The organism is Halalkalicoccus subterraneus, assembly GCF_003697815.1.
GTDB classification, from domain to species: domain Archaea; phylum Halobacteriota; class Halobacteria; order Halobacteriales; family Halalkalicoccaceae; genus Halalkalicoccus; species Halalkalicoccus subterraneus.
Map to the genome: position 1 here is coordinate 50480 of NZ_RDQG01000037.1, position 57671 is coordinate 108150.

A 57671-nucleotide genomic window follows, 5' to 3' on the forward strand; every position below is an offset into this window, starting at 1 on the left:
AGCAGAGCAAAACGGGACAACCGTTGAGTCATTGTTCGAGAATCGGCTTGCCGTATGTTTCCGGATTCTTGGCTACAATGTCGAGGATCTAGGGCAAGGAAGTGGACGTAATCCGGATAGGATCTTCACCTATCGGGGGAACGACAGCAGTTACGCGGTTATCTACGATGCCAAATCGAGTGCTGAGCCCTATCGATTACGGACGGACGCTGAGCGACAATTTGAAGACTACATCAATCAGCCTATTAGCGAGCTTCAACGGCGAGGCTTTGACAATATCTATTTCGCCGTTATCTCGGGGTCGTTCGTTGATGAGGCTCGTGAAGAAATTCGTGCGCTGAAGATCCGGACGCCGATTCGGGAAGTCCGGTTGCTTGAGGCTAACGCCGTTATTGAACTGCTTGAGAATTCGCTTCGAGATCCGGAGTTTCGGCTTGGTCCTGGTGGATATCAGGGTGTTGGGTTGCAGGACTTCTTTGTTGAGAGTGGGGTTCTTACTGAGGCCGACGTTCGGGAAGAACTTGGGTTGTAGAGAGCAGGTTTTTGTGGGTTGTGGCGACTGTCAGCTCTCCATCAATGACAGTGACACCGAATCGTTAATCACTCATGGATGAGACAAACGGTGCATACGCTCATTCGGATCTCATGTCCCGATCTGCTACCCCAACATAACGTGAGTTTGTTGCTGAGGAGTTCGAAACCCCTCCCGGCCCTGTGGGAATTGCTAGCCGATTATACCCATACTAAACTCGATCACAGTGATCGCACTGGCGGTGATCGAAAGTGGCCGTTCTGTTGCGATAAATCGCTTTTTCATTTTTTCGGCGAAATCGAATTCCCCGTTATCCGCATTCATACTTTCTCGTAATACTTCAATAGCTGTTTGAAGTATCCACCACGCTTCTTCCTCAGATTTGACTTCATTGAGATGGATTGCAACCCCCTCTGTTGCCTGGCTTGGATTAGATGTCAAAACAACGTATGCCGGTAGACGAGCGTGGTCTATATTATCAATATCGAAAATCAACTGTTTTTCTTCACGCTTGTCGCCCGTTCGGACGTACCATTCACCTACCCCTAGCTCATTACGAATTTGATCTCTGTCGATTTTATTTGCAGGATGTTCCGTATTCCTTTCCAGGCCCACTTCAACAATGTAACCCTTTCCTTTCGGTACTTCGGCAAGGGTGTTTACTGTAAGTGCCACTCTTCATTATTGGAGTACGACTAAATATAGGTTATTTCGTGCACCTCTAGAAATTCTCCTTGCATTCAATGGAACAATTTCTGTCTTAATGTGAACAAGAGCAGGCCGACTATGCGGATCTCTAAGCAGCTATTCGACGATTGACTTGAACCGGCTGCTGATCGAAGCCGAACCGATCAACAGATGCCTTGATCAATCGAAACACGGACTCGGACAGGTCAAAGACTGGCTTTAGAAGGACAACTTCGAAGCTAATCTCGGGATGGTGACCGACAGCCTGCCATGGATCTTCATCAAATATGGTCAGGACACATGACGACAGTGCTCATTACGGTGGAACACTTCATACATCGGTAAATGAACAACACAGATCGTTCTGACGATAACGAATCAGATGAGTCCCAAGAACCATCCGCTCCTGACGGAGACGGGGCAATTGACGCTGACGAGCTTCTCAATGAGATACAAGCCCGACGTGACGAACAGCGACAACAAGTATCCTACGAGTGGTGCGAAACCATTCGAGACGCGGGTGAACGTTATCGTGAACTCAACGACATTGATAGCGTTGTTGAGACTCTGTCACAACCCGAAGACGATATTCGGGAGGCACTTACAGTTTACCGATTAATTTTCGAAGAACCTCCGGGTATGGCAGCTTCGATCGCCACACGGACTAGTCGTGCTTTTTTCGCTATGGACGCAAATCCTGATGAGACAATCGGCCTAGGGGATCGAGATGATTCAATTGAGGATCTAGTTTGTGAGCATGTTGGCTCTATCTATCTTGAGTATGATCTTGACGAGAAACCAGTTGGTGATCCAGTGGATCAGACGGTACCGGAGCATCCGACCAATCTGGAAGCGTTTCGGGAGATGATAACGGAGACAAGGTCGATATCAACGGCTGCATCGGCAGTAGCTAGCATGGATGACTGGAATAAGAAGATCGTAGAGCAGATGCGGCCTTCGATTCAGACAATTGCAATGACTACAGCGACAGATAGTCTAAATAAAGTGCTTGCCCAGCAGCGCTCTCTATCGGACAAGACAATGGCGGCTGCATTTCGTCCATCGTTGATGTCTGAGCCGCTGCTTCGTTCTCAGACAAACTTGATTGATACAGCAATGGTATCGATGTTAGACCGGCGGCATGAGTTACTGCAGGCTGTGATGTCTCCTGTCTTCGAGCAACTCGCACAGCACCATAGAATGTTCACGAACACTGCTATACAGTCTATAGTCGACTCATTCGACGATATCGTGTTCCCGTCATCAGTGCTCGCCGATCTAGTCTCGATCCAGCCAGCGATTGATACCTCTACTCTATTCACAACGTCACCAATTGTTTCAGCAGCGGCAGCTTCTCAAGTAGAGTATTCAAGGGTGTCGTACCCATTTGCTTCAACGCCCGAATCTGACTTCACCGATTCCGATTCTGTGGACTCACCGGTTTCTTCTGATATATCGTCGATAGACGCGCCTGTGGAGCCGTCTACGGATGTAGAACTAGATTCTATGCCGGTAGAGGCCACGATTGATGCGACTCTTCCCAGCACTGGCATGGTCTCGTCGGAACTGATGTTCGAAATCCCTGTACTGCTGGTCGAATCAATACTGAGTGCAGGCGAGGCTAGAACTTGGTTCACTCAGTTGCCATACGACCATCAGATCACAGTGGTTAATTTTCTTTTAGTCTCAACTACGTTCTATGTGACCCAGAATGCATTGTTGACCACTCTTTCAGCGACTCTCTCACCAGCTGTTCGGCAAATGATATCTAAAGAAAATCATAGTAGGCGCTAAAGAACCCAATAGAACAATTGGAAGGGCCGACATCTGGAATCTTAAGATTACGAATGAGAAAGAGAATCATTATCTCGCCGCCTTTTGGTACAATTATGACATTCAAGACGGTTTGAAATCGTTTGAAGCGGGTTGCGTTTGGTGAGCTCTTGGTCACACGATGAACACCGTATAGGATCAGTCACACCGACTCCATTCCCGTATCCAATAGTAATGGTTCGGCTTATGCTACCGTCAGTTATGTTGAAATCAACTTCACCTCGCTCGTACTCGATTTCGGTCAGAGTGAGAGGTGTGACATTCACGTCAAGTGAGTGTCTTTCTCGGATTTCGCGTTGCCGCTCGGGAAATCCTCTGTCGCGACGTTCCCGTAGCTCGTTGAGCGTCTCGTCGAGTTCCTCATACTCCGATTTGAGTCCCTTCCGTTCCCGCAGCGCTTGGACGCGTGACTCCTCGTCTTCGGTGTTGATTTGCCCACTCAAATCGCTGATCTTCGACAACAAATTCGAGTGTTCTTTCTGTAGTTCCTGGATACGATGTTCTTGCAGCTGGCGGTAGTCTTCTACCTCTGAATCTGCAGCACGAGAGGCTTCTCGATGGATCTCATCGAGTCGGTCTTGTATACCGTCGAGGACCAGCTCACGAGCCAAATCAAGAAGTGGTTGCGCTTCTGCCTTCGTCAATTGTGCGTCGCCACCGGAGACTGCGTCGGACCCTATTGATGTCAGTTCGAGGAAAGAACCCTCCAATCTCGGCAGGTGTTCCTCTGACCGTGTATCCACAGCGACGGCGCGGAGGAACTCTTGTTGGTATTCACTGACGGTCTCGATGCCGAGACGAAAGAGAACCACAACGGCTGTGCGGTCGTAATACGGGGTGAACTGCGCGTTCTGTACTTCGACAGCACCGTTCTGGATCCACTCCGGAATCTTGACATCTGAGTCATCCTCTATCGATAGCTTGCCAGTAGGCGACCGTTCACCCGCCTCACGGAGTAGCCGCTGAAAGAACGCACTCTCCGGATGGATCCGTTTTGTACTATCATCTTCTTGGGTATTCCCCCCACGGATAAGTGTGTGTCTCCCGTGAGAGATCTCGGTGTCCGTTTCATCAGGAACCGAAACTACCCAGCAATCTTCGTTTCGCTCGATTGAACATCCAATTGAACGGAGATATCGTTCGGTAAACTGCTCTACCGCTGATTGCGTGACAGGAACTGCAGCGTCAATCATCGCTCGCCCCTAGATCGAAGCCTTCGAATACGCCGCTATTGAACTCCTCCAGTTTATCAGCGAGTTCACGTTGTTCCTGCAGGTCAACGGCCATCGCATCGAAGTCGTTCTCAAGATCGACTTCGGAATTAGCGTTCACCAGCCGTTCGAAGATCTCGTCTTCAAAGCTCGTCCCGGACTCCTCTAACCGGCTTAGAATTGAGCTTAGCTCCCCAACACTCTGCTGGAACAGGTCGATCTTGTGGTACAGTCGTTCCAGTACATACTCCTCGACTGTATTTTTCAGTGCCATATTGAAGACGAACACGTCTCGCTTCTGCCCGATTCGGTGTATACGCCCGATACGCTGTTCCACACGCATTGGATTCCATGGAAGGTCTAAATTAACCAATATATTACAAAATTGTAAGTTCCTGCCTTCGCTCATCGCGTCGGTTGAAACGAGGATTCCTCCTTCTTCCTCGAAGTCTCTCACTATCTGTTCCTTCTCGCTGCTGGAGTGGCCACCGTGAAACGCATGTACTGTGTACCCCTCAGAGGCGAGTCGGTGGAGAATCTGTCGCTGGGTTGCCCGGAACTGGGTAAAGACAATGACTCTTCCCATCTCGACATTGTCGCGGGCCTCTTCGACGATGTCCAGCAGTCGCTCCTGTTTGGTTACTATATCGATTTTGTCGATCAGATTTAGAATGGACTCCAGTTCGTCCGCGTGCGTAAGCTCGGACTGTTCATAGAGTCGCTTTTCGATGGTTTGCTTGAGTGCGACCGGGCTGCTGACAACTTCTTTTTGGAGGAGCATCAATACGAGCTTCTGGCCCTGGTCTTGGCTGTAGGCACCTTTGACGTAGTTAGAGACCGCCTGATAGAGTTCGCGTTCCTTTGAGGTGGGTTCGAACGTCCGTGTGTCGATGGTTCGATCCGTGAAATCGATGTTCGTGTCCTCTCGCCGATTTCGGATCATCACCTTATTCAACCGATCTTGTAGCTCGTTTCTGTTCACCAGCGTTTCCTGATTGCTGTTCACGAAGTAATGGTGGAAGACATCGCGTGTGCCAAACAGTCCAGGGCGGAGTAGCGAGACAACGTTGTACAGGTCCGTCAGTTCGTTCTGGATCGGTGTCGCCGTCAAGAAGAACGCGTAGTTGTAGGAGAGCCGGTCGACCAGGTCGTAGCGGTCCGTCTCTTCATTCTTCACGTAATGGGCCTCATCGAGGACCAGAACGTCCCAGTCGCGGTCGAGGACCATCTGACGGTGTCTTTCGTTTTTCGCAGTGTCAATGCTCGCAATGATGTAGTCGTGGGTGTCGAAGTCCTCAAATTCGTCGTCGTAGTTGCAGATGAAGTCGAGTCCGAATTTTTCACGGAGCTCTGCCTGCCACTGTTTGGCCAGCTGTGCAGGAGTGAGGATGAGGACGGATTCGTCCGTTTCACGGAAGTGCATCTCTTTGAGAATCATCCCGACCTCTATGGTCTTCCCGAGCCCGACCTCGTCTGCGAGGAGGGCCTTCCCGTCCATCTCGAAGAGGGCACGGTAGGCCGCATCCACCTGGTGTTCGAGTAGCTTGACGGAGTTTTCGTCCAGCTCTTTCAACGACCGGAGTTCGGAATCCGGTTGGCCGGCTTGGAGACGGACAGCCTGGATACTCTGTAGATGGTCTCCTTCGGTACCGTCCTCGGACAACGAATCGAGAAGATCGTCAGCAGATTCGTGTGTGACCTCAACATCCACGAGGTCGTACCCGCTCATACGTTCGTAGAAACAGGTGTGCGTGAAATACGTTTTGTGACCGACAACCGTCGATCAGCACGCAGTACTGTTGTTGCGCCTCGGGCTGTGTTCACGGAACCATAGTGTTTATTGGGTGCCACTGAGGTGTGTTTAAGTATCAAAATGGCACAGATGGGATCCTTATCGAACACTCTCGAAGACACGGTGACCCTCAGCCGCGAGCTTCGGGAAGAAGGGCAGATCGACGGGCAGGTAAAACTCTACAACGTTGACGACGACGGCGAATTCGAGTCTGACGCAGAACTCTTCTTCGAGCGGACACTGATGACGCAGGGTCTTCAAGAGGCACTCTCAATCCTCCGTGATTCGTTAACTGGCGATGACCCACGCGGGACGCACATTCTCTATGGTCCGTACGGCAGTGGGAAGTCCCACCAGATGGTTGCGCTGTACCACTGTTTCGATGATCCTGCAGCAGCAGGCGCGTGGGCGAGTGATTCGGTCGAAGGATTCGATGCTGCGCTTCCGGAGTCCGCGATGCCGATTACGGTGGCGATGCAGAACGAACAGTACGAATATCTCTGGGAGCCGTTCTTCGAGGCGCTCGATTACGACCCTGGGACGTTCGAGTCGGGAGGGTATCCCGACATGCAGACAATTCAGGAGGCTGTTAGCGACGACACAGTCGCATTTTTCGTGGACGAGCTGGAGGACTGGTTCGACACGCTTCAGGGTGACCGCAAGAGCGCGAACAAGGCGTTCCTCCAGTCGCTGCTCGAATCGACCGCGCTCTCGGACCTCGAACTGTACACTATCGTCTCTGTGCTCCGTGAAGGGTCTGAGGTTCACGACATTCTGAACCGCGAACAGGCGGTTGAGGTTAATATGAATAATCAGGTTGACAAGCGAGAGGTCCTGCGCCACCGCCTGATCGACTCCGTCGACGAGAGTGCGGCCCGCGAAATCGTCAACGGGTATTTCGACGCGTACGACCAAGCCGATGGGCACGTCGATCTCCCAGACGACTTGCTGTCGGAGATGCACGACCTCTATCCGTTCCATCCTGTGCTTCTGGACGCGCTTGAGACACGCTACTACGCCGATGAGGGCAACCAGAACACGCGCGGGATGATCTACCTCTTCTCGAAGGTCCTCCTGCAGATGCAGGATCAGACAGACCTGATCACGCACGGCGACATCGACGCCATCGAGTTCGAAGACGAACTGGCGAAGATCAACTACGAACGGCTGAACGCCGCCACCGGAGACATCAAAAGCCGTATCGACACCGATGAAGTGCCTCACGGTCGCCGCATCCTGAACACGATTCTCCTGTACTCGCTGAAGCCCAGCGAAGGCGAGGGCGCGGAGGTCTCGGAGATTGTGATGGGTGCTTACCAGACAGCTGACCTCGTCTCCGACGTCGTCCTCAACCTTGAACGCCTTCACGGAGTCGCGTGGCATCTCCACAAGCTGAACGGAAAGTACGCAATCCGGGACCGACAGAACCCGAACGCGCTCATTCGGAACGCAGCTGTTGACGTGTCGGAGACGTCGGCAAAGGCCGAGATCGCGGACTTCATCACGGACATCTTCGGCTCGAATGCGTACCCGGTCGGGTTCCGGACGAACGATATGCGAGACATCTCGGACAACCGTGAAGTAAAGGTCGTCGTGAAGGACGGCCAGTGGACCCAAACGGAGGTCAAGAAGGTCATCACGAACGACGGTCGCGGACGCGAGTGGCGCAACACGCTCGTGTTCGTCCAGCCCTCGGGGGACAAGGCCATCGAGTCGGGAACGCGGTACATCGACAAGGCACGGTACATCGAGGGTGCACGGCAGGTACTCGCCGACGAGTCGCTTGATGACGAAATCCGCACGTCGATTCGGAGCATGAAGAAGCAAGAGGAGAACGAACTCCGCGAGGAACTCCAACTCCTGTACGGCGATGTGATCGACGGGGATAATTTGATGGACGACGACGAGTGGGCGAAAGTGGAGCCGATGGACCTCGATGTCTTCGTCCTTGACGAGGCGAAACTGGACGCCTCGAACATTGCGAATTCTGCGGCAGCTGACCCGTTCGACCTCCAGTCACACGTCTGGGACATCGCCGAGGACCTGCTGGAACGGCGTGGAGAGATCTCGATCAAGGACATCTACGAGCAGTTCCTCCGTGACCCGGAGCTCCCGATTCCCGGCAGCGCGAACGACGTGTTGAACGCGACCGTCGAAGCGCTCGACGGCAAGCCGGTGCTCGCTCGTGACACCGGCGGGTTCCGCGACGACCTTTCGGGAAGCTCGCTGGACACTGTGCTCGTTCAGCAGGACGACGTGAATGTGTGGGGTGTCGATGACGCCGAGCAGGAACTCCGCCAGCGCTTCGGAAGCGGCACGACTGCGCTTGACATCGGCGACTTCGAGCTGGAGCTCGTTGAGGACAGCGAGATCTGGATCGACGGCGACAGCCACGACGTCGTGATGCGGGCTATTGGTCGGCTCGCCCGTGAGGACCAGTACGTCATCGTGAAGGGGAACGAGATTCTCGATAAGCCACAGTCCGACGCGACCCTCCGCGACGTCGGCGGCGCGGAGGTCGTCGGTGCATCGTCCCTCGTGGACCGCATCGAGACGCACATCGACGACGACGGCTACGCGAACCTCGACACGATCATTGGGGAGGTTCGGTCGGATGAAGCAGTGTTCCTGCCGCCGGACGAGACTGAATCGGTCGCTCGTGAGGCGGTCAACGAATTCCTCGTGGACGACTACGTGCTGGAAGCCGGCGGTCGGTACCTCGGATCGCTCGGTGACCGCGAGCCGACGACAGTCAAGATCGTCCCGACGGTGTCCGATCGAATCGGTGACCAGATTTTGGCGTACATCGAGGACTTGGAACCGAGTGACCAGTTCACCGTGAACAAGGTTACCGACCGGTTCGACGACAGCGTCACCGAGTACATGGTGCGGACGTTCTTGCTGGAGAACATTGGAAAGGACGAGAAGCCGGAGTACGTCGTCAACACGACTGGGTCGGACAAAGCCACCGACTGGGTACCCGGCTACCCGTTCCGAAAGGCCGACACGGAGGCTGATACGTGGCGCTTTGAGTACAACGGCGACGACGTCGCTGCGATGCGGAGCAAGTGGCGGAACAACCACCAGACGGGAAGCGTCGAGTACGGCGACGTCACGTTCATGCTGCCTGAGTGGGAGGGAGTTCCCGGTGCTCTTCAGGGGACCGCCGACGTCGAGCGGACGCAGGTTAGCTTGACATTACGGTCAGAGCAGGACTACACAAAGGTGCAGGATCTGTTCGAGCGGATGCCCGACGAGTCGTCGAGCCTGAAAATCGAGATCAGCTTCCAGAAGTAGATGTCGCTCAGCTGTATTGTCCCCTCATTAACCACTAGTTCCTATTTTTTGTATTCAATCGATTAATACAGGTATCGAAGTAGAATAATTATGACCGAATGAGTGATTATAGCCCTCAAATTACAAAGGAAAAGGTCATCAGTCGTCATCTATCGGCCTGTCGTGTCAGCGGTACTTGTGTCTCTGTGGTTGAGTTTCTTCTCCTTTGAGGTAGTGGATGTTAATCAGGATGTTTATTTCACTCTATACTCAGTTCCCCGCTAAGAGACCTATGTCAACTGATACTCTGCCAAAGGAACAATTACATCAGAAACTCCTTTCAGCCCTTGATGATGCTGTGGTAGACTATTCTGATACTTCACAGAAGCCATTAGAGATAACGCTGGATCACCCGCTCCCTCCGAAAGTTAGAGTATATATGTATAATGTCACAAGTCCCGAAGGAGATCGGCCAGATGACGAATACAAAGCACAACTAATAGCACCGGGTCAAGATAGCGACGAACGAGGTTCTTTCGATTTCTCTGATGATTGGCTTGTTCTCCTAATAGGTTACGAACAGTATGATGAGGTTTTTGTATTATGGGATGGATATTTACATCCGAACTTTTCGTTCTCAAAAACAGTCTATGTGAAGCAATGGGCTATCAGGAAGGCAGTCCGCGGTGAGTTGGGAGAACAGACTAGAAATTTACAAACTGGCGAAGAAGTGGTTATCACGGCCAATAGTGAGAATCTAAATGAGGCAATCCGTTTGCGAACCTCGCTCTCGAGTTCATCTCTCCCAGAGGGAACAGAAGCAGCTGGCGTATCCAATCCAGATCCGGAAAAGAAGGCTACTGACTATAATATACCGGATAAAAGGACATCAGAGATCACCAGAAAAATCCGGAATACAATTATCGTAAATAATCTAAAGCAGAGATACAACTACCGTTGTCAGGTTTGCGGGGATCGTCGAAAACAATCTAGGGAGAATTACTATGCTGAAGGACATCATTTGAAACCTCTGAGTGAGGGGGGGCCTGATGATATCAGGAACATAATCATACTCTGTCCAAATCACCACGCTGACTTCGATTTTGGGATGGTCAAAGTTGACCCTAATTCATTAGAAATCGATCACTATTACGAGGATAAAAAAAGAGAAATCGAACTCCGACCAGGTCATGAGATTAATCCCGGATTTCTAGAGTACAATAACGCTCATATCGCCGAATTCTGAGACTAATAATCAACTGATAACAGTGCTTAGTAGTCCGAGAGGCGGCACTCTAGAATATTTCGGTATACCAGTACCCCACAATGCGTCGCCAGCTAATTCGGCCTAAGTTCATCTGCCCGTCCTGACGACCCGCCATTAGCCAGTTCCTTGTCTTCTAGAGCGTCTGAGATAGCGGCATTAATTAATCGAGCGTCAGCGCTAACGGCTGGATCTGCCAACTTTGCTGCTTGTACGAACGGCTTTGTGTTCGGACCCTTGACTTACGTTTTGATAGAATATCACTTTGAACTGGGTAGTTCTTGGTCCTAAGCTTCCAGAAATCTGTACAGAAACGCGGTTTCTGACTTGGGGTCACCGATGTCGTGGCGGACAGTGTATGTCTTGTCGTCCACACACTGTTCTTGAAAACGATCTAGAAGAGCAGATTTACCCGATTCACTCGGACCAACTACTGCGTAGAGCTCTCCCTCACCCAATTCTAACCTGTCTTGCAGCTTCACAAGTTCCGATTTACGATTGACGAACGGAACAGCAGTTGACACAGTTACAACAGGCTACTGACCGTTGTAGTATCACTGTTGTCGAGACACCCGAATCCTTATGCGGTCAGATTGTGCTTCATCCTCATATGACAGATAGCTCCAGAGGGAAGCAGATTTCTGAACGTCAATCCCTCCCGATTGAAAAGGGATTCCCTATTGAGCGGGTGAACGAGATCGCCGAGAAGGAAGGCCGTGCGAAGATGTACTACCGGCCGATTTACACTATGCACAAGTGGTGGGCACGTCGTCTCGGCTGCGTCTTCCGTGCTATCTCTCTGTATACGCTTCTGGATGATCCAGAAAAGGTGGAAGTGTTTGAACCAGGGAACGAGGACCAGACACTCGCCGGCTGGGGTGACGACGACGCCGAAGAATTCGATGTTGCGTCCCTGCTTGAGCAGGTAGATATGACGGATCCGGAGAGCCTTTGGAAACTCTACCCCAAAGACGTACGCGTTGAAGACAAGAAGATCCTCGATCCGTTTATGGGGGGTGGAACCTCGCTAGTTGAGGCATCGCGTTTCGGTGCCGAGGTCATTGGCAACGACCTGAATCCGGTCGCCTGGTTCGTCACCAAAAAAGAACTTGAAGCTGGCCAGACCGACGTCGAAGACCTCAAAGCCGCCTTCAAGGAGGTTAAGGAGGACGTCGCCGACGAGATTACGCAGTATTACCGGACACCCTGCCCGAACGGCGACCACGAGGCTAACGTGATGTACAACTTCTGGGTCAAGGAGTTGGACTGCGTCTCCTGTGGGCACACTGTTCCGCTCTTCAAAGACTACCGTGTCGCGAAAGGCCGGTACGAGAACGACGACCAGTATAATGTGCTTTGCCCGGACTGTGGGGCAGTCACACTTGTAGATGACTGGCAGTCAGAGAGCGTCTGCGACGACTGTGGGCATGGGTTCGTCCCCAAGGAAGGAAACGTCTCCCGTGGCGGGAAGTACAACTGTCCCGACTGCGGACAGAAGTATGCGATTACGGACGCAATTCAGGAGCAGGGAGGCTACGACACGCGACTGTACGCTCTAGAGTATTATTGTGAACACTGTGAGGATATAGGTAAAGAGCGGAGCTTGTACAAAGGGTACAAAAGGGCTGAAGATACGGATGTTCAGCTCTTTAACGAAGCAAAAGAAAGATGGGAAGGAAATGAAGAACTCCGTTCTTATTCACCTTCTGAACAGGTCCCCGAGGGACACATTCCTTCAGAAAGAAATCCTATCTTTGACCATGGGTATGAAGAGTGGCAGGATATGTTCACTGAAAGACAGATGTTTGGCCTGAGTACGCTTCTACGTTCAATTGACCAGAACGTGTCGGACGATAATCTTAGAGAATTATTGCTTCTGGGCTTCTCTGACTGTCTGATGTTCAATAGTACTTTTTCTATCTACAATCTAAACGCTAACAAGATCGAGGGAACGTTTAGGATGAACTCATTCGTTCCCCAGACAGACTTCGTTGAGAACAATCTCTGGGGTACTAAATTCGGACGGGGGACTTTCTCCAATACTATGGACAAAGTCTTCAATGCTGTAGAATACGCCTCAAACCCCACAGAACGCTATATCGAAGATGGTGAGACAAAAGAGTCAGAGCCATTCTCGAAGGAAATTGGTGGAACACATACTCTAAATCTGGGTGACGCTAGGACGATTGATTTCGGGGAAAACGAATTTGACGCAGTAATCACAGATCCACCGTACTATGATAATGTCATGTACTCAGAAGTTGCTGATTATTTTTATGTTTGGCAAAAGCTTCTACTCGAGGATGAATATCCGGGGTTCGATAACGAAAAAACACCCCGAGCAGATAGTATTGTTACCAATCCGTTCCACGATAAAACGGCAGAAGATTTTGAGTCTGAGCTGGGGCAAGCGTTCGAAAATATCCACCGCCATCTCAAGTCGGATGGACTGTTAGCATTTACTTATCACCACTCTGATTCGGAATCTTGGGGAGAATTACTGGAGTCCCTCTGCGAGACTGGATTCGAGGTAACGGCCACGTATCCCATCTCATCAGACCTGAACAAGTTCATCAGCGGAGAAGCCGTCTCCTTCGATATCGTCGTCGTCGCCCGCCCCATCGACGACACCGAGCCAGCCTCGTGGAAATCCCTCCGCCGCGACATTTATCGAACGGCCCGCCGTACCCGCACGCAACTCGACGAGAACCGCGACCTCTCCCGCGGCGACATCGGCGTGATGGAGATGGGCGCGTGTTTCCGCGAGTACTCCAAGCACCACGGGAAGGTGCAGCGCGACGGCGAGATCATGTCCGCCAAGGAAGTCGTCCAGGAGATATACGGCATCATCCAGGACGCCAGCGACATCGGCGTCGAAGACGTGTTCATCGACTTGCTCGACACGCCGGACGTCTCCTACGACGACGTCAACAAGCTCTGCCGCGGGACGAACGCTACCCCGGAGGACCTCAAGGAGACGCGCCTGTACAACCAGGACGACGGCTTCGAACTCGGCACGTGGGACAACGAGAAACGGCAGGCGTACATCCAGGAGCGCGTCAACGGCGACGGTGGCGAACACCTCTCGAACCTCGACAAGCTCCAGTTCCTCCGGTACCGCTACGAGAAGGGACAGGCGGTCCAGAACTACGTCGAGAAGTGGGACGTCGATGACGACCTACGTGAACTCGCTGGTCGGCTCGCCGACGTGACCGGCGACGACACGTACACGCGGGTTCTCGGCGACCGGGATATCACGAGCTACTAACCATGGCAGGACCAGGCCAAATCCCCGGACGATACAATATCATCCTCGAAGGGGAGTACGACGTGTTCGACCACCAGATACCGGTCGAGGAGTTCGTCAAGCGTCTCAAAAATGACGACGTGCCAGACAAAGTCAGCGTCGTTGGACTGGGTGACGCGTTCACGGACGGTGACCTGGTAGACGAACTTGCTCGTGAAATGGATCGACGAGCGAACGACTTGGAGTATCAGATCCCGACCGTCCAGTTCGTCGTCAAAGGGTCGTTCCACCGAAGCGGGAAGACCTATGACCTCCGTTACAACGACGCACTGCACTCCCTGCAACAGGTCTTCGGCCCGCAGCTCGAACGGAAAGAGGAGGGTGATTGGCTCGTTGCACCGTTTTAGTCGGTAACCCGGTTCGGAACACAAACGTTCTTTACCGGTATTGATTAGACGCTTCAGATAGGAGATGAAACAAATGGGTGTCTTCGAAGTCGAACCGCAGGAGTTCCCCGACCGGGTGAGCTTCAATCACTACCTGGCGGAACATTACGACACCCTCATCGAGAACGATCTCTACGTTATCGCCGGTCTGACTGAATACTCCCGAGAAGATTTCCTCGACCTGCTCAGGGACAGCGGCTACGAGATCGTTGAGGACTACGGGGGAATCCAAAAGATTCGCTGTGACTACGGCGGTGACCAGCCAGCCGAATTCTACCTCTCCTATGACGTGGAGGATAACGTCATTTTGTTCTATACGGATATGCGGAAGACCGAGGAGGTAGAGAATACCATCGAGCCCTTCCTAGAGAATAAGCCCGGTGTTCACTACCTGTACATCAGTCCGAGCCTCCTCCAAGACATCCGGGAGAAGATCGTTTCCGAGGACCCCGCTACTGAGATCACCGAGTTCGTAGCCAAGCGGACAGAGCGCACTGATACAAGTGCTCGATTCCGGCCAGAAGAATGGCGCACGATCAATTACTACGGCAGAGATGGGCTTGAGAGTCTTCGTGAGATGGAAGAACACTACGGGGTACTTCCACGGATCATGGCATTCAACGTCCCCGGTGATCTTTGCTTCCGGATCAATCACAAAGGAGTGTTCAAACTCAAGAACGGTAGCCTGAAACGCCTCTTCAAGCACATCGAAACCTGTATCGAAGAAGCGCTCAAGGTAAAGCAGGCGTACGAGCGCACCGACTTCGAGATGATTACAGCCTCTGCCCAGCTCGAAGTCCCTACCTCCGAACCAGCGGCAATCACACTGAACAATCGGATCCGATACCACGAACTTGACGGATTGAAGGACAGCATGCAGGACCGAGACTACGTGCTTGTTGGGTCGTACTCCGAGGAGGGTTCGCTGTATTTCACCACTGAGGTCATCGACCAAGTCAAAAACAGCACGTTCCGGATCAAAGCAAACGAAGACCAAATCAGAGTCTTCCCACAGGATGAAAGCAATCTCGGCACCTTCTACCGGTTTTATGAGTTCATCCAAGACAGCGTCGATGAGAGCGCCGAACTAGCACCAGCATAGCGCATGACGGTCGATGAGTTGGACGATGAAGAGGTCCGCAAGCAGTACGCGATTATCACCGATCGCGTTCCCTCCTACAAGGAACGGAAGGCAGAATGCGAAGATGAGCTCCAGAGTGATGACGAGGTAGTTGAGAACGCGAGAAAGGAGGTTGAAGCAGGGATTCGAAACGGGCGAAAGCACGATAATCTCCTTACGTCTACAATCTCGGCATTCCTCCCGAACGGTTCGGTTCAACAACAGACGGGCTGGACGTTCCGCGGTGCAGAACCACTGTCGGAGTATAATGAGCCGAATGCTGATGCCATCTTCTGTAATCCTGATCGGAACCTCGCGCTCATTGTCGAATGTAAGACCAGCCTCTCTTCACCGGGGAACGCTCTAACCCAAATCTATGACGCAGCTGACGCAGTCCGGGAATACCGTGATGAACTCTCGGAGAACATCGGGATGGAGATCAAGCGGCTCGAAACAGCAATTTGTGTTCCAAGTTACCTTGACGAACAATTAGCGCAACGAATTGAGTATGAGGAGCAGAACGGCGACGCTCGGGAACAGGTCTACGTCTGGAGATGGCACTACCTGCAGGAGGGTGAACGAATCGATCTCTTCACTAGTTTTGACAACCGAACTCGTTCCGAGGCTACGCACGACAGTAAACTCACTCAGGTTCTGAACTCGAGTGTCGAAATCACAAAGGAGAGGCAGGCGACACCATCGTTCTTCCCGTCTTCGCACACCTTCCACATCATGGAAGCGGCGCTCTCGCAGCTTCTAAAGAAGCGAATCAGGAACGAAGGTCCGCTGAGAGAATTCACTGATACGGAGTTACACAATATCCTGATATCTCAGCGCCACCTCCCTCACTATAACGCAAACAAGATTGGTACACGGATTTACGATGGCCTGATGGACCGACTAGAGTCGGATAACCTGGTCACGACCATCGATCAAGAAGAAACCGAACTCACGGCAGGTGAGAAGTTCTATCGCTACCGGGTACGGGGCCGTTCCGTCGAAACGGTACTGAAGAATCTGCAGGAGAAATACCGAACAAAAGCAATTGACCGAAAGATCGAGATCAAGGCCATGAGGAAGGTCATCGAAGAGTTTGACGAAGACCAGAGTTCATTGGGCGACTTCGGATGAACCCCTTTGAGCCACTACAGTAGCTTTAGCGGCCCTTCTTTCTCCACCTTACCGGAACTATTTTCGAGGAAGTATAGGTCGATCCACTCCTGACCTTGATCCCGACAGAACACAGGGACACAAGTTGTTGTGTGTTCGTACCGACGATCACAACGGGTTTCGATCTGCTCGCGGGTCCAATCACCGTCCTGTTCCAAATCGTATCGATTACGCACCTCCCAGGAGTGTTCGTCAGCTGCCGCTTTGACGACACGCAGAGAGAAGTCTCGTAGGTCTTTGAACGTGAACCGTCCGCTCATCTGCTTCGCCTGACTCAGGTCGGTTTCCTCGGTGCCGTCGAGACACAATCGGTTCTCCGCGACGGCGCGGAAGGCTTCGAGTTCTGCGGATCTTTCAACGAGCACGTCGTACAGATAGTCGTGGACGACGTCGCCGTATCCGTCCAAAGTGAACTCTTGCTCGGGCGAGACGATCTGCAGTTCGGCTCCAGTTTGGGCGACCCTTCGACGCTTCGGTTCGAGAAGCGGACACAGGAACGCGAGCCGATCAGAGTGAAGGAGATAGGCGTAGCTGAACAGTCGTGATCTGGACGCCGATTTCTTCACTGGATCGTGACCTTCTGCGTAGTACTTCGAATCCAGCACGGCGAGCGTCTCGTTGCCCTCCTGCAGTGTATGGTCCGGTTCGTGGTAGATCTGTCCCTCACCCTCGAACGGATTCACGGATGGTGACCGAACGGGTGTCACGTCGTCGAGATCGTCGAGATGGTCGTAGGACTTGATGTACGTGAGCTCGCGCTCGATAACGACCTGGGAGTACTGCTCGAACAGCGACTCCATATTCAGGACGTAGTCCACGACCAGTTCTCGTGGCCCGTCGCGGAGCTGCTGGCCGAGCGACGACGACATAATCGCTTTGGCGACGTCGAACGCCTTCTGGTAGTACCGACGCTGCTTGGGCAGATCGCTGAGAGAGATGCGTTGGTACTCGTCTATCCGATCCAATCCGCTCCCGACACCCATACTCTCCAGGCGTTCTACTTCCCGGTGAACCTCTGAGAAAATTCGGTCGTACGCTGGATGGTCGTTCTCTTGGGAGTTCTGTCGAAAAAGTCGAAGGAGCGTCTTCCCGGCGTGGTGGAGCAGTGAGTTCGCAGTGTTGTTGTACTCTGTCTCGTTGCGGATCCAGTGTGGTTCCAGCGTTCCGCGTGCGTGGTTCAACAGCGTCTGTTCAACATCGATCTCGCCCCGACCGTCGAGGCTGTCGAGCCGTCGAATGACCAGATCGCGGATGTGCCCCTGCCGGTGGATTGTTTCCAATCCATCGAGATAGTTGATCGCCAAGACCACGAATACGTCGTCGAGGTGGATGTCGTCGGAGAGGAAGTCCTGAAGCGGGATCCCGTGGTACTCGATAGACCGGTTCTGGTCGTAGACGGCCAGCAGCATGTCGAAGATGTGCTCCCAGTCGATCTTCGGATCGACCTGTACCTTCGACGACGGCGTGAGGCTCACGACACCAATGATGTCCGTCGCTTCGATATGGAGAATCTCATTCTCGTCGCCGTCTACAGTGACCGTCACGACCTCGTACTCTTGGTCGGAATCGAGTGCCGCTTGGCTCTTCGTGAACACCCCGGGACTCTGCTGCGTGAACGAAGCGCGACGAAGTTGGTCCCCAATAGACGACGGACAGCCCTCTATCCGGATTTCCCCGCGCTCGGGGACGTTGAAGGTGCTCTGCCCGTACTCGTAGACTTCGTCAACGGCGCTCATTACTCGTAGGAACCCATCCGGCGGCGTTCTTGTTCGAGTTCTCGTTCGGCGAGTTCAGCCGCCGGTGCGAGATCGAACTCTTCGAACTCGCCGTTCAGCGCACGGTAGTGCTCTGCGATTCGTTCGACTTGCGGGAATGCGGCGGAGTTCAGAAGCCGCGGAATGATATACGTCCGGAACGCTTGTCCGACCGCGTCAGTCTGGTCGTACTCGTATTCGCCGCCTTCCCGACAGCCGACACCCAAGAAGACAGCCACGTCGCGGTAGTGCATTGGGCCGAAGCGCATAATTGACCCTTGCGACGTTGATTCGTGGCCGTGGTTGATCCCCTGGTAGTCCCGCTCGAACAGGCGGAGAATCTCGCTTTCTCCGAGCTCCGTGTGTCCGGTGACGTGCGTGGTGATCCAGTCCCTGAACAGCTGGCGGCGCTTGTCCTCTTCGTACTCATCCAGCTCGATCATGGCGAACCGGCGAGTGATCGCGTTGTCGAGTTCGTTCACTGTCCGATCAGACATATTCATTGTGCAGATGATGTTCACCCTCTCATCCAGTTCAATGGTCTCGCCCTCGTCGGTCTCGAAAATGGTTTGATGAGGGTTCTCGATGGCAGTGTATAGTGGGCCGAAAATCTTCGAGATGTCCGCCCGGGTGATCTCATCGAGAATGACGCCGTACTTGACGTCGAAGTGTCGCGCACGCTGGACTGCTTCCGAAACGCAGCCGGGCTTCGTTCGATAGCTCAGTGAATCGCCCGTGTAGTCCGGGCTGATGCCACCGATAATGTCTGACGGCGTCCAAGAAGGGGTCGCGGTGTTGAGGGTGTAACCGATGCCGGTCTCGCGGGCGAGCTGCTTGGCGAAAGTCGTCTTCCCTGTTCCGGTCGGCCCGTACAGAACGACCGGTTTACCGGCTTCAAGCGCGACCTTCGCGTTTCGTTCGACATCGTTCGGGACAAGTATCTTCTCAGGAGTTTCGTCACCACGGAGACTCACAACTCGCTTGAGACGGTCTGACGTCAGCGGAGACTCAAGCACGGCACGCCGAACCTGTCCCAGACCACGCTTGCCGTCGTGGATTACGTCGAGTTTCTCGTCCTCGATCAAGAACTCAAGTACTTCCTCGTTCTCAGCACTTTGAATTGCCTCGACGACGTCGTCAGTTACCCGGTGAAGAATTCCGATTTCGTCTTTTGCATCCTCAAGTGTATAGTTGTCCGACGAGTCACTCATTATTGGATACAGGTAGTGCGGAGTATATAAAATCCCGTTCAAAAAGCCGCATCTGAAGTGTTAGTCGGAATGATTCTACAAACCAGATATAGGATAAATAACTATAATCTCTGTTCTTTTGGATTAATCACATTCGACATCGATTAAGGATCGATATCTAGCCGGTCTTCGACTATACTGATAGGGATCAGCAGATGCGTCCATGTCTTTCTTACTCCGTATTGTATGATCTGCCCTATTTAAACGAACTCGACGATATGTATTCTAATGTTATTCATCACAGACTATTTCTTGAAGCTCCTCAAGCAAATCAGGACGATGATTACGAAGAACAGCGATATCTTTTGGTAGTTCTTCTGTAATTCGCTGGCGAACTCGATAAGCAGATTGATCAACTTGTGTTTGTGTTGGTTCGTCTTCACCAGTGAGATGTCTTCGATCTGTATCTGTCATAACAGCCCTATATCGTCCCATGGTGGTTGTTGCTAATGCGTGCATAACAGTTCAATGCATGCACTATCTACATATTCAACCATCATTCTATCTATGCACTAATGCAAAGTATTAACAGGCACTACTGCATAGAATCTGTTAGAGGAGCGCGGAATTGCCAATGTGGAAATTGGCCCGGTGTTAGTGCACCGGACCGTGCTTCTCAAACCCGTGAGAAGCAATGAGCACTAGCAACTCACCCCCAGAAAACAGTATCGCCTCCGAACAGACAGACGACTGGATCACCGGTCCTCACCGCGAACCCTCAACGGTCGCCAACGCCACCACCTACTGGCGCTGCGAAGCCTGCGAACGCGAATCCATCCGCGAGCAAGACCTCTACCGCGAGACCTTCCACGCCGAGGACTGTGTGGTGGGCGAGCGATGCTAACCGAAATCCCCATCGACAGTACCCAACTGTTCGCCGGCGCGCGACTCTCCGAGACCAACCCCGACTGTACGGCCTGCAACCGACTCCTTAGAGAAGGCGAACAGGTCACGATCTACGCCGCCCGCCAAGAGGACGCCCCCACGTTCGCGATCGAACGCATCTACTGTCGCAACTGCACGCCCGAGGAACTCACCAGTCCAACGCTGGGCCTGAGCGAACACCTCCTCCAAACACAGCTCACCCGAACGCTCGACGTTCGTACCCAGAGTGAGTTCCAAACACTCGACGAAATCACGACGCTCGATGCAAGCGCCCCGAGCCAAGGCAGTGCTGAAGCCCACAACGAAGACCCTCCAACAGCGCTCCTGCGGGACACCCACATCCAGAACCCCGCCAGTGCCGTCTATCACATCGACGACAGGGAGGGCCAGCCACTGTGCAACTGCAACAGTGACGCCCAGTACACGCCCGTGCCACTCGCGGAAGCCGAGGCGAGTACGGCCCGCAAGTGCGAGAACTGCCAGATTGTCCGCCAGGGCGAACAGGCAACCCAGCCCTGTCCCCACTGCAGTGCCCAGATCGGGATGAGCGCGTGGCCCCAACACGTCCGGGCATGTACGGGTGATCCGACCGACGCCGCCAAGGAGACCGATCCAGACGGCGACCCGGCGATCACCCAGACCCAGCGCACCACGAGCCCGGCCACACGCACGGACGCTCGTACACCGCTCCACCAGCGCCAGGAGTAACCCGCGCCACAATGGGCGGGCTCTCGCACAGCGCCAGCGACACACGCCTACCGAGAGCCTCGCCTATAGCACCCCGAGTCCTGCGTGGAGTCACCCCGCTGAGCCACGCCGTCGAATCGCTTGCCAGCCATGAGACGGGCTCGATTGTCTCATTTGTAACACACCACATTTCCGATGAATGAAACCACCACACCTACCGAGAGTACCGCTACTGACCAGTCGACGACTGAGGAACTAACCCTCGAGGCCGTCTACGAGCAGCTCGAAACGCTCACCGGCCGCGTCGAGGAACTTGAGGCCGAAGTCGAACGCAAGGACGAGCGCATCGAGGAACTCGAAGCAGAGCTCACCGAGTACAAGCGCTTTGCCGGCTCGGAGTTCGCGGACGTTCGCGGACGGATCACCGACGTCGAAGAACAGGCCGAAGAGCTCGAAACGACACTCCAGGAGACGCCCACAGCGACCACCACCGTTGACGCCGAGGAGAACGGCTCCCAGACCACGACCACGGAGACGCCGTTAGAGCGGATCTGTACGCTCCCCGAGCACGTCGCTGATCGCGAGCTGACGACCAACCAGGAACGTGCTCGGTTCATTGCTCGCGACGTGCGTGACTACGCCGAGAAAGCGCCTGCTGGACTCGTGCTTGATAGCCAGACAATCAAGAAGGTTCTTACCGCGTCTGAAGGCTCGAACCCACACACCCAGACTGTGGCCCGCGTTATGGACTTCCTCGCAAAGCTCGGCAAAGACGAGGTCGAACAGACGAAACGGCGTGGCAAGAAGCTCGTTGTCGTCGACGAGGAGGCAGCCGACCGCTATCACGATCGTTGTGATCGGGATATTGAGCAAGCCCCCGTAGGAGGCGTGATGTCCTAACAACGGGACAATACGAAGGAGCATAGCTGCCGACAACTACCCCGGGCACGCCCTCCGTTCCTAGTTACAACTCCGAACAGCCCTACCTTGGTGTAGTAGTAGTGGAGGGAGTAGAAACGATTTTGCTAGTTCTACCTTCGGAACCATATCACACCACGGTGTGATTAGTCAGACAACGCCTTGTGCAACACAACCTCTTCTCAACAAGATGTGTTGCACAAGTCTCAGCGTCTGAAGCACTTTCGGCATACGATATACCCGCCTGATCATCGGTTCCACAATTACGAATCGGGCTCAAAGCGATTCGCGGCTCTGTTGAGACCCTCTACAGATGAACTGAGAACAACCCAGCGCTCCATACAGAGGATTCAGGTATCATTTGTAAAACAAATACTATATTTAGAGAGATGATTCGCCTATCATAATCGTGTTCATATTAGTTCTGGAGTATTCAGTCATCATCTGCACTTGCCGATTCTGATCCACAAGCATCGGGTTCTGGTGGAACGTGGATCGATGGATTCTCATCAAAGAATCCTTCGGGAGCGATCTCGAAGCTGGCGATCTCTACCGGTAGGACAGGCCAATCTTCGGGCCGTGTGCGGTGATTGACCCCTAGTGTGTACCAGGCGACGAGATCCTCTTGTTCGATATTGCGATCCGCCTTCGTCCATTCTCGCAGACCGTGAGGATTATCGTTTTGATTCGGGTAGTCCCCATCCGCGAACATCTCATCTTCATTGTAGGGAGTCACCCAGAAATTGTTCTCGAGAAAGCCAGCGCGTCTTTGGGCGGGTGATCCTGACTGCATCGGTGAGGCGACGTTGGTGGCCGGATGGAGTGTGTATCCGGTATTATAGCCATACGAGTTCGTCTCATTTGGATTGACGATCTTCCAATATCGATCCCGCAATGGATCGATATCCATCCGTGCTTCCTGCTCGGTTTCCAGCAATGTTTCGTCAGCATACCAGCCTTGGCCTCCCGTATTGTCCGATTCTTCGTGGGTCCAAGCAATGTCGTCGACGGGCTCATTATGGATTTCGAATGCTGAATTCGTTTCACCGTCGACGTCGAAATCAAGCCGGAAATTGAAGTGATGTTGGTGGATCGAAGTCTTGACCTGCGGGGCAACCACCTCATAGAATCCATCTGTGTCATCCGCCGTCGTTCCTTGGGGCACGACTCCATTCGAGTCGATCCCAGTGAGGCGCATTTCGGCTTCTATACGCCCATCTTGATAGAAGTACCAGTAGAACGCGTAGTCGTAGTTATAGACAGTAGCGATTTGTGAGACAACAAGTCGCCGCCGCCGGCGCACTTCTGTCTGGTCTTCTTGACGCCACTCCGTATGCTTCCACAGCAACCCATCATCTTCTTCGTGCATGCAGATCGCGTTGGGAATCTCTAAGACATTCCCGTCCCGATCGTTCGTAACTGCATCGAAGTAATACATCTCACCTAGACAATCACAACCCTCGGTGAGCGAGTTCACCATTCGGCCGACATTGAACTCACTGATGTCAAAGGCGTTTTTCCAGTTGTGGTTGGGATCAACATCGCCATACGGAACCGCCATGGCCGATGTAGACGCACGATGGAGGATTTTTCGAGTATCCCCGTTGTCATCGAACCTGATGTTGTGCAGGACAAGCCCTTCACGATCAGTCCAGCCGACACGGAATTTCCATCCTTGCCACTCGACTTCTCGGCCGTCAACTTCCCAGCTTGTTCCCTCCGGTTGAATCACATCGAGGTGCTCCCGATCGTCTCGTGTGTCGATTAAGTCTGGTTTGTAGTTTGCGTCCTCGGGCGGCAGCGGGCTGTCCTCGTCGACCACACCATTGTCGACGACTTCTACGACTTCCATTTCATCAAGGTCAACGAAGGCGTGGACTCCTTCAATAGGTCGTGCGTACGCGTTATCCTCTTTACTTTCAGCGATCCAAGAGAGGCCACGTGCAAGGCGTCGGCCTTCAAGCCCGTCAGGAACGAATTCACTGCTGTTGATCGGCCACGGATCAACGATTGCAAGATCGAAGTTTTCAACGCCACGTTTTTTCGCCGCTTCTTGCCACTCTTCGCTTTGTCTAACCGCCTCTTCAGCTTCGAAGATGTCTTCACCAGGAATATGCGGCTGAGCATCTGGGAGACGTTCCCAAGACGTTACTTCACCGTCAGGGAGTGAAACGGTTGCTTCATACGTTGTCTTTTCCTGAAAATCCCGAAGTACGACTAAAACGTCCCTATCGACTGAACCACCATCCCAGGTTTCAACTTCTTCTTTCGAAGGCTCGACCGGTTGGTAGCTATAGAATCCGAAGGTACTACCGATCTTTTGGCTTTCTTGGAGAATTTCGGTCGTGGAGTTGATCTCTGCTTCGGTCAGTGGGTCCAGTGGATGCTCGACCGTGGGAGTTTCTACTTGTGCCATAAGCCATCGTGTAACACAATGTCATAGAGGATTGTTAAATTTTTGCCGTGATAGGAGCGCAGAATGAACGAGATCAGTATCTCCAGATATAAAAATTATTTTATATATACAAGACAATGAGTGGAGATGCAAGCGAATCTTGGGCACATCGGTTGCTTTTCTTCGCCATGGTCGTGTTCGAGTGTTCAGTGCTTGGGGGTTCAGCTTTGGAATATCACTGTTCGTGATTTTCGATATGATTCCTATTAAAGAGTTCAAGAGTCACCCAAACAGTTATCGATGTGGGCATTCTCATGGGTGAGAGTATCAAGCAATGTCAGAGTTTGAAGGAGTATTAGACAGAGCCGAGTCTCATGAGATCGAGGGGATATTAGCGGATCGAGCTGGGATCAAGAATATCGATTGATCGGCATAATTATGATATAGAGCGAGTTCACGGAGAGAACGGGGCGCTCCCATAGCTTATAACCGGCATTGTCGCTCGAAATCATCGTACTAATCTCATGCTTGCTATTGTCTGGATGAGCAATATTGGACTTCTGGGTGAGTGGCTACGATGGCTATGGATAGTGGTGTACGCAGTCGTTACGGTCGTTCACCTATCGCACGCGATTGATACTGATTGCCGGCAGGTGTGGCATTCCAATCACGTTGTAATGGCTGTCGGGATGGGATACATGTTTCTCCCTACACGCCTGAAGGCGGTGTCTGATGAGATGTGGCAGATAGCATTCATTATGATCGCAGCAACCATCGTTGTGTGGGTACTGCATTTGTGGGCCACTCACCGGATGATTGACTTCCTCTGGATGGTCTCACTATTCGATGTATTGGCAATGATCTATATGTTCGCGTTTCCAGAGGCAGCGATTGCGCCGCTCACTTACCTCCTCGTTGTTTATTTCATCTTAGAAACAATAGTATGGATGGGCGGAGTGTTTGAGTACACTGGACAATGGGGTAGATTGCTACCGGTAGTAATCCGTTCTCGCTTGTACTCCCGACTTATTTTCCACGAACCGCTGGTTGGTGGTAGCTCAGGCAGAGAGCGTATGACACTCAGTGCGATGGCAGCCGGGATGGCATATATGTTCATTATCATGCAGAGTGGCATGTAATAGGGCTCAGATACTTAGCTAGGAATCTGTCCATCACGGCCTCTGCGGTAGTGTCGTCGGTACGGATGTCGCTAGAGAGGATCCCAATCTGCCGTTTATTATCATCGCTATCCTCATGGAACTACTATCCGTTTCGGAGTAGTAATGAGAAACGAGTACTTATGCGGCGCTAAACTCCTTGTATTCGTTCTCGCATGGTGGCCCGGCAGTACCGAGCAGACGGCGCTCGGTTAGATCCATCACGTAGCTACCATTCGTCTGGAGCTGATCCAGTTCTGGGTCAGCTTCGTTTGGATGACGGCAGATACTATTCGGCCGTCCGAAGTGATCTTGGAGACTCTCAGTGAGAACATCGCTATCGATCTCTCCGGCGTGTTTTGAAAGAAGTCTTTTGAGACGCGGAGCTCGACAGAGCGTGTCTGGAATCAGTTTCTCGAACTCACTGTTCATGGAACTCCGGTCTTCGACGTGATTTGCATGTGTTAGCAGGTGATCTTGCGGATACAGATAATTCGCCGTCTCTGGTGCAATCTCGAGATTGACCATTTCACCCTCTTCGTGTGCAACAATAACATTTCCAGAACACGCCCGGTCTTTTGTGATCAGGGGTGCAATTGCACTGTCCATTCGTTCGGCGTCCAGTACTTCCCTAAATCGGACGTGGTATGGTTTGCGAAACGGATTTTCGCCATCCTTTGCGGTAACCAGCCCATTGAGCGTCATTCCCAAACCGTGCTCGTTGACGCCGATTTTGCCGCCGACGATCCCGGCTTCGGTCATGGCTACCATGTTCGGTTTATCGTCTCGACGAATGTCCATGACGAACGTTTCGAGACCAGGCATCCAATCCCAGTTTTGACCGAGATACGTATGTCCGTCAGCCGTTATTTCAGGCTGAGCGGCGAACGCAGTACATGCGTCTGGACTCGCTTCGTCAACTTCGTCAGCAGCCTGTTTAAACGCACTATACATTACTTCGTATCGTGCGTTTAATACAGTAATGTCCTTCAAGGATAGCCCACTCCCCTCAGCAACTCCTCTCATTTCCTCCGAATATTCTTCGTTCTCTTCCTCTATGAGTGGGATGAACTCTTCGGCTTGTTCGTAGACGGTGTCTTCGTCCGTCCCTTTATACTCAAAAATATCGAGGTAGATTTCGACGTTGGTCGCGATTTCGTCTGCGAACTCGGTGCCGTGTGTTACGCCACGTTCGTACGGCGTTCCAGTTAATTGTAGGCCTCGAAGACCGGTTTTCACTTGCGACATATTGTGTGGCAACTATCCACACACAATCCAATAAGTGTTGCCCATTTGTTGCGAAGTTTGTTATAATCTTTCAACACATACTAGAATAGAAAATAATGAAAATCGCATGACCATTACATTTATCATTTAGATAGTCGTATGGGGTGCTATACCATGGCAGAAACAAACGCGACGGTAGCACTTGGATTCGACTTCGATGCAGTATCGATTTGGCTACATAGCTTCGATTTTCTTGAAAGCCCAACAAAGCATTCGAGGGGTGTGTATGGGGCCGAGGTTGGCACACCACGGATGCTAGATCTCCTCGATAAATTAGAGATCCCTGCAACGTGGTTCATTCCCGGACACACTATCGACAGTTTTCCGGAAGCCTGTGGTGAGATACACGATAGAGGCTACGACATCCAACACCACGGGTGGAAGCATACAAACCCCGCAAATTTCGAGACACGGGAGGATGAGAAGGCGGATGGGGAACGTGCAATTGAATCGATCCGTGATCTTACTGGAGAAAAACCGACCGGCTATCGTTCCCCCTACTGGGACTACTCAAAACACACGCTAGGGATCATTCAAGAACTCGGGATGGAGTGGGACTCCAGTTTGATGGGAAATGATTTCGAACCGTATTATGTCCGCGAGAACTGGAGTGCAAACCCGGATGAGCCGTACGATCCTGGAGAAGAGACCGACATTCTTGAGATTCCGGTCTCTTGGCACCGAGACGATTGGCCTCCGTTCCAGTTCATTCTTGGCGCCGATTCCCAAGGCGGTGCACCCGATGAGGAGCAAGTCTTCGGAATGTGGAAGGCCCAGTTTGACTGGATGTACGACAACGTCGATAACGGAATTTTTGCGCTCACAATGCACCCACAGGTAATTGGTCAACCTCCACGTCCCCTCTATGTAGAGGAACTCGTTCGCCATATGCAGTCGAAGCCCGGTGTAGAGTTCAAAACGTTCGAGGAGATCGCTGCCGAACGGAGGTAACTCTCAAGTCGCTTTGAGAGAAGATCCAGAGAAGTCTCCGCTATACCAGCGAGTCTACAAACCCGACCATCGCTGAGCCACTCGGCGTGATAGATAATACTAACAGCTGGTACAGTGAAACCCCTGCTGTGTCGGGCACAACTGGTCCCCATTCCTATCGTGATTTTATCGAGCCGGCAGCACCGATGTACCGATCGGACCGAGAGATACTGGATCAGCTCTGTACCCACTCCCAACTAAGTGCCGGTCAACTCTCCGAGAACCGCTTCCGAGAGAACGTCATTCGATTACAGCTTGAGGATCTAGCCCGCATTGGAGCAGTACGAAAAATCGGCTACGACACGTACACAATCACCCCCTATGGGACAGATTTGGCCCGAGATCTGTCTCCTGTTCCAGTAAATGACGGCCTCTTTGAGGTGCAGAACATCGCGCCAGAGCAGTTCCCGGCGGACAGCCAGCGTCTCTGCGATTTTAGTTCACTAGATGGGCAAACAGTGAAGGCGATTAATCTCGAGCTCAGCAGAGAGTCTGAGCAGACCTATGGGTGGATCCGCAACAACCGAGATCTAACCCGCCAGCGAATACGGAACGTCCAAGACACAGCGATCCACCGGCTCATTCGAGAATTTCCGACGAATGATCCATTGCCAGCACAAAGTGCTCATTGGGTTCGTGCACTAGTTGGACTGCATCTATTCCCGGATGCTAATCACCGAACGGCGACAAACACACTCGAATATCTTATCGAACAAGAGCTAGGGATGGCAACTGCTGTGGTCCAGGAGTCGATCGATCGCACTGTCCTGCAGTCGAAGTATATTCGAACGTTTCACGCTGATGTTCGTTGTAACCGACTCTGGGAACGCGATGAACTCTTTCAGCTGTGGCATCGTTACTTTACTAAGGCGTTCACGGAGACAATTGAGGGCCGACGACCGAATGACCCACCAACATCGGTACTCGACCGAATTCTAGAAGATGCACGTGAGACGCTCACTGAACTGACGTCGACAGAGAACTGATTGAGAAAACGTAGTCGGGGTTATTCGTCGGTATCGCTACCGGAACCGACCTGTCCCATCTTTTTGTAGAGATCGGACTTCTCGTTGCGGAGTTCACGCATCCGCTTGACCGCCTCTTTGTTCATACTGGTATAGTACAGTGTGACCGTATTTATTCGTTGGGAGGCGATCAGTACTCTGAATCAGTGTGCAATATTCGGGTCCATTCTAAGACGCCGTTTACCGAGTACAGGGTTCGCAGTGAGTATCGCGTACGAGATCGTGTTCCCAGTGCTCTGCTGTGGCCTATTATGCAGCCGAAAGTTGATAATCACCCTCCGTGATGAGCGAGTATGCCCCAGTGTGACGGGTGTGGCCAGCACGTGACCGCCGATTTCCACCGCGTCTTCGCTGACAACGACGGGACGCTCTATGGCTGTCCCGACTGTCTGAGTGCGACGGCAATCAAGAACGGGAAAGCAACTGGCCACTGAACCGCTTAGTCGCTATCGGCCTCCTGCAGCTAAACGGAGTAAATAGGACCTTTATATTGAACAAGAAGGGAATTCAGGCCTGTGCTCGTTCGACAGTCCGCTCAAGATGTTCTTCGCAGACGTACTCCGAGAGCACATCATCAGTCAGCACATAGTAGTCGGCATCGTGCTCACAATCATCGGTCGCACACGGGCGCGGCGTATTCCGCTCGCCGAGTCCAAGGACGAGATCGACACCCGGTCGATCGAGACGATTCGTCATAGCTACGTCTCTCTCGATAAACCATATAGTTCTTCTATATTTCTAAGAAAAACCGTCTGTTCTGCCTAGCGTGCTTCCGACCCTGTCTGCGGCTCACACATGTGGTTAATAATCCGATTCAGCAGGCGGGAGAGCCTTCTCTCGGTATGTCTCGTAGATATTCGTTCCCCACTCGATCAAATCCTCGTGTTCACTAATGAGTACGGCAATATGATTGCCATCACCGACTTCATTGTATGTCCCGACCGCGATCTTCCGCTCATCATACAGTCCAATACCAAGAGTGAGTGAATTCTCGAGTCGCGAGAGCGTATAACGTTCGTATGCAGAATTATCGAGGAGATAGTGGAAGTCGTCATTGGCACAAATCATCTCGTAGACAGAGGCATCGACAATCGGTTCTAAGACGACACCTAGTTTCAGCAACTTGTGATACCCGTCAAACAGGGTTGGATTGAATACTGACGTGAGAATACGGAATTCTCGCGTTTGTGGATCACACAGTTTGAGTGCAGACTCGACAACGAGCCCAGGAGAGATTGGTTCCGATGCGACGAGCTCCGCATCAGTGAGAGCGTGTGTCGGAAAGTCACTCCACGTTGTCGAGAGGCGCTGTAAGAAGGGTGCCTTCTCAATAGCCTGCTCGCCCAGCGTAAGCAACTCCTCGTAGACAGAGAGGGCATGTTCTCCAGACGAGGTGAGAGCGTACGAGCCTGAGTCCGTCTCACACCACCCGTATTCCACAAACGCTTGCAAGGCACGCCAGATTGTAACACTGGATGGTGAATCTTCACCTGGCGTCGTGAGTTCGCTCCGTGTCGCAGGACGCGTTCGCAGTGTTCGTAGTAGTTGGAGCGGTCGGGATGACCGAGTCAGGAATGAAAGCTGCTCGCGAGAGATCTCCGAAAGACAGTCTTGGACAGCCTCTAGGACAAACACTCCTCCATATGTGAGGGTATATTCGAGTGGTGTCGATGGTTTCTGATTGATGAGCCCGTGCCGTGAGAACGCTGCGAGGTGCTCTGAAGCAGTCTGTCGGGACACAATCCCCTGATTTTCAATGCCAGTTGGGGTTGACGCGGTTCCATCTAGCGCACGCAGGATATCCCAGCACGTCGAATCGATGAGTTCGTTGATTGCGACACGAACGATGAACTGCTCACCGTTGAGGGGATTTGTTGCGGTGCGTTCCTCCTCGAGTGTAGCTACTGGAATCGACTCTCGTTGCATTATAACCTGATTTTTGATAGCGTGTAAATAATACCCCGATATGGGATCTCCAAGTAGCTTCGATTGACTTTTTGCAGTGATCAAGTAACCCCGAGTATCTAATGGCGGTTGATGAGCGCGTTCGTGGGGTACTCGAACTCACTCGACCAGTAAATGCACTCGTCGCTGGAATACTGACGTTCACTGGGGCGTTTATCGCACAAGGGAGTGAGCTCGTTGGTAGTGCTGAATCCGTCACTATCGCAGCCCTCGTAACGGTTCTCGCAACAGGAGCAGGGAACGCAATCAATGACTATTTCGACAGAGAGGTTGACCAAATCACAAATCCGGAGCGACCACTTCCGCGTGGCGCAGTTACGCCTCGAACGACACTTCTGTTCAGTGCAATACTCTTTATCCTTGCTGGGGGACTGTCACTGACTCTCCCGCCAATTGCGATCGCGATAGCGCTCATAAATATTGGTCTTCTGGTGATCTACACACCTCTCTTGAAGGGATTACCAGGAGTCGGGAATGCTGCCATAGCCTATCTCGGCGGGAGTGCATTTTTATTCGGTGGAGCCGCCGTCGAGAGCCTCACAGCTCCTGGGATACTATTCGCCATAGCAACACTGGCAACCTTTTCTCGAGAAGTTATCAAGGACGTAGAGGATCTCGCTGGTGATCAGGAAAACGATCTCAAGACGCTTCCAATCGTGATCGGAACGCATCGGGCACTTGTGGGTGCTGCTGTCGTCCTTTGTCTGATGGCTCTGCTGATACCACTCCCCTATCTCTATGGCACACTTGGAAGGCTGTATCTCGTACTTGTCGTGCCAGCAACCCTCGCAATGCTGTATGCTGGTTGGATCAGCTTTACCGATCCAACGAGAGGACAATCGGTGCTGAAGTATGGGACATTTCTCACGGCTGCGGCCTTCATCGGTGGCCGGCTAGCAACAATCACATAATATAACGAGTATATCTACTCTGGTTACTATTTAGAAGACTACGTTCGGTTGCTAACATTGTTACAATAAAGATATAGTATATAGTAGGTGTGTTTCACGGGGGTTGACACCGTAAACAGGGATGAAATTATATGGGCTCCATCGCATGGTTCATACTGGATGGTCGATATCTGATCCGAACCAGGAGTACATCAGCATAGCTGTACGGGGGTTCCCGTTTCAGCTACAGCCAGAATAGGGTAGCTACTCGATTGGATCAGCCCATAGCGTCGTATCCCGTTTACGGGGTCCCACTCACACTCAACGTAGGAACTTGGACTGTGAGTGGTCCCCGCGTTAACGGAAGGCGTCGATGTGGCTGGACTCGATTGAGTCGAGCAACCAGTTAACCACACATGCAATCACGATGACGCCAACAACACCACGGTGCCCTGGGAATAAAGGTTTTCTCACGGTACCAACCGACGATAGAGTACAGTCCATCGCAGAAGTAGTTCGCTACACTAGCGACAGCCAATCTTACAAGCTCGTTCCTTCGACATGCCCGACGTACTCACTGATACGAGTTCCGAGCAAGGAGGTGACGGTCTAATGCGAATCGAAGTCGACACCAGTCTTACCCAACTGTTCGCCGGCACTCGCCTCCCAACTGGGTCGACATGCACTCATTGCGATCACCCGTTCGACGCCAACGATCGCTGTATTCTGCTTGCAATCTGTCCAGAGGACGCATCAGCTTACACACTCACGGGACTCTCCTGTCCTGGTTGTGCCCATCAGACCATCTCCTCACCGACACTCGGATACAGTGAGCACCTCCTTGCGACCCGCCTCACGACAACAGCACACTCAAACGACGGGGCCCTCATCCTTTCGGACGTCCACACGATCCACACAAGCCCGCCAAGCGAAGGATCAGCCATCACTGACGGACCAGTAGCACTCCTCCCAACCGCTGACCTACCAGAACTCACAAACACCACCTACCATATCGAGCGTAAGGACGAGCAGCGGACACCACTGTGCAACTGTTCGTCCGACACGGAGTACACGCGTGTTGCGTTCGCTGATCTCGAAACACCGAGCGCACACTGCTGTCAGACCTGCCGTGACGTCTCTCAGAACGACTACTGCTCGTTAAGAGATGGCCTCTACCACGCCCAGGCCAAGACTGCTGATTCACCTCCCGACCCAGCAATCGGCGAGCTCCAGCGAGCCAGACGTTCAGCAACCCGAACGAGCGCCCAGCAGGAGTAGTCCACACGAGCAATGAGTGGACACTCCCACAGCGTCAGCGCTCGCCGTCGACCGAGCGGTTCGCTGCTCGTCAGCAACCCCTCAATAAGCCTCGCGCAGGACCACGAACAAGAACGAAGTACGCTCTGGAATCAGGGTTGCAACGGGGTGCGCGAGTACGTCGATGCTGGCGAGCTTGCTCAGTGGCTTCACAACGAACCGGGCGTCAACAAAGAATACAGTCAGAAGCTCGCCAGTCGAACGATCAACGCACTCACCGACCTGACGAAGGGGCGCCTTTACGTCAAACAGAAGAATCGTCGCAAAGATAGATTGTCGTACAAGGAACGGTGCGTCGTCCTGCCAGACGAGTCTGAGATCTCCGGTGAAACAACGTTCGGTGAGAGTTGTACTTCAACCACGTCCCCAGAAATGCTTACCAACGCTATAGGAGCTGCTACATCCGCGAAAGACAACTTGGAAATCAATGAAACCGATACGTTGGATAGTCTAACCAGTTGGGCCGCTGATGTACTCACTTGTCTAACCTGCGGAGAGATTCTCCCGTCCGATACGAGCATCAGCGGGCTGGTTGAGTGCCCACGATGTCATGAAGTCACGACCGGTCCAACCAAGGTGGGGGACGAATGACAAGAGCGTTTATTTTTTCTGTATGTGACCGGCGAGAGTGTGGGGAGGGTGGAGAGGAACCCCCGCAAGACGGGAAAACAGCAAGAAGAGGCCCTAACAAACAAGACAGGGTCAGCAACCACCCAACCACCACCGCCACCACCACCACCACTGTACTCCCGCTAGTAGCGGTAGTTGATGAGACCGCTACCGCTACTAACGGTAGCAGTCCTGTTGTGGAGGTGACTTCTTAATGGCATATCTCACCGAGCTTGATTGGTTCGTTCCTGTCAAGGAATGGGAACGGTACTGCAACCTCATCTATGAGGTCTGGGGCGACACAGACCTCTACGGCGGAATTTTCGCCAGTCAGGCGATGCGGCAGTACATTGATATCGACGAGTTCGCAGAGGCTGAGAGGGAGATCTCCGATACCCTCCAGACAGGGGGTCCATCACAGATAGAAAAAACAAACGCAACTACGACCCCGCTCTCCGAACAGGAGAAGTGCCGGGTCCGAGTGGGGGTCCACCCACCAACGAAGGAGGTGTTTGCCTCGGTCGCCCGATCCAACGGCATGAACCCCGGTGTCATGTTCGCGTACGCGATCCGCGAGTATCGGGAGGGTGGCCGAATGAGAAGGATCGTGGAGAAGTTTAAGAAATTTGATGAGTTCAAACAGCAGGATGATCACGAACAGGAGGAGGAATGCAACCCTACGACCCCGGCAGAGAAGCACGAGGTCATCTGTGACCAAATCAGGGACACCGTTGGATTGGACAAGAACATTCCCGAGGAGACACTTGTCGAGACGATCGAGGACGTCGCCGGATCGTCGCAACCGACGATTAACAAGTACCTCCCGGACGTGATAGACGACCTCGAGTTAGTGCATCACCCCAAGAACGCCGATCTGTACATTCACGAATCGCGCTTGGAGGAGATGGGCATTGATCCGAATGCACCACCGATCGACCGGAAACCCGCTGCTGTCCTCGATCGGGACGAGCGGGTCCAAGCTATCAAGATCGAGCTTCACCGTAACGCAGCTGCTATGAGCGTCTCCGAGATCCAATCCTCGGTTCTTGACGGCGCTTGGTCGTGGAGTCACGTCGACGAGCTCACTACCGAGATCGCCAACCAGGATGGGTTCGGGTTCCGCGACACAAATAGCAGTAAGAAGATTCTTGGGAAATCGGGCGGCTCCTCTCACCAGACACGATCTCAGTCTTCCTCCCGGTCGAGTGGGACTGATTCAACTGGCTCCGACCATGCCCAGCAGCACGATCACGACCAGGACGACAACGATGAGCGGGAGAAGCTCACGTCGGACGCAGCCGCCGAGATGGACGTGCTCATGAACGCGGAAGTCGCAACGGACGGGGGTGAGGATATCTAACTTTCCTTCTTTATCCCCCTATGATGGGGTTGATAAGGTGGTGTGACCGCCGAGATCCCTCGGCGTGAGCGTGATATCCATGCCGCAATGGAGAGTGTCATGGGGAATCTTACGGACTACTTCAAGGAGACGTATACGCCGCTGATTCTCGATCGACTCGCGTATGAGCCATCGCCGAGTAACGCGGACCTCTTCCTCCCAATTGGAGACGCCGAGCAGCACCGTTGTGAGGAGACTGAGACGGAGGCAACTCAGCAGATGGCCGACCTCACACAGGCGATTCCGGCAACGGATGGTGGAACATCTGAGTGACATCTCCGCCGGGTAGCTGTTGAGATTGTTATTTCCTTAGCCTTGTGCAACAACCGCCTTTCAAGAATGACCGATGTTGCACAAGGTCAGCAGCATCAGTCGAGCAAGTATCCCGAGTATGATCCTCGTCAGCCGATCCTGGTGTGACTGTTAATCGATGCTCTAGCAGTCACCTTTGCCGAGAGTGAAGGCGGTACTAATGGCGACACTGATGTGAGATCTGACGTGCTGCCAAAAACCTCCCCGGCGTGGGAGGTCCAACAATGATCGAAGGGGTAGGTACCCTCAGTGGCGGCGTACAGGGGAGGCGACCGCCACCAATTACTACCATGTCAATATACTTAATCTTTTTGGTTATAGTTTCGAATCTTGGACTTTAATGATGAGTGCACGTTGGACCCTGTCTCACCGTTAGTACCACCGACTCGGTATCTACTGACAGGCTGAAGATGACGCAGGCTCCCGGCCCTGAGGCCACGGCCGGGAGTAGGAGGGTGACCCTCCCGTGAACTAGTAGTAGTACCTACCTATTAGTTACCAGGAGGCTAGAACGTTCCTTGTGGTTTTCACAGTAGTTCTATTATCATTCGATTATTCTATTATTTCTTCATATCATATTAATTTCAATAAAGTGATAAGATATATGATGCTCCGGGTGCTAATAATATGTGCCAGGCGTGGATGACCGGTCTCTCGAGTCACAAGGAGGGATCGAAGTGGCTCTCTGGTTGTGTTCTGGAGAAGGGCATGCACGCCTGGACGCCTGCGGTGGAGTGCAGGAGTCAACTATGGCCTCAGTCCTGCCCTCTCATGAAGGCGTGTACCCTATCGTTAGATTCACACTACTAGTTATTAAATCTAGCACCCAAATGAATTGTCGCTACTGAGATTGGAGACGCCACGAAGATCATCTCTTTAGGAGGGAGCGAAAAGACTCCCTATACAGTCCACCATCTGGCAGATTTCTCAGGAAATTGGAGCCGAGTGTTGAATTTCCGGGAGCCCTGCGGTGCAGACTGGGTTAATCGAGGATCTGTTCAGATACCTTGTGCAATACCACCCGTCCTCACTTGGCAGATGATGCACAAGGTTAGCCAACTCTCTGTCGATAAACACCAATTAACTAATACAATTGATGCTCTATGAGTTACTGCAGCCTGCCTAGCCCCTGGCTGCACGCATACCCACCCCACTCTCTCGTTCATGAGAACCTTTCCGATTCGGAGGGATTTTCGACGCACAACTAGCAGGCGAATCGGATACGAACACCTTGCCATGATTGGAACTGCAAGACACCACCGGAGTCAGTGAGTGATTCCGGCTCCGAATCGGGCGGTCACTACTGATCACTCAAGTCATCCGAAGGTGTCGCCCTCTCGCTTCCGTAACAGCTGATGGTTATAAATAAATACTAATTACAGAAAAGTTAACAAGGCGTCAGTATGTAGATGCACCTGTCGCGGACGGCCCTAACCCCTATCCCGACCGCGGCAGCACCCATATCTGGGTGCAGCGGCTCCCCATCACCTGTCATCGGTTTCGCTTCGACTCGCATCTCGATCGCATCGCACGCGACGTTCATGAGTGCGCCGAGAAAGCGCCTGCTGGGCTCGTACTTGTTAGGCAAATAATTACGAAGGGATTACCGCTGCTGAAGGAACGAAGCCTCATACACAAACGGTGGTCCGCGTTATGGACTTCCTCAACAAATTGGGCAAAGACGACGTTGAACAGACGAAACGACGCTCGAAGAAACTCGTTATCGTCGATAAAAATGCGGCAGACGCATATCACGATCGTTGTGATAGGGAAATCGAGCAACCCCCATGATAAGCGTGATATCCTAACACCAAATCAATACAATTAAGAGTAGTCCGAAAGAACAAATCAGGTAAGCAGAGTAGCGGCAGTAACAACTACAACCAACTCTAGTATAGTACAATAGTAGTGTCGATAGTAAAAACGATTTTGGCGGTTCTAGCTCCGCAAGCATATCACACCACGGTGTGATTAGAGTAGAGTTACTGGAGTCATGGTTTCATTCTCGTCATACCGTTTCTCCGTCGTTTGGTTTGGCAGTGATTTCTCTACTTCCTATGCAGATGAATGATTACGCTCGTCAGAATCGTTTTGACAGTATCTAGTTCGATAGACCGTTGATTCCTACTGGACTCAATTAATATGGAGAGTATATAGCGCGGTATATGCAGTGGTTTCATGGCGGTGGTTTGTCGGATCTAGGAAGTTCGCTGATACAGTGCTTACAATATGTATAGAAGAGATCATTTTTTGTGTGGCATGCTCGGCACAGTCTACTTGATGGGGGGTCTGATATAGCTTGATTAAGGGGAGACGATTGTGGCTGAGTCACTGAACGTAACGAAGTGCCTCCGTTGTCGCTCTCTTGTTTCCACCGCCTGAGATAGTACTGACTGAGGCCGTACCAAAGTAGGCCGATAAAGAGAATCGCGAGTAGTTGGCTAGACGATACCATCCTCTCGTTTGGTATAGCGTGCCAAGCTCAATGAGATTTTTCATTTGTTTCTGACTTGAATATATGAACTATAATCGTTGAACACATACGTCCATATGCTGTTTTCCTCCATTTGAGAGGATCAGTATTCGAATTTCCAGGATTCCCTCACGCCGATTGTATCTCCTACTGAGGGAAGGCAACAGAATTATATCAGCCCGATATTCTTCGAAGAGATAATGATACGGTTCCATCGTCTATGACTCGGCCTAAGCCTACAGAGAGCTCCATAATCGAAACAACTCTTTCACTGGATACAGTCTTGGAGCTACTAGCGAATCAACGCCGACGATTCGCGCTCTATGCGGTAGTCGATTTGACTGACGATCTCATCGAGTTTGAGATGCTTATTGAGGAAGTCGCAACTCTCGAAGCAGCATGCGCACAGACAGCACTCACTCGTGAGCAGTACCAAGACGTGGCTGCCGATCTGTACCACTGGCACCTCCCTGTTCTTGCTGATGTCGAACTCATTGATTTCGATACGCGAGACGAACTAGTCCGATATTGGCCCCATCACGTCCTCGAAACGTGGGTCGCCCGCGTAAGACAGGACGAACTAGTACACCGAGAGTAGCTCTCAAATCAACTCAAAACGACTTACCTTCACAGAGACGGTTGTTCGAGCGGTACAACTACCAGTGCTGGTACGTCCCGTAAACGGCTGGTGACAGCTCTAGCCAAGTACCCTCCCGAGAGATTCTACTCCGGATAATGGTCGTCCATGGACAGACTACAGTGGTAAACGCCTACCGAGTTCGACGATTAGTCCAGACGCGAACGGAGCAACTGTACGAGTCGAGACTATATCCGCGGACATCATAATTAGTGCCAGTTCCATCAGTCAACAGATTCACCGCGTTTAGAACCGTAGAACAAGTATGACTGTTGATGAGCCCGACAATGCGCTTCGGCTGTCACTGAAGATTTGGCACCCTGATTGCTGGACAACCCACGTCACTGAACAGATCGATATCGGAATTCTCAGCTACGGGATATACACAACGGTGGACGATCATGCAACAAGTCTCTGTACGTTTTATGCGGATGATCAAACAACGATCGACGAGGCGATCGATTTCGTTCGAAACTCGCCACCTGTCTGTTCTGTCGCCGAAATGAGTCTCGATTACGATACCGGTTCAGTCGCGTCACCGGGGAACGCAACCCAGGAAGTGCTTGTCGAGCAGGACGGCGGGACGCAGATCACGCAGGCGTTCACCTCGCGCGGATTTGTCTTCGAACCAGTTCACTCCACAGATGGCTTCGAGTATTGGACACTGTTAACAAACCATAACAAAGAACAGATTCGGGCTGTCCTCGATACCATCCGTGAGGAGAAAAACGCAGAGATTACCGTTAGAAAAATCACCTCAGCAGCCTCGATAACCGACAATAGTCGCCTCCCGCTTTACGAACTCTCACAGCGACAGCGTGAGGTCTTTGAACTCGCTCGTGAGTGGGGATATTACGATTGGCCGAAGCAGTGTTCAGCACGTGCATTGGCTACGGAGTTGGGAATCGCAACCTCGACTCTGCACGAACACCTTCACAAGGTGGAGGCGAAGCTACTTGATCCCCCACCGAAGTGAGCCGATCTATGAGCCTACGATGAGAGGAACCGGCAGCACTGCAGGAATTCGCCCCGCAGAGTCTCATATTTGAGTAGTGCGAATCCAAAGAGAATAACCAGAAATCCGAGGAGCGACATCGTGTCAATCTCCTCGCCAAGCCAAAGCCAGCCGATCAGTGCGGCAAAAACCGGTGTCACGTACTCAATGAGGTTCGTTTCGATTGATCCCAGTCTGTCGAGCAATGCAAAGTATGCAAGGAATCCAATGACGGTGGGAACCACAACGAGATACGCGAGGACACCAATCGCTTCGGGAGACCACTGGATCGACGCAATTGATTCCGAGCGCCCGAGGCTGATCGCCTGCAGTTCGATCGCACCGAGCACCATTGCCCACGCCTGTCTCGATTCAAGAGACAGATCGACCGGATAGCGCTGAACGAAAACCGATCCTATGGCGGTTGACACCGCCGCTGCGACGATCAAGAGTTCTCCCTGTGAACCACCTGAGAGGACCCCGCTAATGTCGGGACGCGCAACGAGCGCAACGCCGACAAAACTGACGACGATTCCAAGTATTCCGGCGACAGCAACCCGCTCGTCGGCCAAGAGTACGTGAGCAAACCCGATCGTTAGAATCGGCGCAGTAGAGACGAGAATCGCCGCGACGGCGCTCGTAACGTACTGCTGGCCAACGAAGAGCAATGCGTGATATCCCCCATAGATGAAGATGCCGCTCGTAAGGATGTGCAGCCACTCGGCCAACCCGTTCGGGCGGAGTCGATTCGCGCGGACGATAGTGTAGACGAGCATAACTAGTGCCGCGAGTTCGAATCGAAGCGCCGCATAGAGAATCGGCGGGAAATACTCAAGCCCGGCGTTGATCGCGACGAACGACGATCCCCACGCGGCTGCGAGGCCGACAAATAGTGCTATCGTTCCGTATTGTCTGGAGTCCATTACCTGTTGCTACGTCTAAGCCATCTCTCAACCCACGACCGGCCATACTAGGCTGCCCATTCGATCAACAATTAATCTCGGATCGAATCCTCGTCTCGAAAGAATACACGCAAATGGTGCGATGCTCACTTAGATTGACATCCTCCTCCGGCTTTAGCCGGAGGAATCTTTCCGTCACCGCAGACGGATTCTACGCGCCGACAATATCTGACCGATAGCTGTCGATTTCTGTTAGAACCTGTTGACGATCCGATTTGGGAACGTCGTTCATCTCGAGAGCTGTATCTAAATGCTCTGCAACGGCATCGAATTCGTCATCTGTGATCCCCATCCCTTCATGAGCGTCGTACATATCGGCACCATCGTAGTCAACCGGGCCACCAGTTACAGCCGAGATGAACTGTGCCTGGTGGGCTCGGAGAGCAGTCGTATCCGTCTCCTCGAAATGGTGCGCAACTTGCTCATCATTTAACACTCGATCATAGAAATCATCCACGACGGTTTCAATAGCGTCTTGACCACCCAAGCGATCGAACAGTGGTTCGTTAGTACTCATCGACACCGTTGGCTACACTCGCATGTCCTAATACAGTTTTGATAATATAACCACATATCTTGGAATATTTCCGGTACTGCTCGGACCAGAGCAGTCCAGTTACGCTGAGCCAATAGGCTAAGTGTCTTGTCTACGTAGCCGTAGAGCGATCCTCTAATGGTCCAATCCGATCGCAATACATCACCAAACGAGCCGCAAGAAACAGCACCCTGCTTCGCTTGCGGGCAAGAGACATCACTTCCGGACGACACACAGAGTCCCGTTTGCTACCGACCGTTGTGTGATGACTGTGCCGACGATTCGGGGTGAATGGCTGGTTAGGCAATTGAAGAAGCGGTATTCAATCTTGATCTACGATGAATGCACAGAATCATACTGAGTATCTCGTTATGAGTGCTCCTGGTCGGGAAGCCGTGTTTACGGCGAGTATCGTATTCGGCGACACACTCAGTATCGACCGATCGAATCTGTATCTATGGTAACGTCGATCCGGACGGTAGATCGAGGTGCGTGGCTCAGTATAAATGGAACGCGTGAATTCGGCATAAGTGATCTCTGGCCGCTCGCCGAATCAGATATCTGTGCCTGTGAAGTAACTGACTTCCTTGCCGAAGGAATCGCTGAGATTGGTGTTGATCCGCCAAATATCGAAGCTCAGTTTACAGGCCGATGTATCGTATGCGGAACTGAAGGGACGACCGGTTGGCTTGTCCTCGGTCGGGTAAACCCAGTTGATCAAACGTTTTTGGGTGTTGATCCGGAGTCCATTCATGTCCCTAATCGGCAATTCTGCCATTAGTCGAATACAGACGGCCAGCCCCGATACTGGATCTCTTGGTGAAGCCGCTCCCGATCGTAGTAGCGAAAGTCATACCTGCGGCAGTACTGATCGGATTGCTCGGGTTCATCGGACCACCTGTTGACTCGCCAGACATCCAATTTGGAGTGTGTAGAGAGGCCTTCTATCTCGATATGAGAGATATCAACCCCGTCGTATCCGTTTTGGATTGCTTTACACAGTGTTTCCCGGAGCGTTTCCTCGAACGACTGGGCAACACACCGACTTACAGAACTGCACGCCTCACTCCCGGTTTTGCAACGCCCAGATGATTTCTCAAGGGATACGGAGGTGGATGTCTGTCTCAACTTCGCCCGGTCTCTTTTGGAAGTATCACGCATGGTGGTATCGTCGTCGTGGAGTCTCCTGTGATTTCAACGGCTCATATGGAGCGTGTAGCGGTCCTTCGTTGGGAACATCTAGCGGCGGACGTACTCATCAACTTTCGGGCGTGCTGTGAGAACAGATCTACTGTGAATCACTAGTCACTCGCTCAAAGAGATGGAGGACGATTGCGTGGACTTCCACAAGGATAACGACACTGATAACGATAATCGCAACTTGCAGTGGCGTTGAGAGTAGCCCTAGCGAGACAATCAATGTCGTTGCGCACGCTGGCGCATGATTGGTATCCGTTGCAATCATTCCCCAGCTCGTCACGATAATGGAGAGAACTCCACTCCCTGCAAGGCGGAGCCCATTAGGCGAAAATGCAGCATGAGTCGCTGTGATTGAGATACCAGCCGCGAGGACTGTATAAGCTGTTAATCCTACGACACCGCCGATAAGATGGCTCCCAACGATACGATAGGTTCGGGTACGTTCACCTCGTCGATCAAATGCAAGAATAAACGCTGACGGACCAAGGCTGGGGAAAACAAACGGCTGTCCGCTTGCCCAGGCAACAAGTCCTAAGACAGTAAACAAAAAGCCCGCATACAGACTTGTTCCGACTCTCTGCCGTACCATGTTTGCTTTCAACCGCTCGTCGTGTAAAGCCTGTTCAATTCAATCGACAGGGCCTCGTAACAGAAACAGTCTACCGACGGCTGGAAGATTGCTGTTGAACCTAATGTTTGCTTCATATCTGAGAACTATTGCTCGGCAACTTCTCGTCGATCTGGTGGCCTCAAATTAGGGCCCAGTGTTATTGACCATTTCCTGTTGAAGTGGCAATTCCAAGCCAAGCAAGTTTGATATCGACCATAGACTCTTATGCTCGAACCATAGATTTCCAGTATGGATCAGCGAATCCTCGTCCCATACGACGGGTCGGATGCATCAAAGACAGCACTCGAACGTGCCTTAGAGGAAAATCCTGATGCCGAAATTACCGTCCTTAACGTCCTTGATTCGACAAATCGTGCCTATAGTGGGGTTCAAGCTAGTGGGGCTGAAAGTCTCAATGACGCTCAGCGTGAAGAAGCTGAAGAACTGTTCCAGCAGGCTAAAAATCACGCTGCCGACTACGATATGACCATTCAAACTGCCGTTCAAGTCGGTACTCCAGGCGAGGTAATCGTCGAATATGCCCAGGAGAACAACATCGATCATATCATCATGGGGAGCCACGGTCGTTCAGGTCTCTCACGGATCGTTGTTGGGAGTGTCGCCGAAACAGTGATCCGGAATTCACCGCTGACGGTAACGATCGCTCGATAGCACATCGCTACGAACCATTCCTCTTATTTTTTAGATTGCAAGTCAAGCTCACGAACTATTATATCGTCCTCAGAGGGTGGATACCCTCTCGACGGAGATGCGGTCGGTGGATAGATTTAACAGAATCCGGCAGCGAAGTCAGTATGCTCCGTTGGTGTAGCTCGGCCAATCATCTCGGCATCTCACGTCGAGGACCGAGGTTCAAATCCTCGACTGAGCATCAAATCCTAATCCAGGGGAGGTTGGCGGAACGAATTTCTGAAGGATTAGAACGTCTCGTTTGAAACACTGGAGGCCACCTGTAGACGTCATCACTCGACTGAACAAAGTAATGTGCCTATAGCCAGAAACCTGCTTCAGAGAGACTGTCGCTATGAGATGGGAATTCAAAGAAATCGAATGGGAAGCCGTCGCGGGTATCCTAGCGGCAGTTCTCGCCCTTGTACTCCATTTCTTGCACATCGTGGACGAAGCCGTGCTTCTTCAGATTACGCTCGTTCTCATGGCGTTCTTGTTTATCAGTCATCTCAGGCGTGAATCGGAAACGGAGAATCTCTCTGAGTCCCTCGCTCACACCGAACGCACTGTTGAAGACATCCGCGCCGGTATGGATGCCTCCGACCTCAAACTCATCGGCCCAGGAGAGCTCAGATCGCGGAGTACGCAGTTCGGCCAGGGTGCCCGTGGAGAAATGATCTGGTTCAACGTTTGTCTGCTCATGTTCGTCCCTCAGAATCTCTTCGATGCGTTGCTTCGTCCACCGATCGAGAATCCAAGTGTGTCCTCGATACAGTTCGTCCTCGACGAGAGTGAGCGGGAACGCTGGAATACGCAGGTCAAACCCAAAATAAAGAAATGTCGGGATGCTGAGACGGTACAGGAACCCATTTGGCGCGAACTCGATGAGAATGTCTCGTTCATTCTGCGCGGGACAAAAAACGGAGAGACTGACGCGCTCTTGAGTTTCTGGGGAGAACCGTTTATGGCACGAACGACGAGGGACGTTCCCCGCTATATCATCCACGTAACAGAAGAATCCGAATTGATCCCCCAATTGCGAGACATCGAACGCGAACATAGACTTCAGCAGACATGAATAAAGGATTCCCATCAACAACCAAGAAGGCCACCATCGGTATCCTCTGAGCGAACAGAACGAATCATTGAAACGGACGATTCAAAGCACAACAGACCGATATTCACACAATGTACGTCGAATTCGATCGCGATACCTGTACAGGAATCTTCAACTGCGTCCACGAGTGGGAAAAGTTCGTCGAAGATCGTGATGCGGGGAAAGCGACGCTCGTTGAAAGCGACGAGTTCGAGACCGATCACTATAGACGAGACGTTCCCGAAGGGGAGGAATTCGATGCGAAAATGGCCGCTCGTGTTTGTCCGGTAGATGCAATCACTATCTACGACGAGGAGGGGGAACAATTGGTTCCATAATCTGCCCTTGGCTGTCGTTCTAGATAGCGTGAGTAGAGATTTGACTACTAAAGGGAGGTGGGTTTTTTACGTATTTAGAGAAGGAAGGGATATAACCGATATCCAGCTATATATCCCCGATCTTGGAGCTAGTGATACGAATATATAAGAATTATATGCTATTAATTGAGCTATGTGCGTTCGAGGTACAGAGAATACATGATAATTGCGAAACCGATCGCGACAAGAACACTGTTAATCAAGACACCCATCTCTAACGAAACAGATAGAAGTTGATCAGCTACTCCAGCAAGTAGTGAGCCAAGCGTAATGACACCAAATCCAATACCTAACGTCCGCAGTGAGGAAGCACCAGTTCGACGGTACGCTTTATATGCAATATAGGTGATACCGGATCCCAATAGTAAAATTACTGTTTTGACAACGACAACAGCAGTTCCGACCCATATCATAACTCATCACCCATCTGAGACCAAATATCCGCGAGTCGTTCATCTGCCTTTCGGGAAGGACGATCCACTGTTACTGAGAAGTCATCGCTCTCCATCGAGATCTTCACGTTGTCAAAGTCTCGCTCATATCGTGTGGTTCGTCCTCCTTGCGGATTAATCGTGTCTCGCTCACGGACGAGCGATGCATGACTCAGGAGTTCTAATTTTCGATACAAAGTTGATTGGGGTATATCGCATCTGGTACTGAGTTCAGTTGCGGTCATAGGTTGTGCTGTTTCACGAAGGATCGTTCGGCAATCAGCGTCATCCAGCGCATCAAGAATTACCTGTAATGATGGTGAATCCGCTGATGACGCTGAACTACGTTCCATTGGCTACTTCCAAATACTCCGTCGCATATACTGTCTGGTTTGGCTTATACCAGCTATTATAGAGAGTATCCCTCTATTCCACAGCGGATATACAGCCCGTCGCTTGAGAGCATTTCGTTCAATGTTCTTCCCACCGGTATTCGTCGTAGTCCTCAGAAGAAGGCAATACATTTTGTGCATACCGATACTGAACGCCATTACACATTGTGCCCCTCTTCGCCATAAATCTCAAGCAACTCTTGATACCGAGCTCGGATCGTCATTCTACTTACGTGAGTCGCAGATCGTACGGTCTCTTGTGTGAGTTTCTCGTTTGTTAATCGAGTAGCTGCATAGATGGCACCAGCGGCAAGCCCAGCGGGATTCCGACCGCTATGAACTCCCTGCGTTTTTGCAGTTGTGAGTAGGTCCCGAGCCCGACGTGTTGCTTCATCACTCACATTGAGTTCGGACGCAAACTGTGGAACGTATTGAAGTGGATCCACTGGTTTCATTCGTAAGCCAAGCTCACGGGACAAATAGCGATAGGCACGCTGTATACGGAGTCGTTCAACTCGACTTACAGTCTCGAACTCTGCCAACGTCCGTGGTGTCGAATGTTGCCGAGCCGCTGTATACAACGATGCTGTGGCCATCCCCTCAATGGATCGTCCGGGAAGCAAGTCATCTTCAACAGCTCGTCGATAGAGCACACCAGCAGTTTCACGAATCGAGTCAGGTAAACCAAGAGCGGAGGCCATCCGACGGATCTCGCCGAATGCCTGCTTGAGATTTCGTTCGTGTGCATCCTTCGTTCGAAACCGTTCGTCCCACTGGCGGAGGCGTTGTAATTGTGCTCGTTTTGGCTCTGATATCGCGTGCCCGTATGCATCCCTATCTTGCCAACCTATCATTGTACTCAACCCCTTATCATGCATCAATTGCGTTGTTGGGGCACCAACCCGGCTTTTTTCATCGCGCTCCTTGCTATCGTATGCACGCCAGTCCGGACCATGATCGACCACATCAGTATCGAGAACCAAGCCACACTCCTCACAGGTGACTTCACCATGCTCATCGTCCTGAATAACGGGTCCATCACATTCTGGACACACAGAGGCCGACTGAGATGGTGAATTCGAGGACGTCTCCTCGCTATGGTCATCGATGATTGTAGGGACAGTGTTAGTCATGATTTCTAGAGTTCGACGCTGGTTGTGCTGTCTTCGATCTAATACTGTGAGAGAGAGACGCAAGAAGACAGGGCGGATTCCCAAACGCTGAGAATCCGTCGATTTGAGGAGCGACGATACTAATTCCCTACTCACGACTCATGATAATACAAAAAATTATAGTAAGCCTGCTAATGACGCATGGATCGACTAGCCAACACCTCTCTCTCTCTCTCACTCGATATGGGGTTTGAACTATTAGCCAACAAGCGCGCCGTTTGGCGCTGTATTCGCTGCTTGACTTTTTCGACGCTCTCACCAAGTTCGGAACGGCTCAAATGGACATGTATGACGAGCAGTCCTGCACCACCTCGGCAGCCTTGGAGACTGGCTATCGACATCTCAATACTGCATAAAGGTATGACACGAGAAGACGGTCGGCGACGATCCGCTGAACGAGATGATTGATCGCTTATTCCATTTCAAGCGCAATCTCAAAACTGCCGGTGAGCGTCCGCTACGCGATCACCTGATGCTTTCTATCGCCCCGAGCTGCGTAAACGTGCTTGACCGCGCCGACGGTAAATGCAAGTGCACCGAGGATCATCGGGGTGTCCCCAAGTGTTCGGACCCAGAGCAAGGCCTGCACCCGCGGGCGCTCATAGAACTCGAGACTCCGGGCGACAGCGTATCCTTCCGAGTAGGACGCTTTGAGCTGGGCGAAGCCGACGGGAAGCAACGAGGCGAAAGTCATGATCGCCAGCCCGATGTTCGTCAGCCAAAACGCCCCGCGGAACCACGCTGGGTCCCAGGCGTTCTCGGGCGTGACCACACGCAAGATGTACGTCCCCAACCCGAGTGCGAGCAGCCCGAACGCGCCGAACATCGCCGCGTGGGCGTGGGCCACAGTCAGGTAGGTGCCGTGTTCGTAGTAGTTGATCACCGGCAGGTTAATGAAGAATCCCAGTACCCCGCCACCGACGAAATTCCAGACGCTGCTGGCGATAATAAACAAAAATGGAATCGTATACGGGAAGTCTTCGCCCTGTGCGCGAAGCGAGCGATACTCCCCAAGGCTCCGATACAGGACGAACACCAATGGGATGAACTCAAGCGTCGAAAACGTCGTTCCGAGGGGCACCCATACGTCGGGCAGACCGACCCACCAGTAATGATGCGAGACGCCGACGATACCTGCACCCATGATCGTGAACACCTCGAAGAGGATTGCCTTCTCAGCATCGCCTTGGTCGACCAGCTCCATCGAGACCAGCGCAACCGAGATCACGGCGGTGACAAAGAACTCGAAGACGCCCTCGACCCACATGTGAACGACCCACCAGCGCCAGAACTCCGTGACCGCTATGTTCGTCTCGGGAGTGTACAGCATGCTCGCTCCGAACAGCAGCGCAATCGAGCCGCCAGCGTACGCCATGAAGTGTCCCAGTCCGGCCGGAGAGTCCTCGACACGGCGCACACCGCGGATCACCAACCCGGTCCAGCCGACGAAGCCCGCAAGAAGCAACAGTTTCCAGAGCCGGCCGACTTCGAGGTACTCGAGACCTTCCGAGCCGATCAGCCACCAGAGGTCGCCGTCCTCTGGCGTCCCAAGCTTGCCGTGGATACCGAGCCAGACGCCCGCAAACGCGCCGACGGTCGCAGTCACAAGCAGACCGAGCAGCGTGGTCGTCCCTGCGGTCTGCCACGGTGGGTCGTCGTCGCTGAACAGCCCCGGGAGGAACAATCCGCCCGCGAGCCACAGTGTCGTGATCCAGAGCACTGCGAGGTTGACGTGCCACGTTCGGACGGTCGCGAAGGGCAACAGCGAGACGATGTCGATCCCCAGTGCATCAGCGATGCCGAAAAAGCCGGTGCGCTCGATGTAGTAGTGGGCTAGCAGCGCTCCGGTGAGCGTCTGAACGAGAAACAGGGCACCCGCGACGGGGACATACCACGCGGCGGCGTACTGTGTAGCCGTACTTGCCACCTTGTCCGGCGAAGGAATCTCGATCATCTCGGTCGTCGGCTCGGCGAAGTCGAAGGTATGGTACGCCCACACGCCCAGCCCACCGCTCGCGACGAGCAATACGAGGCTGATCGTACTCCAGACGAGCACCTGCCCAGTCGGGCGGTTCCCGGTCCCGGAAACGTAGGGCCAGTCGTTTGTATACGAGTGGTCCGAGCCCGGTCGATTGGTATGGGAGATCCAGGCCGTCCAGCAGGCGAAGTCGGCGATTCGGGCGGCCTGTTCTACACTTCTAACAAAGCCTTCTGGGATTCCTCGTTCGGGATCACCCTCGTGATAGCGCTCGATATATGTCTCACGGATCTGCTGATGTGCATAGGTCTCGGCTGCTGAGTACTCCGCGATTGGGCCGTCAGGGGCCTCACCGTCGAGTTCGGTTTCGACCCGGTGTTCAACGGCGGCCTGTTCATCCTCATCGAGGGCCACCAGAGAATCGGTTCCCCGCTCTCGAGCGTAGTACTCGCGCATGAAGTGGGCTTTTAGCTCTAGCGCGTCGGCAGTGAGGTCGACTCCAAAGTAGGAGCCGTTGCCCAGGATCGACCCCTGATTCATCAGTCCGTTGGCCTGGAATGCTTTTTTCCCTGCCCGGACTTGCTCTGCCGTAAAGACGACATCGTTATCGGGACCACGGAATTCCTCGGGGATCGGGGGCGCGTGACGTTTAGAGAACCACGCTCCAAGCCCCATCGCTACGAGGTTGGCGACGAAAAGTGCAACGAGCGCCCGTGCGCCAGTCGTCTCTGAACCGAGAATTTCGCGTATTTCGTCTTCGTCAAGCCCATCAAGGAGCTTCGAGAGCGCGCCGAGGGCGACCTGTTCGCCAGTGTACTGGCCACCACCCCCGATGTTCTCGGCGGCGAACACGGACAGCAGGCCCGCAAGCGCCCCGCCGAGGTCCGACACACCCCCACTGTCGGCAAGCAGGGTCGCCGCGAGTGCCGCCGCTCCGGCCTCAGTTGCGTGGATGGAACGTCCTTCGTTTCCATCTACGGTCACGTCCTCGAAACGCTCCGAGGCGTCGCCGAGGGCCCGCTCAATCTGGTGACCGAATTCGATCGCGTCCCGTTCGAGTAACTCGGAGAAAGCGTCGCCGTCTCGGTCGCCAGCCGTGATGGCCGCTAGATCAAGCTCCGAGAGATCTACATCCGAGAGAGTCCCGGCGAGCGTCGATTCCGACGGTCGTGCGTCGGCGGCCACGCGCTCGCGGATCGCCTCAACGGTCCGATCGTCCAAGCGAGTCTCATCAAGATTGTACTGGTGTAGGAACGCCTCGAACGCGCGATCGGTCGCTTCATCAACGACCGACATCCCCTCGTACTCCTTAAGGAGGGATTCGATACGGCGCTCGATCGCACTGGAAGGATCATGTGCCGTCCGGCGAACCCACGTCGGGACGGCATCAACAACGCCTGGTTTGAGCCGCTCTACTACGTACGCTTTCGCGTGGCGCCTCTCCGACGCGGGTTGGTCACGATCGGGGAGGACGGCGTTCTGAAGGAAGTTCGTGATGGCCATAGATGTGAATTGTCGGGTATCTGTACCAACGTTTTATGATAACAACATACGTGCAAATAGTTATATTGGTACACTCGAACATGTTTGGGCCTACCGTCGAGTGGCGAGTTGGTAGGCCGATCGAACAACGACCTGAGATCCTGTAGCCAGGTACTACTTTACACCTCACGAAAGGACGTCTCTACGTGAAACGGAAGAATCGTCGGAAGGACGGGCTCTCGTATAAGGAACGGCGCGTCGTCCTTCCCGAAGAGTCCGAGATCCCCGGTGAAACAACGCTCGAGGCGGACTCTCCGGAGACAGCTGACGTCGGTGGCGAGTGATGTCCCCGGGCCCTAACTCCCGTGAGAGCGGGTTAACACTCTAACAGGAACTCGGCTACTCCCCGCGCAAGCGGTTACTAGTACGGTACGATTACTAGTGGGTACATCCGTGAACGGCTGGTGACGGCTTTAGCCAGGGACCTCTCTGAGAGGTTCCACTCCCGACAACGGCTGTCCATGGCTAATCGTCAACCCTCATCAGTTTCCTCGTGCTGTGATCGCTATCGGTAGACCGTTATCGATCCTAATACAGCGTTACTCAACGTACTCTCGCAACTGAGCAACTGCCTGCTCAACGATCTCGTCGGTGAGCCTCCCTTGCCAATCGGTGATCCACTCCGTCTTCACTGAATTCACCGACCACGGCATTATCGAACTCGATTTGGGAGCACCTCCTTCTTGCCAGTGCTCATCCATGAGTACAATTCGTTCGTCATGCCACGTTCGCGTCGTCAGTGAAAGAGTGATATACTGTTCACCGTGAAACGGTGTCTCTGCTCGATTGATAAGCAGAAACGGGCGGCCGGTTGTGCTCTCATCTTTGAACGGGTCCGCTGCGAGCACAACATCTCCACGTTCCATGCTCATTCGGATGAGTCTTCAGCAGCGTGTTCACGCCATTCGTCGAGATCCTCTGCACCGAACCGCTCATCCAGATCCGTTATCGTACGATGAAATCGAAACGCCTCATGGACCCGTTGCTCATCACCAATTGCCCAGTAGTCTCCCTTGTGCTGAACCAGCTCCCGATCCTGTAGCCGACGGAGAACAGTCCCGATCGAACTCTTCTTGATACTGGCCCCTTCTGCAATCTCGGAGGGAGTGAAAGCCTTGTCGTTGTTCCGATAGAGGAATCGAACGACCTTTTCAGCGTTCGTTACCTCGGTCAGTTCCTCACTGCTTCCGTCAGTGAACGTTTCAATATCGATTGGCATGTTTGTCAGTAGTGTCTCTAGTGTCATAAGCACTTGCTCGTCATTACGTCATTAGTGTCACTACTGCAGCAGAGACCCGAAATATCTCGTCGGTGAACTTGTGGGGTGACGTTGCTTTGCTACCGACGATACTCTAAGAAGAGCTCGTCTACCGTGTACTATTTCTAAAGTAAACTAAATTCATCCTACCTTGTGCAACAATGTTTCCTTACGAGGACTCCGTTGCACAAGGTAGCGTGCAATCTGAGCCTGTATTGTTGACCCTATTCTTCCTCTCAACACTATCACGGACCCAACTTACTATTAGTTAAAGCTTATATTGATACTATATGAGAAGTGAGGCGTACATCTCGTCACTGGATCGACGACAATTCCTCAAGCGGACGGCAGCGACAGCAGCCGGTACGACACTCGCCAGTAGCGCAGGCTGTCTCCAACTGCTTGGCTTGAGTGGCTCGCCAACCGGTCTCAATGGTGGTCCTACGTTTCAAGACGTTCAACGGGAGGATGCTGACATCGTCGCCGAGTCCGCCAGCACTCTCGAAGCTGAAATCAATCGTGGTGGAGGACGCATTATCTGGATCCCATCCGATACAGCGATCGATCTGAGCGGCCGGAACCTCACGCTCCGCCATGTGACGATCGCTTCGGGCCGCTCGGACGATGGCTCGGGAGCGCTCCTCGCAACGTCGGATCGCGGTCGTGGCTCACCAACGATGAGCAACGCCCTCTTCACACTCGAGGAAGGGGGTCGCCTCACCGGCGTAACGATCCGTGGCCCACATTGGAACTACACTGCCTCACCAGTCATTCCCGGGTATATTCCATTCGCACCAGGTGAGACACGCCCTGAACGCGCCCGGTGGCGCAGTGACTGGTACGCGCGCGGTGTGTCGATGCAAGCCGACAGTAGCCAGTTCGATAACTGCGAGCTCTGGGGTTTTTCGACCGGCATCATGGTCGGCAGCCGGGAGTCACCAGCCTCACCGTCGATTCTCTACTCCGCGCTGCATAATTGCATGATGACCTCCGCCGGGTATCCGATTGACGTCAATCGGGGCACGCCGACGATCTACCGGTGTGCCTTTGACGCCTATCGCCACGCGATCTGCGGATATGGCACCGCTGACGCGGGCTATCTCGCGATCGAATGCGATTTCGGTCCTCACGCATCGAGCCATCCAATCGATATGCACCGGATCGGCGAGAACGAGAGTGGCGCGAACGATGAATCCGCGCTGCGGTGGCAATGGCGGGCGGGAGGAACGATGCTCGTCCGCAACTCGATCATCCGGCCGACGCGAGTCGTCGACCAACGCCATCACAACGGTGCGAACGCTGGACCGTACGAGCCCGACCCGTATATCAACCATAACCGTGGCGGCTTCACACCGCACGTCCTGATTCGGGGTGCACCGGCCGACGGGATCTATCTCGAGGGCAACCAGTGTGCCCACCCCGATCCAGAGACTGGGATCGACCAATCATCGTTCCCGGGTCGCCAGCGCATGAACGAGTTCGGCTGGCACAACATCTTTACCCAACAGAATCAGTGGGACGTCCCGTTCAGTCAGTAACGTCGTAGACCGTTCGATTCACTTCGATTCGCTCGAGAGTCCCCTCTATTGTTCCGGTAGTCGGTTGGATTTCGAACTCGTGATTCTCACCAGGCTCGAGATCACGGACGGTCACGAGCGTGGCACTGAGATACGCGTCGTTCGTCCCGTAGAAGATCACCTCGATATCGACGACGTTGATCGCTCGGTCGCTGACGTTCGTCGCTGTACCAGTCACGAGCAGCGAGCTATCAGTCGTTTGTTGGGCATCGGCCGTTATCTCGACGTCACTCGGATCGCGAGTAGTGGTTTCGTACTCCCCGTAGGTCTCGTTGTACTCGTCACGGTTGATCTGGGTAGCGTTCTCGTCAGGATGCTGCTGGCGCTTCGTGCTGTCTTTACTAGTTGTCTCGCTCGCGTTTTTTCGCTCAGTACCGCGCTCACTCGTATTGTCAGTATCAGCAGGTCCTTCAGAAGTCGTGTTCTCCTGTGACCTATTATCAGTACCACCGGTAGGACGTTCTTCGTCATCATCATCTTCCCACCAGCGGGTTCCGATACACCCGGAGAGGGAGACTAGCGTCCCGATACTCCCGAGAACTTTCGCGAATTGCCGTCGTAAGATCATTGTCTGTCGAGTCTGTTGATAATCTACTATTGAGCTCCTCTCCGTCCTCCGTTAGTCAATCCCGACGCCGATTCCTAAGAGGAGAAACAGCCAGTAGAACACGAACAGTCCGAAATTGCGAATACTGAATCGAGGTAGCTCATCACCCACGCCCACGAACAGGACCCCGCCAGCAGTGGCCAAAAACAGAGCTGCAAGGACTCCCCACTGACCGACAAGGAAGATAGCAAGGACGACTGTTCCAAGCCCGATTACTTTCGCGGCACCAGCGTTCGTTGAACTCAGAAATCCCATTACTGCCCTAGTTCTAATAGTACTCTAATATTAATCTTGGGTCAGACAGAGCCGAGAAACGTGGTTGCAAGACGACTCGATCGCGAGTTATCAATCCGATTCCTGTTCCCGCCGAAGACAGCGCTGGGCGTGCAGCAACATTCCGCGCCACGTAAATCCGTTCGTCTCTTTCGTCTCCGAGAGTTCCTCGTACTGTTCGAGCGGGACTTCGATTAGAATGGATTTCATTTCGTCCTCGTCGGAAGCGTCCGCTTGGCCGCCATCCGGGAAAATCCTCGTCTCGTCGTCGGTATGTGATCGATATTTGGATTTCATTGTATCGAGAGTGAGTATGGGTTCGATACCAGAGCTCTGCAGAGCCATTCGTTCGCGGCCCCATTAGTCTTAGCAAAGATTTATCACCGTTGACTATTGTACTAGACTTATAGTAAACTAATACTGATACAATAGTGGACGAGGACGAACAGCGAATCCTAACCAGAGTATTCCCACACGAACCACACAAACTTCAAAATTCCATGTCATCGACAGGCGATACCCCTCCCGAAGACGAGCCGACAGACGACCAACCACCTCTACACCCACTCATCGCACGCGTGATGAACGTGTTCCAGGGCCCGACACGGGTTCCAACAGCGTACCTTGCGGCAGGAACCGCCATTGGCCTCCTGGTAGTTATCGCGAGCACACCCGCTGCAGCCCAGGAGTTCTGCGATGATCCCGCCGGACAGTTGTTGATCTCGATCGAGACGATGCTAATCAACTACGGGACGATGCTGTTGTTCCTCGCTTTCCTGATCGGCGTTGCCATGTGGGCGCTGACACCCATCTTTGCCGGGCAGAGTGCGATCGGACTGGGAATGATCCTGCTCTCGTTCGGGGCAGCAATCGCCTTCGTCGTCGGCACCCAGTTCTTTGGGATGACCTTCGAGATCGCCGGCGCCGGTGGTCAGAGCTGCTCAACCGTCCTCAACTAACCACAGACTCTCGACCCTCGTGATTCGCTACCCGGACTAATCGCCTATGGATACGCCACTGAACCCGCGTCGACTCGTCGTGATTATCCTCATCATAGGTCTTGCCATGACCTCGATAGCTGGTCCTGTCGCTGCTGCTTCAGAGACGACTGCTACGCTCGATATTGACGGAATCGTTCTTCAGACCGACGCAGGTGATCTCACCGACGACAACGAGAGTGACGGTACCACCTCAAACGAGGATGATGACGAGTCGAATGTAACAGCAGAGGATCTGGAAGAGCTCCCGATCGACGTCGACGAAGACGAGGTCAACCTCGAGGAGATCAACAACGAATCTGCGGACAACGCGACCAACACTACCAACGGAACTAACGCCGAAAACGGGGGCGGCACACCACAAATCGGCGGCGGTGGTGGAACCGGCAGTATCGGTCCGAGCCTGTCGCCCGAAGAGAACGCCAAGGATCTCGCCGAGTGGCTCCGAGGGCAACTTCGCGGGGCGACCGTCTACCTCGTCGACGAGGTGATTAACGACATGCTGGGGACGCCTACGCCCGAGAATGACGGGTGGCACGGCATCCTCGGCCAGCCTGTTGGCGAGACGTACAGCGATCTCTACGAAGAGGTCTATATGCAGATGATCCTGCCACCGGCGTTCCAGTTCATGATCATCGGGTTCATCTTCTTCACCCTGTTTGTCGTGCCGTTTTCGCCGATGACTGGCCAGCGCGTCTGGTCGGTATTGCTCGCGATGTTCGGCGCCGGAGCGTTGGTGATGCTCAGCTGGAACGTCGCGTCGTTGCTCCATCACGTCTCGGATGCCGTGACGATGTGGTTCCTCCCCCAGGGTGAGGAGATCCTCGCGAGTGGCGACCCGAACAATCCCTTCTCCGAGGAGAATATCAAGCTGAATGCTGGGCCACTAGCAGTCGGTCTCGGAGTCTACCTCGCGAGTTGGAATGTCGGGTTGATGTTGGCACTGATTCACGGGATCCGCCACGCAGTGTTATTTCTCATGCCGACGATACTACCGATCATCCTCGTCGGGATGTACTTTGGGCCCCGAACGTCGAAAGCAGCGTTCTCGGTGCTGTTCTGGCAGTATATCGGCCTACTGGTGATGAACTGGCCGACGGCACTCCTGCTCTCGATCGGCTATCACGTCGGCTTTGACTTCGGCATGGGCGCTGCAGGATCGCTCGCGAATATGGCGGTGACGATCGGCGTGATCATCCTCGCGGTCGTCCTGCCGCTGACGATCCAGACGTCGTTCCTTGGGGGATCGTTGGTCGCGATCATCACGAAAGGGTCAGTGCTGTCAACGGGCATGAACACGGCCCGACGAGTCCTACCGTCGCGCGGGGATACCTCTCGATTGAAACGGGGTGGAGGCTACATCAATCCCGTCTCCCGGTTCACTCGCGATCGATCCACCAACAGCAATCGTCAGCGCCGACAGGACGTTGCAGCGACTGACGGCGGTTCGTCGACCCAATCACGACTGACGAACTACTCCCAGTCTCACTCCCGATCAACCCCCTCTCGACAATCGGGTCCTTCTCGTAGTCAGCAAGACGCCGGCAGTATCGACGCCCGACGGCGGGAACGCTACCGTCGCCTTCGCCGAAATAGGTCTGATTGACAATGAGCACAGGAACTGACCAGCAGCGAGCAGCGGACAGACGCAAAGTTCTCCCAAACCGATTGACCGGCCAGCGAATCGCCGGCGTCTCGAAAGTCGCGATTTACGCTGGCGGTGGCACAGCCGCGATGACGTGGTTCGCCGCGGATATGTATGTTCCACCGGGCTACCGAAGTCCGGTCTACGGGCTTGCACTCTGCATGTTCGTTGGCTCAATCATCGCCTCGTTTCACACGCCGAATCACCTCTCGGTTCACGAACACCTGCGGCGACGCATTACCCATCATACTCGACAACATACCATGCTCAGTGCACGCAACGGCAGCAAGAAAGCACAGCCCACCAACGACACGCTTCCCGGTCGGATCGTTCGACTCCCAATCATCCGAAATGTCCGTGGAATCGGTGTCGACGAGGCAGAACGCTCGCAGGACGCCGTGCAGGTCTCCCGCCCGTTCCACAATTCGTCGGCCATCGAAACGGCTGATGGCGGTGTGATCGGCGCGATCAAGGTTCGCCCGGCGGCGATGGCGGTCGCCGACGAAGGCCACTGGACACGCCGTGTGGAGCGCCTCGCGAACGTCATCGACTCATCAGTCACCGCGAGGACGCAGTTCACCTCGAAGATGCGAGCCGTCGATTACGGCGACCGGATGGGTACGTACGACAATCGCGAGCAAGAGCTCCTTGACAAGCTTGCCGCGAAACACGGCGATATTGATACAGCCTACCGGAAGGCTCGCAATAGTGAGATCAATCGAGAGGATCTCGGTCTCTTAATTGGGGCTGACCTCGCTGATGAGCGCCAGAGCGTGATTGATCTATACGACGTCACCACGCTCAAG

The 57671-nt window shown here is 53.1% G+C and carries 54 protein-coding genes and 1 tRNA gene (1 of these 55 cut by a window edge); 31 read left to right on the forward strand and 24 right to left on the reverse strand.

The features are described from left to right. Window positions 1-532 (forward strand): hypothetical protein (locus tag EAO80_RS20025; RefSeq protein ID WP_211330676.1); only part of this gene is annotated, 532 nt, incomplete at its 5' end. Between the two features lie 192 nt (window positions 533-724). Here the strand turns inward: EAO80_RS20025 and EAO80_RS10085 are convergent. Beyond that, window positions 725-1207, reverse strand: a complete 483-nt coding sequence (locus EAO80_RS10085) for a hypothetical protein (protein WP_162993958.1) — start codon at window positions 1205-1207, stop codon at window positions 725-727. A 357-nt stretch (window positions 1208-1564) separates the two neighbouring features. Here EAO80_RS10085 and EAO80_RS10095 point away from each other — a divergent pair, with 357 nt between their 5' ends. Beyond that, window positions 1565-3013, forward strand: a complete 1449-nt coding sequence (locus EAO80_RS10095) for a hypothetical protein (protein WP_162993959.1) — start codon at window positions 1565-1567, stop codon at window positions 3011-3013. A 47-nt stretch (window positions 3014-3060) separates the two neighbouring features. Here the strand turns inward: EAO80_RS10095 and EAO80_RS10100 are convergent, their stop codons facing one another. Further along, window positions 3061-4245: a hypothetical protein gene (locus tag EAO80_RS10100; RefSeq protein ID WP_122089777.1), complete on the reverse strand. Its 1185-nt coding sequence runs from the start codon at window positions 4243-4245 to the stop codon at window positions 3061-3063. Continuing rightward, a complete protein-coding gene (locus EAO80_RS10105) occupies window positions 4238-5992 on the reverse strand; it encodes a DEAD/DEAH box helicase (RefSeq protein WP_122089778.1) in 1755 nt (584 codons plus the stop codon). Before EAO80_RS10105 ends, EAO80_RS10100 begins: the two co-directional genes overlap by 8 nt. A 144-nt stretch (window positions 5993-6136) precedes the next feature. Between EAO80_RS10105 and EAO80_RS10110 the strand changes: the two genes are divergently transcribed. From EAO80_RS10110 to EAO80_RS10135, 6 genes are all read left to right on the forward strand, one after another. Next, window positions 6137-9352: a DUF499 domain-containing protein gene (locus EAO80_RS10110; RefSeq protein WP_122089779.1), complete on the forward strand. Its 3216-nt coding sequence runs from the start codon at window positions 6137-6139 to the stop codon at window positions 9350-9352. Window positions 9353-9623: 271 nt separating this feature from the next. Then, window positions 9624-10577: an HNH endonuclease gene (locus EAO80_RS10115; RefSeq protein ID WP_162993960.1), complete on the forward strand. Its 954-nt coding sequence runs from the start codon at window positions 9624-9626 to the stop codon at window positions 10575-10577. A gap of 628 nt (window positions 10578-11205) precedes the next feature. Beyond that, entirely contained in the window at window positions 11206-13863 is a 2658-nt protein-coding gene (locus EAO80_RS10120; protein WP_122089781.1) for a DUF1156 domain-containing protein, read from the forward strand. 2 nt (window positions 13864-13865) lie between these two features. After that, window positions 13866-14249 carry a hypothetical protein gene (locus tag EAO80_RS10125; RefSeq protein WP_122089782.1) on the forward strand — a complete coding sequence of 128 codons (384 nt, stop codon included), beginning with the start codon at window positions 13866-13868 and terminating at the stop codon, window positions 14247-14249. Between the two features lie 73 nt (window positions 14250-14322). Then, window positions 14323-15390 (forward strand): hypothetical protein, encoded by a 1068-nt coding sequence (locus EAO80_RS10130; RefSeq protein WP_162993961.1) that lies wholly within the window; start codon window positions 14323-14325, stop codon window positions 15388-15390. A gap of 3 nt (window positions 15391-15393) precedes the next feature. Beyond that, a complete protein-coding gene (locus tag EAO80_RS10135) occupies window positions 15394-16539 on the forward strand; it encodes a myosin/kinesin family protein (protein WP_122089784.1) in 1146 nt (381 codons plus the stop codon). Window positions 16540-16553: 14 nt separating this feature from the next. Here EAO80_RS10135 and EAO80_RS10140 read toward each other — a convergent pair whose 3' ends face one another. The 3 genes from EAO80_RS10140 to EAO80_RS10150 all read right to left on the reverse strand — a co-directional run bounded on the left by EAO80_RS10140 (window position 16554) and on the right by EAO80_RS10150 (window position 19996). Further along, window positions 16554-18314 carry a 5-methylcytosine restriction system specificity protein McrC gene (locus EAO80_RS10140; RefSeq protein WP_122089785.1) on the reverse strand — a complete coding sequence of 587 codons (1761 nt, stop codon included), beginning with the start codon at window positions 18312-18314 and terminating at the stop codon, window positions 16554-16556. After that, entirely contained in the window at window positions 18314-19543 is a 1230-nt protein-coding gene (locus EAO80_RS10145) for an AAA family ATPase (RefSeq protein WP_122089786.1), read from the reverse strand. The genes EAO80_RS10140 and EAO80_RS10145 overlap by 1 nt, the downstream gene beginning before the upstream one ends. Window positions 19544-19813: 270 nt before the next feature. Then, window positions 19814-19996, reverse strand: coding sequence for a hypothetical protein (locus EAO80_RS10150; RefSeq protein ID WP_211330677.1), 183 nt, complete (start codon window positions 19994-19996; stop codon window positions 19814-19816). A 220-nt stretch (window positions 19997-20216) separates the two neighbouring features. Between EAO80_RS10150 and EAO80_RS10155 the strand changes: the two genes are divergently transcribed. The 3 genes from EAO80_RS10155 to EAO80_RS10170 all read left to right on the forward strand — a co-directional run bounded on the left by EAO80_RS10155 (window position 20217) and on the right by EAO80_RS10170 (window position 22054). After that, window positions 20217-20426: a hypothetical protein gene (locus EAO80_RS10155; RefSeq protein WP_122089788.1), complete on the forward strand. Its 210-nt coding sequence runs from the start codon at window positions 20217-20219 to the stop codon at window positions 20424-20426. Continuing rightward, window positions 20420-21175, forward strand: a complete 756-nt coding sequence (locus EAO80_RS10160) for a hypothetical protein (protein ID WP_122089789.1) — start codon at window positions 20420-20422, stop codon at window positions 21173-21175. Before EAO80_RS10155 ends, EAO80_RS10160 begins: the two co-directional genes overlap by 7 nt. A gap of 174 nt (window positions 21176-21349) precedes the next feature. Then, a complete protein-coding gene (locus EAO80_RS10170) occupies window positions 21350-22054 on the forward strand; it encodes a hypothetical protein (protein ID WP_211330678.1) in 705 nt (234 codons plus the stop codon). Between the two features lie 451 nt (window positions 22055-22505). Here the strand turns inward: EAO80_RS10170 and EAO80_RS10175 are convergent, their stop codons facing one another. Further along, window positions 22506-24488: a primary-amine oxidase gene (locus tag EAO80_RS10175; RefSeq protein WP_122089790.1), complete on the reverse strand. Its 1983-nt coding sequence runs from the start codon at window positions 24486-24488 to the stop codon at window positions 22506-22508. Between the two features lie 503 nt (window positions 24489-24991). On the opposite strand from EAO80_RS10175, the gene EAO80_RS10180 reads away from it, so the two are divergent. Beyond that, a complete protein-coding gene (locus tag EAO80_RS10180) occupies window positions 24992-25606 on the forward strand; it encodes a DUF5134 domain-containing protein (protein ID WP_122089791.1) in 615 nt (204 codons plus the stop codon). A gap of 159 nt (window positions 25607-25765) precedes the next feature. On the opposite strand, the gene EAO80_RS10185 is transcribed toward EAO80_RS10180, so the two are convergent. Then, the gene (locus EAO80_RS10185; protein WP_122089792.1) at window positions 25766-26872 is read right to left on the reverse strand and encodes a C45 family autoproteolytic acyltransferase/hydolase; all 1107 of its coding nucleotides are present in this window, start codon (window positions 26870-26872) and stop codon (window positions 25766-25768) included. Window positions 26873-27025: 153 nt separating this feature from the next. Here EAO80_RS10185 and EAO80_RS10190 point away from each other — a divergent pair, with 153 nt between their 5' ends. The 3 genes from EAO80_RS10190 (at window position 27026) to EAO80_RS19695 (ending at window position 29360) form a co-directional block, all read left to right on the forward strand. Beyond that, window positions 27026-27862, forward strand: coding sequence for a polysaccharide deacetylase family protein (locus tag EAO80_RS10190; RefSeq protein ID WP_122089823.1), 837 nt, complete (start codon window positions 27026-27028; stop codon window positions 27860-27862). A 185-nt stretch (window positions 27863-28047) separates the two neighbouring features. Continuing rightward, window positions 28048-28887 carry a hypothetical protein gene (locus tag EAO80_RS10195; protein ID WP_122089793.1) on the forward strand — a complete coding sequence of 280 codons (840 nt, stop codon included), beginning with the start codon at window positions 28048-28050 and terminating at the stop codon, window positions 28885-28887. Window positions 28888-29219: 332 nt separating this feature from the next. Then, the gene (locus tag EAO80_RS19695) at window positions 29220-29360 is read left to right on the forward strand and encodes a DUF7563 family protein (protein WP_162993962.1); all 141 of its coding nucleotides are present in this window, start codon (window positions 29220-29222) and stop codon (window positions 29358-29360) included. A gap of 73 nt (window positions 29361-29433) precedes the next feature. On the opposite strand, the gene EAO80_RS10200 is transcribed toward EAO80_RS19695, so the two are convergent. Continuing rightward, a complete protein-coding gene (locus EAO80_RS10200) occupies window positions 29434-29622 on the reverse strand; it encodes a hypothetical protein (RefSeq protein ID WP_122089794.1) in 189 nt (62 codons plus the stop codon). 105 nt (window positions 29623-29727) lie between these two features. Then, window positions 29728-30852, reverse strand: coding sequence for a transcriptional regulator FilR1 domain-containing protein (locus tag EAO80_RS20320; RefSeq protein WP_245998559.1), 1125 nt, complete (start codon window positions 30850-30852; stop codon window positions 29728-29730). Window positions 30853-30953: 101 nt separating this feature from the next. Here EAO80_RS20320 and EAO80_RS10210 point away from each other — a divergent pair, with 101 nt between their 5' ends. From EAO80_RS10210 to EAO80_RS10225, 5 genes are all read left to right on the forward strand, one after another. Continuing rightward, window positions 30954-31802, forward strand: a complete 849-nt coding sequence (locus EAO80_RS10210; protein ID WP_122089795.1) for a geranylgeranylglycerol-phosphate geranylgeranyltransferase — start codon at window positions 30954-30956, stop codon at window positions 31800-31802. A gap of 591 nt (window positions 31803-32393) precedes the next feature. Then, window positions 32394-33059: a hypothetical protein gene (locus EAO80_RS19700; RefSeq protein ID WP_162993963.1), complete on the forward strand. Its 666-nt coding sequence runs from the start codon at window positions 32394-32396 to the stop codon at window positions 33057-33059. Between the two features lie 12 nt (window positions 33060-33071). Continuing rightward, a complete protein-coding gene (locus EAO80_RS20325) occupies window positions 33072-33689 on the forward strand; it encodes a hypothetical protein (RefSeq protein ID WP_245998560.1) in 618 nt (205 codons plus the stop codon). Between the two features lie 232 nt (window positions 33690-33921). Further along, window positions 33922-35067 carry a hypothetical protein gene (locus EAO80_RS10220; protein WP_245998562.1) on the forward strand — a complete coding sequence of 382 codons (1146 nt, stop codon included), beginning with the start codon at window positions 33922-33924 and terminating at the stop codon, window positions 35065-35067. A gap of 99 nt (window positions 35068-35166) precedes the next feature. Next, on the forward strand, window positions 35167-35379 hold the full coding sequence (locus tag EAO80_RS10225; RefSeq protein WP_162993964.1) for a hypothetical protein: 213 nt from the start codon (window positions 35167-35169) through the stop codon (window positions 35377-35379). A 2215-nt stretch (window positions 35380-37594) separates the two neighbouring features. Here EAO80_RS10225 and EAO80_RS21015 read toward each other — a convergent pair. Further along, window positions 37595-37873 carry a DUF7577 domain-containing protein gene (locus tag EAO80_RS21015; protein WP_449404320.1) on the reverse strand — a complete coding sequence of 93 codons (279 nt, stop codon included), beginning with the start codon at window positions 37871-37873 and terminating at the stop codon, window positions 37595-37597. 238 nt (window positions 37874-38111) lie between these two features. On the opposite strand from EAO80_RS21015, the gene EAO80_RS21020 reads away from it, so the two are divergent. Then, window positions 38112-38489, forward strand: coding sequence for a DUF7344 domain-containing protein (locus EAO80_RS21020; RefSeq protein ID WP_122089797.1), 378 nt, complete (start codon window positions 38112-38114; stop codon window positions 38487-38489). A 304-nt stretch (window positions 38490-38793) separates the two neighbouring features. Continuing rightward, the gene (locus EAO80_RS10240) at window positions 38794-39504 is read left to right on the forward strand and encodes a helix-turn-helix domain-containing protein (protein WP_122089798.1); all 711 of its coding nucleotides are present in this window, start codon (window positions 38794-38796) and stop codon (window positions 39502-39504) included. Between the two features lie 14 nt (window positions 39505-39518). Here the strand turns inward: EAO80_RS10240 and EAO80_RS10245 are convergent, their stop codons facing one another. From EAO80_RS10245 to EAO80_RS10260, 4 genes are all read right to left on the reverse strand, one after another. Then, window positions 39519-40445: a DMT family transporter gene (locus EAO80_RS10245; protein WP_122089799.1), complete on the reverse strand. Its 927-nt coding sequence runs from the start codon at window positions 40443-40445 to the stop codon at window positions 39519-39521. Between the two features lie 190 nt (window positions 40446-40635). Further along, window positions 40636-41001, reverse strand: coding sequence for a group I truncated hemoglobin (locus EAO80_RS10250; protein WP_122089800.1), 366 nt, complete (start codon window positions 40999-41001; stop codon window positions 40636-40638). A 571-nt stretch (window positions 41002-41572) separates the two neighbouring features. After that, entirely contained in the window at window positions 41573-41797 is a 225-nt protein-coding gene (locus EAO80_RS20800; protein ID WP_162993965.1) for a hypothetical protein, read from the reverse strand. A 510-nt stretch (window positions 41798-42307) separates the two neighbouring features. After that, window positions 42308-42808, reverse strand: a complete 501-nt coding sequence (locus EAO80_RS10260) for an HPP family protein (protein WP_122089802.1) — start codon at window positions 42806-42808, stop codon at window positions 42308-42310. A 270-nt stretch (window positions 42809-43078) separates the two neighbouring features. Here EAO80_RS10260 and EAO80_RS10265 point away from each other — a divergent pair, with 270 nt between their 5' ends. From EAO80_RS10265 to EAO80_RS10280, 4 genes are all read left to right on the forward strand, one after another. Beyond that, window positions 43079-43501 (forward strand): universal stress protein, encoded by a 423-nt coding sequence (locus EAO80_RS10265; RefSeq protein ID WP_084383777.1) that lies wholly within the window; start codon window positions 43079-43081, stop codon window positions 43499-43501. Window positions 43502-43646: 145 nt separating this feature from the next. Next, a tRNA-Glu gene (locus EAO80_RS10270) sits at window positions 43647-43721 on the forward strand. A gap of 153 nt (window positions 43722-43874) precedes the next feature. Next, the gene (locus EAO80_RS10275) at window positions 43875-44597 is read left to right on the forward strand and encodes a hypothetical protein (RefSeq protein ID WP_122089803.1); all 723 of its coding nucleotides are present in this window, start codon (window positions 43875-43877) and stop codon (window positions 44595-44597) included. Between the two features lie 110 nt (window positions 44598-44707). Then, on the forward strand, window positions 44708-44953 hold the full coding sequence (locus EAO80_RS10280; RefSeq protein WP_122089804.1) for a ferredoxin: 246 nt from the start codon (window positions 44708-44710) through the stop codon (window positions 44951-44953). A 170-nt stretch (window positions 44954-45123) separates the two neighbouring features. Here EAO80_RS10280 and EAO80_RS20340 read toward each other — a convergent pair whose 3' ends face one another. From EAO80_RS20340 to EAO80_RS10300, 4 genes are all read right to left on the reverse strand, one after another. Beyond that, window positions 45124-45405 carry a DUF7521 family protein gene (locus EAO80_RS20340; protein WP_122089805.1) on the reverse strand — a complete coding sequence of 94 codons (282 nt, stop codon included), beginning with the start codon at window positions 45403-45405 and terminating at the stop codon, window positions 45124-45126. Next, entirely contained in the window at window positions 45402-45776 is a 375-nt protein-coding gene (locus EAO80_RS10290) for a winged helix-turn-helix domain-containing protein (protein ID WP_122089806.1), read from the reverse strand. Before EAO80_RS10290 ends, EAO80_RS20340 begins: the two co-directional genes overlap by 4 nt. Before the next feature lie 197 nt (window positions 45777-45973). Further along, on the reverse strand, window positions 45974-46948 hold the full coding sequence (locus EAO80_RS10295; RefSeq protein WP_122089807.1) for a transcription initiation factor IIB: 975 nt from the start codon (window positions 46946-46948) through the stop codon (window positions 45974-45976). A 496-nt stretch (window positions 46949-47444) separates the two neighbouring features. Beyond that, window positions 47445-50468, reverse strand: a complete 3024-nt coding sequence (locus tag EAO80_RS10300; RefSeq protein WP_122089808.1) for a nitric-oxide reductase large subunit — start codon at window positions 50466-50468, stop codon at window positions 47445-47447. Window positions 50469-50653: 185 nt separating this feature from the next. On the opposite strand from EAO80_RS10300, the gene EAO80_RS19710 reads away from it, so the two are divergent. Then, on the forward strand, window positions 50654-50791 hold the full coding sequence (locus tag EAO80_RS19710; protein WP_162993966.1) for a hypothetical protein: 138 nt from the start codon (window positions 50654-50656) through the stop codon (window positions 50789-50791). A 255-nt stretch (window positions 50792-51046) separates the two neighbouring features. Here the strand turns inward: EAO80_RS19710 and EAO80_RS10305 are convergent, their stop codons facing one another. Both EAO80_RS10305 and EAO80_RS10310 read right to left on the reverse strand, forming a co-directional pair. Continuing rightward, window positions 51047-51379: a type II toxin-antitoxin system PemK/MazF family toxin gene (locus tag EAO80_RS10305; protein ID WP_122089809.1), complete on the reverse strand. Its 333-nt coding sequence runs from the start codon at window positions 51377-51379 to the stop codon at window positions 51047-51049. Continuing rightward, the gene (locus EAO80_RS10310) at window positions 51376-51753 is read right to left on the reverse strand and encodes a MarR family transcriptional regulator (protein WP_211330679.1); all 378 of its coding nucleotides are present in this window, start codon (window positions 51751-51753) and stop codon (window positions 51376-51378) included. Before EAO80_RS10310 ends, EAO80_RS10305 begins: the two co-directional genes overlap by 4 nt. A gap of 689 nt (window positions 51754-52442) precedes the next feature. Between EAO80_RS10310 and EAO80_RS10315 the strand changes: the two genes are divergently transcribed. After that, window positions 52443-53303 carry a hypothetical protein gene (locus tag EAO80_RS10315; protein WP_162993967.1) on the forward strand — a complete coding sequence of 287 codons (861 nt, stop codon included), beginning with the start codon at window positions 52443-52445 and terminating at the stop codon, window positions 53301-53303. Here EAO80_RS10315 and EAO80_RS10320 read toward each other — a convergent pair. The 3 genes from EAO80_RS10320 to EAO80_RS20345 all read right to left on the reverse strand — a co-directional run bounded on the left by EAO80_RS10320 (window position 53293) and on the right by EAO80_RS20345 (window position 54432). Then, entirely contained in the window at window positions 53293-53910 is a 618-nt protein-coding gene (locus EAO80_RS10320; protein WP_122089811.1) for an FxLYD domain-containing protein, read from the reverse strand. The two genes, EAO80_RS10315 and EAO80_RS10320, sit on opposite strands and share 11 nt — an antisense overlap. Window positions 53911-53961: 51 nt before the next feature. Next, window positions 53962-54204 (reverse strand): hypothetical protein, encoded by a 243-nt coding sequence (locus EAO80_RS10325; RefSeq protein ID WP_122089812.1) that lies wholly within the window; start codon window positions 54202-54204, stop codon window positions 53962-53964. Window positions 54205-54294: 90 nt separating this feature from the next. Further along, the gene (locus EAO80_RS20345; protein ID WP_162993968.1) at window positions 54295-54432 is read right to left on the reverse strand and encodes a hypothetical protein; all 138 of its coding nucleotides are present in this window, start codon (window positions 54430-54432) and stop codon (window positions 54295-54297) included. 290 nt (window positions 54433-54722) lie between these two features. On the opposite strand from EAO80_RS20345, the gene EAO80_RS10335 reads away from it, so the two are divergent. The 3 genes from EAO80_RS10335 to EAO80_RS10345 form a co-directional block, all read left to right on the forward strand. Further along, window positions 54723-55181 (forward strand): hypothetical protein, encoded by a 459-nt coding sequence (locus EAO80_RS10335; protein ID WP_245998565.1) that lies wholly within the window; start codon window positions 54723-54725, stop codon window positions 55179-55181. A 106-nt stretch (window positions 55182-55287) separates the two neighbouring features. Next, window positions 55288-56826 (forward strand): hypothetical protein, encoded by a 1539-nt coding sequence (locus EAO80_RS10340; protein ID WP_245998567.1) that lies wholly within the window; start codon window positions 55288-55290, stop codon window positions 56824-56826. A gap of 2 nt (window positions 56827-56828) precedes the next feature. Further along, window positions 56829-57671 carry the 5' end (the start) of a VirB4 family type IV secretion system protein gene (locus tag EAO80_RS10345; protein ID WP_245998569.1) on the forward strand. It continues 2739 nt past the right edge of the window, so the window shows 843 of its 3582 coding nt (coding positions 1-843); its start codon is at window positions 56829-56831; its stop codon lies beyond the right edge, outside the window.

What these genes read in the sequence shown, in the direction of transcription:
- EAO80_RS10095 (WP_162993959.1), top strand. Translation starts at nt 1,565, where the DNA reads ATGAACAACACAGATCGTTCTGACGATAACGAATCAGATGAGTCCCAA.
- EAO80_RS10100 (WP_122089777.1), bottom strand. Translation starts at nt 4,245, where the DNA reads ATGATTGACGCTGCAGTTCCTGTCACGCAATCAGCGGTAGAGCAGTTT.
- EAO80_RS10105 (WP_122089778.1), bottom strand. Translation starts at nt 5,992, where the DNA reads ATGAGCGGGTACGACCTCGTGGATGTTGAGGTCACACACGAATCTGCT.
- EAO80_RS10110 (WP_122089779.1), top strand. Translation starts at nt 6,137, where the DNA reads ATGGCACAGATGGGATCCTTATCGAACACTCTCGAAGACACGGTGACC.
- EAO80_RS10115 (WP_162993960.1), top strand. Translation starts at nt 9,624, where the DNA reads ATGTCAACTGATACTCTGCCAAAGGAACAATTACATCAGAAACTCCTT.
- EAO80_RS10120 (WP_122089781.1), top strand. Translation starts at nt 11,206, where the DNA reads ATGACAGATAGCTCCAGAGGGAAGCAGATTTCTGAACGTCAATCCCTC.
- EAO80_RS10125 (WP_122089782.1), top strand. Translation starts at nt 13,866, where the DNA reads ATGGCAGGACCAGGCCAAATCCCCGGACGATACAATATCATCCTCGAA.
- EAO80_RS10130 (WP_162993961.1), top strand. Translation starts at nt 14,323, where the DNA reads ATGGGTGTCTTCGAAGTCGAACCGCAGGAGTTCCCCGACCGGGTGAGC.
- EAO80_RS10135 (WP_122089784.1), top strand. Translation starts at nt 15,394, where the DNA reads ATGACGGTCGATGAGTTGGACGATGAAGAGGTCCGCAAGCAGTACGCG.
- EAO80_RS10140 (WP_122089785.1), bottom strand. Translation starts at nt 18,314, where the DNA reads ATGAGCGCCGTTGACGAAGTCTACGAGTACGGGCAGAGCACCTTCAAC.
- EAO80_RS10145 (WP_122089786.1), bottom strand. Translation starts at nt 19,543, where the DNA reads ATGAGTGACTCGTCGGACAACTATACACTTGAGGATGCAAAAGACGAA.
- EAO80_RS10150 (WP_211330677.1), bottom strand. Translation starts at nt 19,996, where the DNA reads ATGACAGATACAGATCGAAGACATCTCACTGGTGAAGACGAACCAACA.
- EAO80_RS10155 (WP_122089788.1), top strand. Translation starts at nt 20,217, where the DNA reads ATGAGCACTAGCAACTCACCCCCAGAAAACAGTATCGCCTCCGAACAG.
- EAO80_RS10160 (WP_122089789.1), top strand. Translation starts at nt 20,420, where the DNA reads ATGCTAACCGAAATCCCCATCGACAGTACCCAACTGTTCGCCGGCGCG.
- EAO80_RS10170 (WP_211330678.1), top strand. Translation starts at nt 21,350, where the DNA reads ATGAATGAAACCACCACACCTACCGAGAGTACCGCTACTGACCAGTCG.
- EAO80_RS10175 (WP_122089790.1), bottom strand. Translation starts at nt 24,488, where the DNA reads ATGGCACAAGTAGAAACTCCCACGGTCGAGCATCCACTGGACCCACTG.
- EAO80_RS10180 (WP_122089791.1), top strand. Translation starts at nt 24,992, where the DNA reads ATGCTTGCTATTGTCTGGATGAGCAATATTGGACTTCTGGGTGAGTGG.
- EAO80_RS10185 (WP_122089792.1), bottom strand. Translation starts at nt 26,872, where the DNA reads ATGTCGCAAGTGAAAACCGGTCTTCGAGGCCTACAATTAACTGGAACG.
- EAO80_RS10190 (WP_122089823.1), top strand. Translation starts at nt 27,026, where the DNA reads ATGGCAGAAACAAACGCGACGGTAGCACTTGGATTCGACTTCGATGCA.
- EAO80_RS10195 (WP_122089793.1), top strand. Translation starts at nt 28,048, where the DNA reads ATGTACCGATCGGACCGAGAGATACTGGATCAGCTCTGTACCCACTCC.
- EAO80_RS19695 (WP_162993962.1), top strand. Translation starts at nt 29,220, where the DNA reads ATGCCCCAGTGTGACGGGTGTGGCCAGCACGTGACCGCCGATTTCCAC.
- EAO80_RS10200 (WP_122089794.1), bottom strand. Translation starts at nt 29,622, where the DNA reads ATGACGAATCGTCTCGATCGACCGGGTGTCGATCTCGTCCTTGGACTC.
- EAO80_RS20320 (WP_245998559.1), bottom strand. Translation starts at nt 30,852, where the DNA reads ATGCAACGAGAGTCGATTCCAGTAGCTACACTCGAGGAGGAACGCACC.
- EAO80_RS10210 (WP_122089795.1), top strand. Translation starts at nt 30,954, where the DNA reads ATGGCGGTTGATGAGCGCGTTCGTGGGGTACTCGAACTCACTCGACCA.
- EAO80_RS19700 (WP_162993963.1), top strand. Translation starts at nt 32,394, where the DNA reads ATGCGAATCGAAGTCGACACCAGTCTTACCCAACTGTTCGCCGGCACT.
- EAO80_RS20325 (WP_245998560.1), top strand. Translation starts at nt 33,072, where the DNA reads ATGAGTGGACACTCCCACAGCGTCAGCGCTCGCCGTCGACCGAGCGGT.
- EAO80_RS10220 (WP_245998562.1), top strand. Translation starts at nt 33,922, where the DNA reads ATGGCATATCTCACCGAGCTTGATTGGTTCGTTCCTGTCAAGGAATGG.
- EAO80_RS10225 (WP_162993964.1), top strand. Translation starts at nt 35,167, where the DNA reads ATGGGGAATCTTACGGACTACTTCAAGGAGACGTATACGCCGCTGATT.
- EAO80_RS21015 (WP_449404320.1), bottom strand. Translation starts at nt 37,873, where the DNA reads ATGGTATCGTCTAGCCAACTACTCGCGATTCTCTTTATCGGCCTACTT.
- EAO80_RS21020 (WP_122089797.1), top strand. Translation starts at nt 38,112, where the DNA reads ATGACTCGGCCTAAGCCTACAGAGAGCTCCATAATCGAAACAACTCTT.
- EAO80_RS10240 (WP_122089798.1), top strand. Translation starts at nt 38,794, where the DNA reads ATGACTGTTGATGAGCCCGACAATGCGCTTCGGCTGTCACTGAAGATT.
- EAO80_RS10245 (WP_122089799.1), bottom strand. Translation starts at nt 40,445, where the DNA reads ATGGACTCCAGACAATACGGAACGATAGCACTATTTGTCGGCCTCGCA.
- EAO80_RS10250 (WP_122089800.1), bottom strand. Translation starts at nt 41,001, where the DNA reads ATGAGTACTAACGAACCACTGTTCGATCGCTTGGGTGGTCAAGACGCT.
- EAO80_RS20800 (WP_162993965.1), bottom strand. Translation starts at nt 41,797, where the DNA reads ATGGCAGAATTGCCGATTAGGGACATGAATGGACTCCGGATCAACACC.
- EAO80_RS10260 (WP_122089802.1), bottom strand. Translation starts at nt 42,808, where the DNA reads ATGGTACGGCAGAGAGTCGGAACAAGTCTGTATGCGGGCTTTTTGTTT.
- EAO80_RS10265 (WP_084383777.1), top strand. Translation starts at nt 43,079, where the DNA reads ATGGATCAGCGAATCCTCGTCCCATACGACGGGTCGGATGCATCAAAG.
- EAO80_RS10275 (WP_122089803.1), top strand. Translation starts at nt 43,875, where the DNA reads ATGAGATGGGAATTCAAAGAAATCGAATGGGAAGCCGTCGCGGGTATC.
- EAO80_RS10280 (WP_122089804.1), top strand. Translation starts at nt 44,708, where the DNA reads ATGTACGTCGAATTCGATCGCGATACCTGTACAGGAATCTTCAACTGC.
- EAO80_RS20340 (WP_122089805.1), bottom strand. Translation starts at nt 45,405, where the DNA reads ATGATATGGGTCGGAACTGCTGTTGTCGTTGTCAAAACAGTAATTTTA.
- EAO80_RS10290 (WP_122089806.1), bottom strand. Translation starts at nt 45,776, where the DNA reads ATGGAACGTAGTTCAGCGTCATCAGCGGATTCACCATCATTACAGGTA.
- EAO80_RS10295 (WP_122089807.1), bottom strand. Translation starts at nt 46,948, where the DNA reads ATGACTAACACTGTCCCTACAATCATCGATGACCATAGCGAGGAGACG.
- EAO80_RS10300 (WP_122089808.1), bottom strand. Translation starts at nt 50,468, where the DNA reads ATGGCCATCACGAACTTCCTTCAGAACGCCGTCCTCCCCGATCGTGAC.
- EAO80_RS10305 (WP_122089809.1), bottom strand. Translation starts at nt 51,379, where the DNA reads ATGAGCATGGAACGTGGAGATGTTGTGCTCGCAGCGGACCCGTTCAAA.
- EAO80_RS10310 (WP_211330679.1), bottom strand. Translation starts at nt 51,753, where the DNA reads ATGACACTAGAGACACTACTGACAAACATGCCAATCGATATTGAAACG.
- EAO80_RS10315 (WP_162993967.1), top strand. Translation starts at nt 52,443, where the DNA reads ATGAGCAACGCCCTCTTCACACTCGAGGAAGGGGGTCGCCTCACCGGC.
- EAO80_RS10320 (WP_122089811.1), bottom strand. Translation starts at nt 53,910, where the DNA reads ATGATCTTACGACGGCAATTCGCGAAAGTTCTCGGGAGTATCGGGACG.
- EAO80_RS10325 (WP_122089812.1), bottom strand. Translation starts at nt 54,204, where the DNA reads ATGGGATTTCTGAGTTCAACGAACGCTGGTGCCGCGAAAGTAATCGGG.
- EAO80_RS20345 (WP_162993968.1), bottom strand. Translation starts at nt 54,432, where the DNA reads ATGAAATCCATTCTAATCGAAGTCCCGCTCGAACAGTACGAGGAACTC.
- EAO80_RS10335 (WP_245998565.1), top strand. Translation starts at nt 54,723, where the DNA reads ATGTCATCGACAGGCGATACCCCTCCCGAAGACGAGCCGACAGACGAC.
- EAO80_RS10340 (WP_245998567.1), top strand. Translation starts at nt 55,288, where the DNA reads ATGACCTCGATAGCTGGTCCTGTCGCTGCTGCTTCAGAGACGACTGCT.